The organism is Rahnella ecdela, assembly GCF_019049625.1.
In the GTDB taxonomy this organism is placed as follows: domain Bacteria; phylum Pseudomonadota; class Gammaproteobacteria; order Enterobacterales; family Enterobacteriaceae; genus Rahnella; species Rahnella ecdela.
The window spans coordinates 1-47,915 of record NZ_JAFMOY010000106.1; the positions used below are offsets into that span (position 1 = coordinate 1).

The window sequence follows — 47,915 nt, forward strand, 5'->3', positions numbered from 1 at the left end:
GGGTGTCGGGCTGATTGCGATGATGTCGCCGCTGGTGCTCGGCAACGGTTTTGAAGTGATTGACTTAATACTCAACAACGGCGATTTACAGACGTCACTGCTGGTGCTGTTAGTGCTGAAAATTATCGCCACGGCGATCACCATCGGTTCCGGCGCGGTGGGCGGATTATTTACGCCGTCGCTACTGATTGGTGCAGCCGGCGGGGCGCTGGTGTGTACTTTTCTGCAATGGCTGGGATTTGATCCCGGTCCGGTCGGGCTTTATGCCGCCATCGGCATGAGTGCGTTGCTGGCGGCGACCAGCCACGCGCCGCTGATGTCGATCATGATGGCATTCGAAATGACCCTCAACAGTTCGCTGTTGTTCCCGCTGATGCTGGCGACGGCGATCTCTTATGTGGTCGCCTCGCGTCTTAAAGTCGGCGGAACCTATCCGGTGCTGACGCGGCATAATGCGCGGTTTGCGGCGAAGAATGCCTTTGAATACAGCACCGTGGCCTCGCTGATTTCGCCGTGTTCGAAAATGTACGTTGACGCGTCGCTGTCCGAAGTGGTCAGCGAAGGGCTGAAACAGCGCACGCGTTATGTGTATGTGGTGGATCGCGAAGAGCGTTTTCTGGGCGTGGTTCCGACTAACGTGGTGGCCGCCGGACTGATTGATGGCAGCGTGAAATCCGACAGCCCGTTGGATTCGTTTATCGAGCAGGAATTTACGACGATTTTCCAGCAGGCCAGTTATGAGCAGGCGTGGGCGATGTTCAGCAACTCCCCGCTGGAACGTTTGCCGGTGCTGGAAAACGCTGAATCCCGCCGCCTGCTGGGGGTCATTACTAAAGCGTCACTGCTCAATAAAGCCAAAGATTTCCTGTAGTAGCTTTTAACCGTCATCCTGACGTTTAAATGCATACCAGCCAGCCAGCAGGGTAAACGCGCCGACGATCACCACCAGCAGCATAAAACCGCGGTGACCACCAGTTGCTGATGGCAGCTCAGCCACAGCGTCGAAACTTCATCACTGGTTTCATCCGGGCGAAAAATGACGTCGTTGAGTACCGCCAGTAATGTATCGTCGAGCCGTTCAATACGCGTACTGCGTGAACCTTCGCGAATTCCTTCAAATAAAACCTCTCCAACGCCAAAATGTTTTTTCAGCCATTTTTCAGACATGGCGTGATTAAGATTTACGGGGATCCAGACAAACCCTTTGTCGTGGCAAATCTGCTGATACGCTTCCTGCACCTGTTGCGAAGAAACGCGTTCGGCAGGGCGGTCGGGGCGAGAAACGAAGCCATAGATCATTCTGGTGACTTCATCGTTGAAATTGAGAAGGGCGGGTTTTTCTGTCTGCATTAAGGGCTTCTGGTGGCGAAAACAGGTCGCACCATTACGCCAGACATCGGCGAAAATACAATATCCAGACTGCTAATTTCACAATTTTGTAATATTCAAAACGACATTACCCCCAATTTTCCTTCTGTTGACTTCACGTCTGACTTTTTTATCTCTTTCGGTATATATCCCTGATAAATCATTGACTTAAACTCAACTGAATTTATACCCCCTTAGGGGTATCCAGCGTTATGTAAAAACATACACGACGCGAAGGCGTTGATCGCAATCAAGTAGACGCGCGTGTGGGGTGCATACCCTGAGGCCATATTGAGCAATGAAGTTGTATTCCCCGCCATTCACATAATGACAAAGCGCCACAGGCCTTTGCACAGGAGAGTCCCGGATGAGCAAGTTTCTTGACCGGTTTCGCTATTTCAAACAGCTAGCTGAACCTTTTGCTGACGGCCACGGCCAGACGCTGGATACCAATCGTGACTGGGAAGACGGCTACCGTAGCCGCTGGCAGCACGACAAAGTGGTGCGATCCACCCACGGGGTGAACTGCACCGGTTCATGCAGCTGGAAGATTTACGTTAAAAACGGTCTGGTCACCTGGGAAACCCAGCAGACCGACTATCCGCGCACCCGTCCGGACTTGCCAAACCACGAGCCGCGTGGCTGTCCGCGTGGTGCCAGCTATTCCTGGTATCTCTACAGTGCGAACCGCCTGAAATATCCGCTGATGCGCAAAAAGCTGATCCAGTTATGGCGTGAAGCGAAACTGAAACACAGTGACCCGGTCGATGCCTGGGGTTCTATCATCAACCAGCCGGAAAAAGCCAAAGAATATAAAGCAGCACGTGGCCGCGGTGGTTTTGTGCGTTCCAGCTGGCAGGAAGTCAATGAGCTGATTGCGGCGTCCAACGTCTATACCGCCAAAACTTTCGGCCCGGATCGCATTATCGGCTTCTCGCCAATTCCGGCAATGTCGATGGTGTCTTACGCTTCCGGTGCGCGTTATCTGTCACTGATTGGCGGCGTATGTCTGAGTTTCTACGACTGGTATTGCGATTTGCCACCGGCTTCTCCGCAGACCTGGGGCGAGCAGACTGACGTGCCGGAATCGGCTGACTGGTACAACTCTTCTTATATTATCGCCTGGGGTTCTAACGTTCCGCAGACCCGAACGCCGGACGCCCACTTCTTTACCGAAGTGCGCTACAAAGGCACCAAAACCGTTGCCATAACGCCGGATTATGCCGAAATCGCCAAGATTTGCGACCAGTGGCTGGCACCGAAACAAGGCACCGACAGCGCACTGGCGCTGGCAATGGGCCATGTGATCCTCAAATCCTTCCATATTGATAATCCAAGCCAGTACTTCACTGACTACGTGCGCCGTTACACCGACATGCCGATGCTGGTGATGCTCGAACCGCGCGAAGACGGCTCTTACGCCGCAGGCCGTATGCTGCGTGCGTCTGATCTGGTGGATAACCTCGGTCAGGAAAATAACCCGCAGTGGAAAACTATCGCCTTTGATGAAAATACCGGCGAACTGGTGTCTCCGCTGGGTTCGATTGGTTACCGCTGGGGCGAGAAAGGCCAGTGGAATCTGGAATCCCGCGAAGGGAAAGACCATAAAGATGTCAGCCTGAAGCTGAGCCTGCTCGACGACCACGATGAAGTCGTTAACGTCGGTTATCCGTACTTCGGCGGCGCGGTCAGCGAACACTTCAACAGCGTCGCGCTGGAAGAAATCCTGATGCACAAACTGCCGGTCAAACGTCTGCAACTGGCGGATGGCAGCACCGGTCTGGTCGCCAGCGTGTATGACCTGACGCTGGCGAACTACGGCATTGAACGCGGTCTGAACGATGAAAACTGCGCGCAAAGTTATGACGAAATCAAAGCGTATACGCCAGGCTGGGCCGAGAAAATCACCGGCGTTTCCCAGCAAAACATTGAACGTATCGCGCATGAGTTTGCCGATAACGCCAACAAAACGCACGGCCGTTCGATGATCATCGTCGGTGCCGGGATGAATCACTGGTATCACCTCGACATGAATTACCGCGGCCTGATCAACATGCTGGTCTTCTGCGGTTGCGTCGGTCAGAGCGGTGGCGGCTGGGCACACTACGTCGGGCAGGAAAAACTGCGTCCGCAGACCGGCTGGCAACCGCTGGCATTCGGCCTCGACTGGCAGCGTCCGCCACGCCAGATGAACAGCACCTCGTTCTTCTACAACCATTCCAGCCAGTGGCGTTACGAAACTGTCGCGCCGCAGGAACTGCTTTCTCCGCTGGCCGATAAGTCTAAATTCACCGGCAGCATGATTGACTACAACGTGCGCGCCGAACGTATGGGCTGGTTGCCGTCTGCGCCACAGCTGAGTGTCAACCCGCTGCACATCGCGGAACAGGCGAAAGCCGCCGGTTTATCTCCGGCAGATTTCACCGTCGCAGCCCTGAAAGATGGTAGCGTGCGGTTTGCCGCTGAACAGCCGGACAATCCGCAGAACTTCCCGCGTAACCTGTTCGTCTGGCGGTCCAACCTGCTGGGTTCTTCCGGTAAAGGCCACGAGTACATGCTGAAATACCTGCTGGGTACTGAACACGGTATTCAGGGAGATGACCTCGGTATTCAGGGTGGCGTAATGCCGGAAGAAGTCGAATGGCAGGCGCAGGGCGGCGAAGGCAAACTGGATCTGGTGGTGACACTTGATTTCCGTATGTCCAGCACCTGTCTGTATTCCGACATCGTTCTGCCGACCGCGACCTGGTACGAAAAAGACGACATGAATACATCGGACATGCATCCGTTTATTCACCCGCTGTCTGCGGCTGTGGATCCGGCATGGGATTCAAAAAGCGACTGGGAAATTTACAAAGGCATCGCCAAGGAATTCTCCCGCGTCTGTGTCGGGCATCTGGGTGTGGAAACTGACGTTGTCACCATGCCAATTCAGCACGATTCTGCTGCTGAACTGGCGCAGCCGTTTGGCGTGGAAGACTGGAAAAAAGGCGAATGTGACCTTATCCCGGGACGTACCGCACCGCACCTGATGACCGTTGAACGCGATTATCCGAATACTTACGAGCGCTTCACGTCGGTCGGACCGTTGCTGGAAAAACTCGGTAACGGTGGTAAAGGCATCAGCTGGAATACCGACAGCGAAGTCGATTTACTGAAAAAACTCAATTACACCAAACCGGACGGCGCCGCCAAAGGCCAGCCGATGATTAATTCCGCGATTGATGCAGCAGAAGTCATCCTGACGCTGGCACCGGAAACCAACGGTCAGGTGGCAGTGAAAGCCTGGGCGGCACTGAGTGAAAATACCGGCCGCGACCATACGCATCTGGCGCTGAATAAAGAAGACGAGAAAATCCGCTTCCGCGATATTCAGGCACAGCCGCGCAAAATCATCTCGAGCCCGACATGGTCTGGTCTGGAAGATGAACACGTGTCTTACAACGCCTGTTACACCAACGTGCATGAGCTCATCCCGTGGCGCACGCTGTCCGGCCGTCAGCAGTTGTATCAGGATCACGCGTGGATGCGTGCCTTCGGTGAAAGCCTGCTGGTGTATCGTCCGCCAATCGACACCCGCGCAGCGCAGCCGTTGCTGAATGCGAAACCGAACGGTAATCCGGAAATGGCGCTGAACTTCCTGACGCCGCACCAGAAATGGGGCATTCACTCCACCTACAGCGACAACCTGCTGATGCTGACCTTAAGTCGCGGCGGCCCGATTGTCTGGCTGAGTGAAGACGATGCGACAAAACTGGGTATCGAAGATAACGACTGGATCGAAGCTTTCAACGCCAACGGCTCGCTGAGTGCCCGTGCGGTGGTCAGCCAGCGCGTACCGGCGGGGATGACCATGATGTATCACGCACAGGAACGCATCGTGAATATTCCGGGCTCGGAAATCAGCCAGCAGCGCGGCGGTATCCACAACTCCGTGACCCGCGTGTGCCCGAAACCGACCCATATGATCGGCGGCTATGCGCAGCTGGCCTACGGTTTCAACTATTACGGCACGGTCGGTTCTAACCGCGATGAGTTTGTAATTGTACGCAAAATGAACCGTATCGACTGGTTAGACGATGAAGGTAATGACTACGTGCAGGACGCCGTGCAACAGGAGAAAGCCAAATGAAAATTCGTTCACAAGTCGGCATGGTGCTGAATCTCGACAAATGCATTGGCTGCCACACCTGTTCCGTGACCTGTAAAAACGTCTGGACCAGCCGCGAAGGGATGGAATACGCGTGGTTCAATAACGTGGAAACCAAACCAGGTCTGGGTTATCCGCACGACTGGGAAAACCAGGAAAAATGGAAGGGCGGCTGGATCCGCAAAATCAACGGCAAACTGCAGCCGCGTATGGGTAACAAAGCCAACCTGCTGCATAAAATCTTCGCTAACCCGCACATGCCGGAAATTGATGATTATTACGAACCGTTTGATTTTGATTATCAGCATCTGCACACCGCGAAAGACAGTAAACATCAACCGGTAGCCCGTCCGCGCTCGCTGCTGACCGGCAAACGCATGAAGAAAATTGTCGGCGGCCCGAACTGGGAAGACGATCTGGGCACTGAGTTCAGCAAACGTTCTGCCGATCAGAACTTCGCCAACATGCAGAAAGAAATGTACGGCGAGTTTGAAAACACCTTTATGGCGTATCTGCCGCGTCTGTGCGAACACTGCCTGAATCCGGCGTGTGTGGCGACCTGTCCGAGCGGCGCGATTTATAAACGCGGCGAAGACGGCATCGTGCTGATCGACCAGGACAAATGCCGCGGCTGGCGTATGTGCCTGACCGGTTGTCCGTACAAAAAAATCTACTTCAACTGGAAAAGCGGCAAATCAGAAAAATGTATTTTCTGTTATCCGCGCATCGAAGCGGGCCAGCCAACGGTCTGTTCCGAAACCTGTGTAGGCCGTATCCGTTATCTCGGCGTGGTGTTGTACGACGCCGACCGTATTGCAGAAGCGGCATCGGTCGAAAACGACAAAGACTTGTACGAAAGCCAGATGAGCATCTTCCTCGACCCGAACGATCCGCAAGTGATCGCGCAGGCTGAAAAAGACGGCATTCCGATTTCCGTCATGGACGCCGCGCGCCAGTCGCCGGTTTATAAAATGGCGATTGAATGGAAGCTGGCACTGCCGCTGCATCCGGAATACCGCACGCTGCCGATGGTCTGGTACGTGCCACCGCTGTCTCCGATTCAGTCTGCTGCCGACGCCGGTGCTTTACCGCACAGCGGCGTGCTGCCGGACGTGGAAAGCCTGCGCATTCCTGTGCAATATCTGGCGAATTTGCTGACCGCTGGCGACACCGCGCCGGTACTGCGGGCGCTCAAACGTATGCTGGCGATGCGTCACTTCAAACGTGCTGAAACGGTCGATGGGGTCACGGACACCGGCGCGCTGGAACAGGTCGGATTGTCTGCGGCGCAGGCAGAAGAAATGTACCGCTATCTGGCGATTGCCAATTACGAAGACCGTTTCGTGGTGCCTTCAAGCCATCGTGAACAGGCGCGGGAAGCGTTCCCGGAAGCCAAAGGCTGTGGTTTCAGCTTCGGTGACGGTTGTCACGGCAGCGACACCAAATTCAACCTGTTCAACAGCAAACGCATCGATGCCATCGACATCGGCTCGAAAACAGAAAGGAAGGGCTAATGAACAGTTTACGCATCATCGGCCTGCTGCTGGATTATCCGTCTGAAGATCTGTGGGAACACAAGATGGAGCTCATCGAGGCGGTCACGCAGTCAGCTGAACTGAATTCAGAACAGCGTCTGGATCTGGCGCTGTATATCACGGACTTCTGTAAAAAGGATCTGCTGGATACGCAATCGGCCTACACCGGTTTGTTCGATCGTGGCCGTGCTACGTCGTTACTGTTGTTTGAACACGTTCATGGTGAATCCCGTGACCGCGGTCAGGCAATGGTCGATCTGATGGATCAATACCGCGAAGCTGGCCTTGAAATCGACAGCCGCGAGCTGCCGGATTATCTGCCGCTGTATCTGGAATACCTCACCACACGTGGTGAACAGCAGGCCCGTGAAGGGCTGCGGGATATCGCACCGATTCTGGCTCTGCTGAGCGCCCGTTTGCAGGAACGCGACAGCCATTACGCCGAACTGTTTGATCTCCTGCTGGTGCTGTCCGGCAGTGATATCGCCACCGAAACGGTGCGCGAAGGGATTAAACAGGAAGCCCGTGATGACACGCCGGCCGCGCTGGATGCGGTATGGGAAGAGGAGCAAATCAAGTTCCTCGGTGAGCAAAGTTGTGCGTCTGGCGAAGAAGCCGCGCATCAGAAACGCTTTGCCGGTGCGGTTGCACCACAGTATCTGAACCTTGATGAAATGCCTGCGGGGGAACCACGCAAATGACCGACTTCCTCAACAACTTCTTTTTTAATATCTATCCGTATCTGTGTGGCACGGTATTTCTGGTCGGCAGCTGGCTGCGATACGACTACGGTCAGTACAGCTGGCGCGCGGGCTCCAGTCAGCTGCTGGAGAAAAAAACGCTGCGCATTGCCTCGCCGTTGTTCCACGTGGGTATTCTCGGCATTATCGCCGGTCATGCCTTCGGGATGCTGACGCCGCACTGGATGTATGAATCCTTCCTGCCGGTGCCGGTGAAACAGCAGATGGCAATGTGGGCGGGCGGCGCGTGTGGCGTGATGACTCTGATCGGCGGCGGTATGCTGGTGTGGCGTCGTCTGAGCAATGAGCGTGTGCGTGCAACGTCAAGTTTTGGTGACATCATGATCATCATTTTGCTGGTGGTGCAGTGTGCGCTGGGGCTGAGCACTATTCCGTTCTCAGCACAGCATATGGACGGCAGCGAAATGATGAAACTGGTTGGCTGGGCGCAGTCGGTCGTGACCTTCCGTGGCGGTGCGGCAGCGCATCTGGATGGCGTGGCGTTTATCTTCCGCGTACATCTGGTGCTGGGAATGACCTTATTCCTGCTGTTCCCGTTCTGCCGTCTGGTGCATATCTGGAGTGCGCCGGTGGAATATCTGACCCGTCGTTATCAGCTGGTACGTAATCGTCGCTGATTGACCTTCACGGTTTGTGAACTGACGGTTTTGACATAAAAACGAAGGGCGCTATTATGCGCCCTTATCTTTTTTTTATTGCTCAAGGACGCATCTGATGGCCACCCCAAGACAACCTATGACCGTAGCCCGTCGTTTACTTCGCAACAGCATGATTTTACTGGTTATCGGTATTGTTGCCACCATTCACGGTTTAGTGGTCGGCAGCCCTGAAACCCCGCCGGGTGAAATGGCACCACAACTGATGCTGGGCATCTGGTTTATCTTTATCGGCTGCGTGATGGCGCTGATCAGTTGGCTGGTGATCAGGAACAAGAAGAAGAAAGGGGAGATCTGAGGTCGAGGTTGAATAACTTCAACTTCAAATTCAAATTCAAATTCAAGGTTGTGGGCTTCGGCCCACACCGACAAGACCTTGGGTTGCCACCCAAACTGGCCTCAAGAGGCGCCTATCGCCGCGCCTCTTAAGAATCTCCGGCTCTTTTACTTCGCGCTCCGCTCGCTGGCTATGTTTCAGGGACCACTGTGACAGGCTGGAAATCTTGCCGCTGCGCGGTTCCTTCTCTCGGTCTTCGAGCCACAGGTCTCGAAGCCGCTCCGTTCAGCAAGATTTCTGAACCGCCCGCACAATCTTAAATTCGTTTTTCATCTTTTAGAAAAGTTGATTGGCGTGCTCAAAAATGGCACCGAATGAATGGTTCGAGACCTGAGGCTCGAAGCCTGAAATGAGGGGATCGCGCAGCGATGACATTTTGCGCCACTCACATTTGCGTCGGAACATGTCCGTCGTTCCAGCGACAGCGCGCAGTGAAAGAGCGCGGCGTCCAGAGGCCCGCGCGTTACCGGGTCTCTGGTCGGTGTGGGCCGACGCCCACGACCTTGACCTTGACCTTGACCTTGACCTTGACCTTGAGGCCAGTTTGGGTGGCAACCCAATGTGTTGTTGTTACAGCATTATCAACATCATATATGCGCAGAACAACGCCAGATGCGCAGTACCGTTAAGTACATTGGTACGCCCGGTGGAGAACGATATCTGGCACAGAATCATTACCGCCAGCATCACCACAATGTTAGCCGGAGCCAGGCTGAAAATCAGTTCCTGACCAGTCAGCGTCGCAATGACGGTAACCGCCGGAACGGTCAGTGAAATCGTCGCCAGCACGGAACCAAAGAACAAATTCATGGCGCGCTGCACCTGATTCTTCAGTACCGCTTTCAGTGCTCCCAGACCTTCCGGAGAAAGAATCAGCAACGCCACCAGGAAACCGGTGAACTGCGCAGGAGCGTTCAGTTCCGTCAGCAGACTTTCCAGCGGATTGGCATTAAATTTGGTGACGGCAATCACCAGTACCAGATGGACAATCAGCCAGAGCGTGTGCGTCAGATTGCTTTTCGACGATGGTTTTCCGTGACCATCTTCCTCGCCTTCATCTTCATGCTCGTAAATAAACAGACTCTGGTGGGTTTTGGTCTGGATAAGCAGAAACACGCCGTACATCGCCGCCGAAATTACCGCGACAAACAACGCCTGTGGCGTAGAGAAATTACCCGCGGGCAGGGCCGCAGGCAGCACGAGGACGATTACCGCCAGCGGGAAAATCGCCATCAGATACTGTTTGATACCGCCGAGATTCACATACTGCGTGGCAAATTTACGCCCACCGAGCAGAAGGGCAACGCCTACCAGACCGGCAGTCACAATCATGATGATCGAAAATAAGGTGTCACGCATCAGCGCCGGAGCGGCATCGCCTGTTGCCATCAGGGCCGAAATCAGACTGACTTCGAGGATGACCACTGAAAGGCTGAGGATGAGTGAGCCGTATGGTTCACCCAGACGGTGCGCCAGTACGTCGGCATGACGTACTACGCTGAAGGCGCTGGCGAGAATACCGACCAGCGCGATTAAATTGATGCCCACGACTGAGGCAAAATTACTGCTGTTGCCCCAGAGGACCAGGATGATAAGTGCAGCAATAGGGAAAACCAGGGAGTATTCCTGATGGCGGGTTTTTACTTTTGGATGTTCCTGTGAAGACACCATGATGATTATTCTCCTTATAAACACTCACGAATTCACAACCGCCTGTCTGTCGGTTGTATACAAAATGCATAGCAGCATAAAGTTGTAACCCGTTAAGTATAGTAGATAAATTAATCTGTTAACAGATTATTATCATGACTGACCAATATAAACCGATGTGACAGGTGTTTTTTGATGTGTGAATCCATTAAATGACAGTTTAATCTTAAATTAATTTTCATTGTTAATTATTTAAATCATATAAAAACAGGTATTTAATTATCATTAATGATTTTACGCGCATGATGCGTCAATTTATGTAAATCATTCCCATACCCACACGCAAATCCGGAGAAATAGGGCGTTTTTAAGCCCCGAAACTGAGATAGGGAATAATCTGGCTGAGTCTCCTGAGGTTAGCAGCTAGACTTATATCTGTGTGCTCACACCACACACATAAAATGTAACGATCATGAACGTCATGAAAAAGGAGCAAGTTATGCCTTATCAGAACCGCTCAGCGTTGCCTGAATCTGTTCGGAATGTCCTTCCGGTACATGCGCAGGACATCTATAAAGAAGCCTTTAATAGCGCGTGGGATGAGTATGCAAAGTCTAAAGATCGCCAGGGCGATGATTCCCGCGAAGAGACCGCCCACAAAGTCGCATGGGCCGCTGTAAAACACGGCTACAAAAAAGGCGATGACGACAAATGGCACCCTAAGAAATCCTGATGTACCGGGGCGGGTTGGGAACGCCTGACCCGTCCGCCTTAACGTCCTGCAGTACCCATCTTGCCTGTTTTGATGTTATTTCCCTTCTGAATGTCAACATTCTTACAATGTTCACAAAATAATCATTTTATTTTCGTTTTGTGATCGCTCTCAATCTTGATTGCAACGAAAGAAACGAATAAGGTTTAAACAAGTAGGGTGATAACAAAATTCTTAATCAGTCCTGCCAGCGCCTCAAGTTAAGGCGAAAACTGTCCGATAACCCGATCAGTCCATAGCGACTTGTCCAAAACCACGATAACGGAGAGCACAGCGTCAACAGCATGGCATGTTCAAAAGTAAGTCGTACCGAAGGGGGAATGAATGTTAACTCGAGATTTCCTGCGTAACGCAGATTGTAAAACAGCATTCGGCAGCATTGACGAATCGATGCTACTGACCCCTGAACAACGTGCCTCCTCACTGAGTTGCACGCTGGCGCGTCGCCCTGATAACAGTCCCGTCTGGATTTTTGGCTACGGCTCACTGATGTGGAATCCGGTTTTCGATTCCGAAGAGGCTCGGCCTGCCACTTTGCATGGTTTCCACCGTGCATTCTGTTTACGTCTGACTTCAGGGCGCGGAACCCACGCGCAACCGGGGCGCATGCTGGCGCTGCGTGATGGCGGTCAGACTACCGGCCTGGCGTTCCGTCTGCCGGAAGATAAACTTCACGAAGAACTTGAACTGCTGTGGAAGCGTGAAATGCTGACCGGCTGCTATCGCCCGACCTGGTGTGAGTTAGAACTCGACGATGGCCGCAAGGTAACGGCGCTGGTGTTTATCATGGACTCCTCACATCCGCAATACGAAGCTGACACGGATTATCAGGTCATCGCCCCTCTGATTGCTCAGGCCAGCGGCCCGCTAGGTACCAACGCGCAGTATTTGTTTGCTCTTGAAAAAGAGCTGAACAATTACGGCATGAGTGATGATTGCATGAGCGAACTGGTGAAACAGGTACGGATGCTGCTGTCGGTGACGCCCGGCTTTGATGTACCCGGCCTGAGTTAAAGACTTTCCACATTCAGAATGCGCGGGCTCTCCGCGCAATCTTATTTCCCCCCTGCAATTTCCTGCCTGACGGTTTTATTCTGTGTGAAGACGCGGAAGGCTGCTGCAACGACTGAAACTTCCAAAATCCTTCTGGAAGCAGTATCCCGTCCCCGGTTATTGGTGATTAGCAGCCCTTTAACATTCCGCTATTGTTATGGCTGTTGTCACTTAATAGCTCTAACTATCCTTTACATGGGGATAGTTTTAGCACAGTATACGGAAGTTCTGGGGCATGGATGAAAGCTATATTTGTTGAATTACCTGCTTTTGAAGCAAACCGCTCGGCGTATCTGTCCGATGATGAATACCGGATCCTACAGAATGCATTATTGCTTTTTCCCACTTGCGGGGATGTGATTATGCATACCGGGGGATTACGTAAACTCCGGTTTCTGGATCGTCAGAGAAATACAGGTCAGCGCGGCGGAACCAGGATCATTTATTACTGGTGGCTCGCAAAATCGCATTTTCTTCTCATTACGCTATATGGAAAAAGCGAAGTGAATGACCTGACATTCGACCAAAAAAAGATGTTAGGACTGCTGTTGAAACAGCATAAGGCGAAGCAAGAATGACAATGAAACGGGATCTGTTTGCTGAGATTGCGGATGGCCTGAATGCCTGGGGTGAAGCAGGTCAGGGTAAGCGCACGCTTAAAACGGTAGAGAGAACTGTCGACCGTGAGGTGCGACTGACCGCAGTGGAATTAAAAGAGATCCGCGAGAACCTGAATATCTCCCAGGCGGTTTTTGCCTATTACTTGCAAACAGCACTGACAACGTATCAGAACTGGGAGCAGGGCAGAGCGAAGCCTAACCGGCAGGCCATTTTGCTGATAAAACTGGTGGAGAAAGACCCGGCGACATTAGAGCGGCTGGCGGGTTTAGTCTAGATATCGGTGTGGGGACTGTAAGAGCAGATGGAGTGCTGAGGGGAAAGTATTCCCCCCGTCTGGCTCTACACAGAGATCTTCCGTACGGTTTGCCCCGACACGGTCTCCTGCCCGTTCGGTCCGTAGAATTTCTGTGTCTGGCTGGCATTGAGGATAGCCAACGCCTCGGTGTTATAGGCAATCTGTTTGCCCAGTAACATCCCGTTATGGCGATTGATCTGACTCAGTTTGGTGGTCAGCTGCACCACATTTTTCCACATCGCCGCGATTTCCGGCTGACGCGAATAAGGTGCATTTTGTTTCAGGCGCTCGTCATGCTGACGACGCTGCTTATCAAGATAGTCTACCGTAGCTAACAGTGAGCTTTTCTGCTCGGTGATATGTTGCAGGGCAGCACCATTAACGCGGCCCGAGCAAAGTATCGTTTGTTCGTGATTAATCACTTGATCCAGAGCTTGCAACGTTTCAACCAAGGTAGTCATGGTCTTGATAAAGTTCTTCATCGGGCCTTATTACCTTCCAACTTTTCGTCTCTAATCCTGAACATTCAGTTTAAAGACCTTTGAGATAATCCTGCGTGTCCTGCAACAAAGCATCGGCAATTTTGCCGGTATCCATGGTCAGTTTGCCATCACGGATAGCCTGTTTCAGTTCGTCGACACGTGCCGTATTAATGTCCTGAGCACTGGACTGAGTCAGAGACGCTTGCGCTGAACTCAGTGTCACCGCCGTACCGCTGGTGGTGGTGCCAGAAACGGTGCCTTCTTTACGCGCAGTCTGAACAGAGGCTTCAGAAGGGTCGCGCTGCTGGATCGAAGTTAAAGGTGAAACACCTTGCGTGCGATCGATAGCCATAATCTTTTCTCCGGTTAGGGTATTCAGGGCTGTTAAATAACACAAAAACCCTAAAAATGCCGTCGTGAGACGACTCTGATACGTTTGTTATCGACATGTGGCGAAATAACTTTAGTCTTTATTGCAACTTTTTGCCTAAAAGTGGTTGCAATACAGGGCTAAATCTCCACTGTCACAGAGCCGTCCGGGCCGACCATCCCGTTCACAATTACGCCTGACGGCATTCTGATCCGCACCGAGTCATTCGCTGCTGCATTATTCATCGCCTTTCCGGCACTCGACACATTAAATCCGCTGCCTGTCGCCTGTACCTGCACTTCCTGCCCTGCATGCACCATCCACGGACGCCGCAACATCGACAGCGTTAACGGCTGACCAATGCTGATATTGCGAAGAGTAATACCGTTGATCGCCTGTTTGCTGTCGAGAATGGTCTTCGGCGGCAATAAATCTAAACGCCCGGTTTTTTGCTGCAAATCCGTTTCTGCCAGATGCGCGCCCGACGGCACATTTTTCGCTGCAACCCAGTAGGTGCCGCTGACCTGCACCTTGGTCTGCACATAACTTTTCTGCCCGTTACAGTTCACCGCCACTGAAACATTGCCCCAGGTACGGCTGTTGGGAGAAAGCATAAATTGGGGTGACAGACACTGCGGCTGGCGCGCCGCTGGCGTACTGACCAGCACCGTCACCTGCATTCCACTTTGCGCATATTGCTGGCGGAAGAACTGCTGAATTTGCGAGGACAACAGTGTCTCCGTGTTCGCCGAAGCTGGCACGCTTTTGACCTGCTCATTTTTTACGGGCAAAGACTGTGCATAGCTCGCTGCACCGGATGTTGCACCCAGAATGATGCAGCCCAGTGTGATACCTAAACGACGGATTCTTTGCCTGTTCATACGCAATTTACCTTTGTGCCAACTTACTACTGGCGACAAGTCTACGCGCACTTTTCAATTCCTAAAGGGACAAATAGCGGACGATTTTGCGCTTATTCAGACGATAGCCAGTTGACACTCGCATTTATGCTGTCGACTCCAAAATCTCACTTTGCGGAGGGCGCATGCTCGACAAATTGAACGCCGCACTACAGTTCCAACAGGAAGCGCTCAACCTGCGTGCCCAGCGGCAAGAAATACTTTCAGCCAATATTGCCAACGCCGACACCCCGGGGTATCAGGCGCGCGATATCGATTTCGCCAGTCAGTTGCAGAAGGTGATGGAACAGGGGCGCGCGAGTGGCAGCGGGATGTCGTTAGCGTTGACATCCGATCGCCATATTCCGGCTTCGAACGTCCAGCCTGCGGATATGGATCTGATGTATCGGATCCCTGACCAGCCGTCAGCCGACGGTAACACGGTCGATATGGACCGTGAACGTACTAATTTCGCGGATAACAGCGTGCGCTATCAGACCGATTTGACCGTCCTCGGCGGGCAGATCAAAGGGATGATGTCGGTGCTGCAAGGATAATAACCCATGTCAATGCTCGGTATTTTTGATATCGCCGGTTCTGCGCTTGCTGCGCAGTCTCAGCGCCTGAACGTCAGCGCCAGTAACATGGCCAACGCCGACAGTGTGACCGGCCCTGATGGCCAGCCGTACAAAGCGAAGCAGGTGGTATTTCAGGTGGATGCGGCGCCTGGTCAGGAGACGGGCGGCGTGAAAGTGGCGCAGGTCGTTGATGATCCGTCGCCGGATCGTCTGGTCTTCCAGCCGGGCAATCCGATGGCGGATGCTAAAGGCTATGTGAAGATGCCAAACGTAGATGTGGTCAGCGAAATGGTGAACACCATCTCCGCTTCCCGCAGTTATCAGGCCAACGTCGAAGTGCTTAACACCACCAAGTCGTTGATGATGAAAACCCTCACTCTGGGGCAATAGCGGAGCGAACCATGGCCATTACCACGTCGATTAATGACACCACAGACAACACCACGATCACCGGCACCAGTTCCGGCGGTTCGTCCACTACAGGCGCCAGTTCTGCCGATGATTTATCCAGCAGTTTCCTGACGCTGTTAGTCGCACAGTTGAAAAACCAGGATCCGACTAACCCGATGGATAACAGCCAGCTGACCAGTCAGCTGGCACAGATCAGCACCGTGAGCGGCATTGAAAAACTCAATACCACGCTCGGCAGCATTTCGGGGCAAATCACCAGCGGTTCTTCCGTACAGGCCAGCTCACTGATTGGTCATGGCGTGATGGTTTCCGGCAGCGCCATTCTGGTCGGCAGCGATACCGACGGCACCGTCAGCACCACGCCATTCGGTTTCGAGCTGGAAACAGCGTCGGATACCACCACGGCCACCGTCAGCGATTCCACCGGCAAAGTGGTGAAAACCATTTCGCTGGGCGGCCAGACAGCCGGTGTGCACAGCTATACCTGGGACGGCACCCAGGACGATGGTACCAAAGCACCGGATGGCAGCTACACCTTCAGCATCAATGCCCTGAACAACGGTCAGCAAATGGTGGCAACACCGCTTAACTATGCGCTGGTCAATGGTGTGACAACCAGTTCATCAGGCACGACAGCGCTGGATCTCGGGGTTCGGGGAACCGCTTCCGTCGATTCAGTTCGCCAGATTTTGTAAGCCGTTGGCTCACTTCCTTTACAGGAAGAAGAGCTGAAATCCTTAACTTCATGCAGCAACTACACACAGTAAAATGGAGCTAACATGAGCTTTTCCCAAGCAGTCAGCGGCCTGAGCGCGGCATCCACCGACCTGGACGTGATCGGTAACAACATCGCCAACTCCGCCACCGTAGGGTTCAAAACAGCGACCGCTTCTTTCGCCGATATGTTTGCCGGTTCTCAGGCAGGCATGGGCGTTAAAGTTGCCGCGGTTACGCAGAACTTTAACGATGGCACCACGACTAACACCTCCCGTGGCCTGGATGTGGCTCTGAGCGGCAACGGTTTCTTCCGGCTGGCCGACAGCAGCGGCACGGTTTATTACTCGCGTAATGGCCAGTTCTCCCTCGATGCTAACCGCAATCTGGTGAACGCCCAGGGTCTGAGCGTGACGGGTTATCCGGCAACGGGTACGCCGCCGACCATCGCCGCCGGTGCGCAGCCAGGCGCGCTGAGCATTCCGACCACCATGATGAGTGCGAAAGCCACTACCGCAGCCACCATGGTCGCTAACCTGAACTCTACCGACACGGCAATCCCTGTGGCGAAGACGTTTAACGCTAACGACGACACCACGTACAACTACGTCAACAGCATTACCACCTATGACTCGCAGGGTAACGCGCACGATAACAACGTGTACTTCGTGAAAACCGCGTCCAACAGCTGGGATTTGTACTCTCTCGACAGCAGCGTGACCGGTTCTGCAGCCACCAAAATGGGAACGCTGAAATTTGACACCAGCGGCGCACTGCAAAGCGCGACCCAGACTGACGGCACCGTCAACGCTGACGGTTCCCTGCCAATCGTGATGAATACCTCCACCAACGGCACCGTGACTCCGCAGACTGTTGGCCTGAACTTCACCGGCAGTATCCAGCAGAGCACCGGCAGCGACAGCATCGGTTCCCTGACGCAGGATGGTTACGCCGCAGGCCAGATGACCGGCTACACCATCAATGATGACGGCACCATCACCGGGACTTACTCCAACCAGAAAACGCAGCTGCTGGGACAAATTGTCCTGAGCTCCTTCTCTAACCCGGAAGGTCTGCAATCTGAAGGTAACAACGTATGGACAGCCACATCGTCTTCCGGTCAGGCCGTTAACGGCGTGGCGGGTGCGGGTGGTTTCGCCAGCATGACCAGTGGTGCGCTGGAATCTTCCAACGTCGATCTGAGTGCTGAACTGGTGAACATGATCGTTGCTCAGCGTAACTATCAGTCGAATGCGCAAACCATCAAAACTCAGGACTCCATCCTGAACACGCTGGTTAACCTGCGTTAAGACGCTCTTTTTTACTTTGAGAACAGGGCAGCACTATGGATCACGCTATCTACACCGCGAGCGGCGCAGCGAGCCAGACACTGGTTCAGCAGTCGGTCACGTCAAGCAACCTTGCTAACGCCAATACACCCGGCTTTCGCTCGCAACTTTTAGCCATGCGCGCGGTGCCGGTAGAAGGTCAAAGCCTGCCGACCCGTACGCTGGTCACGGCGTCAACGCCGGGCGCAGACATGACGCAAGGCAAACTTAACTACACCGGCCGTCCGCTGGATGTGGCTTTACAGCAGGACGGTTTCCTTGCGGTGCAGATGCCTGATGGCACTGAAGCTTATACCCGTAACGGTGACATGCAGGTGTCACCGACGAACCAGCTGACCGTTCAGGGTCATCCGGTAATGGGGGATAACGGCCCGATCGAGGTTCCGCCGAACTCACAGCTGACGATTTCTGCGGACGGCACCATCGCCGTGCTCGAAGCCGGTGCTGACCCGAACACCATGGGCCAGCTCGGTAAGCTCAAGCTGGTGAAAGCCGCGAACAGCGAAGTGACCCGTGGCGACGACGGCATGTTCCGTCCGACCCCGGCGACAGCGCTGGCGCGTGGTGCTGCTTTACAGGCCGACCCGACCATTCACGTGATGCCCGGAACCCTCGAAGGCAGTAACGCGGATCCGGTATCGACCATGGTTGACATGATTGCCAACGCCCGCCGCTTTGAGATGCAGATGAAAGTCATCCACAGCGTCGATGAAAATGAACAGAGTGCCAACAATCTGCTGTCAATGAGCTGATGATGGCAGAGGAGTAATGACATGATCCCATCGCTGTATATTGCGAAAACCGGTTTGGATGCCCAGCAGACCAATATGGACGTCATCGCCAACAACCTGGCGAACGTCAGCACCAACGGCTTTAAACGCCAGCGTGCGGTATTCGAAGACCTGCTTTATCAGACTGTCCGCCAGCCCGGTGCGCAGTCTTCTGAGCAGACCAACCTGCCATCCGGTTTGCAGATTGGTACCGGTGTGCGTCCGGTTTCTACTGAACGTTTGTTCTCGCAGGGCAACCTGTCGCAGACCAGCAACAGTAAAGACATCGCCGTCAAAGGCGAAGGTTTCTTCCAGGTACAGCTGCCGGACGGCACCACCGCGTATACCCGCGACGGTTCTTTCCAGGTGGATCAGAACGGTCAGCTGGTGACCTCGAGCGGCTATCAGGTTATTCCGGCGATCACCATTCCGACCAATGCGCTGAGCATGACGGTCGGTCGTGACGGTATCGTCAGCGTGACCCAGCAGGGACAGACGGCGGCACAGCAAGTCGGCCAGCTGACCCTGAGCACCTTCATCAACAACAGCGGTCTGGAATCGATGGGTGAAAACCTTTATCAGGAAACCCAGAGCTCCGGCGCGCCGACCGAAAGTACTCCGGGTCTTAACGGTGCGGGTCTGTTGTATCAGGGTTATGTCGAAACCTCGAACGTCAACGTGGCGGAAGAGTTGGTCAACATGATCCAGACGCAGCGCGCTTACGAAATCAACAGCAAAGCCGTGTCTACGTCGGATGAAATGCTGCAAAAACTTTCGCAGCTGTAAGTTTTTAGTACGTCATAACAAAGTGGCTGTCGCAGGTTCGGGCAGCCGCAAAAAACAAGAGGATGGGTGCCGGATGGCGTCAGTCCTGAACCGGTTCAGATCTCTACCAGGTCGATTTTTTTAAGGCGATAACTGTGGTGAGCAAAAAAATAACGTCGGTAATGACTTCATATACAGACCGACCAGGCAAGCTGGTGCTGCCGCTGTTAATCACGTTACTGGCGAACGGCTGCGCGTATATGCCGCACACCCCGCTGGTACCCGGAACCACCACAGCGACACCTGCGCCCGCCGCACCGCCGGTACCTAACGGTTCGATATTCCAGTCCGTTCAGCCGATGAACTATGGTTATCAGCCTCTGTTTGAAGACCGTCGTCCACGTAACGTCGGGGATACTCTGACCATCGTCTTGCAGGAAAACGTCAGTGCGAGCAAAAGCTCCTCGGCGAACGCCAGCCGCAACGGGTCAACCACCTTTGGTGCCGCCACCGCGCCGCGCTATCTGGAAGGGCTGTTTGGTAATGCCCGCGCCGACGTGGATATGTCCGGCGCTAACACCTTCGCCGGTAAAGGCGGAGCCGCCGCCAATAACACCTTCAGCGGCACCCTGACCGTGACGGTCGCGGAAGTGTTGGCGAACGGCAACCTGAAAGTTGTCGGTGAAAAACAAATCGAAATTAATCAGGGAACCGAATTCATCCGGTTCTCCGGTGTGGTCAACCCGCGCACCATCAGCGGTGCGAACGCCGTTATCTCCACACAAGTGGCAGATGCGCGCATCGAATACGTGGGTAACGGCTACATCAATGAAGCGCAGAACATGGGCTGGTTGCAGCGGTTCTTCTTAAACTTATCGCCGTTATAACGAGGCAATCATGCGAAAACTACTTTCCGGTGTTATCTGTCTGGCGATGTCCGCCCTGGTGGTATTGCCCGCATCCGCCGACCGTATTCGTGATCTGACGACGGTACAAGGCGTACGTGATAACGCCCTGATCGGCTACGGCCTGGTCGTCGGCCTCGACGGAACCGGTGACCAGACCACGCAGACACCGTTCACCACCCAGACGCTGACCAACATGTTGTCCCAGTTAGGGATAACCGTACCGGCTGGCACCAACATGCAGCTGAAAAACGTGGCCGCCGTAATGGTGACCGCCAAAATGCCGCCGTTCTCGCGTGCAGGACAGGCGATTGACGTGGTGGTTTCCTCGATGGGTAACGCCAAAAGTATTCGCGGCGGCACCTTGCTGATGACGCCGATGAAAGGCGTGGATAATCAAGTTTACGCACTGGCGCAGGGTAACGTGCTGGTCGGCGGTGCGGGCGCTTCTGCCGGAGGCAGCAGCGTGACGGTCAACCAGGTGTCCGGTGGCCGTATTACCGGCGGCGCCACTATCGAACGCGAACTGCCAAGCACCTTCGGTACCGAAGGCGTGATCAATCTGCAACTTAATGATGAAGATTTCAATCTGGCGCAGCAGGTCAGCGACGCCATTAACCGTCAGGGTATGGGCACCGCGTCGGCGCTGGATTCCCGTAATATTCAGGTCATCGTGCCGCGCGGCAACACCTCACAGGTGCGCATTCTGGCGCAAATTCAGAATATCGAAGTCAACGTCGGCCCGATGGATGCGAAAGTTATCATCAACTCCCGTACCGGTTCGGTGGTCATGAACCGTGACGTGACGCTCGACAGTTGTGCGGTCGCGCAGGGCAACCTCTCTGTGGTGGTTGACCGTCAGAACGATGTCAGCCAGCCAAACACGCCATTCGGCGGCGGTCAGACAGTGGTGACGCCAAACACCAATATTTCCGTGCGTCAGTCCGGTGGTTCTATCCAGCAGGTGCGCTCCAGCGCCAGCCTGAACAACGTGGTCCGTACCCTGAACGCGTTAGGCGCGACGCCTATCGACCTGATGTCCATTTTGCAGGCCATGAAAACAGCCGGCTGCCTGCGTGCTGATTTGGAAATTATCTGATGAGCGACCTGATGTCGATGTCCGGCGCATTTGACCCGCAAGGGGCGGCGTACGATGCGAATTCCCTGAACAAACTGAAGCGGGATGTGGGGCAAAATCCGCAGGCGCATCTCAAAGAAGTGGCGAAACAGTTTGAAGGCGTGTTTGTCCAGATGATGCTGAAAAGTATGCGTCAGGCATTGCCGCAGGGAGGGATCCTCGACAACCAGTCCACCAAACTTTATACCTCGATGTACGATCAGCAAATTGCGCAGGACATGTCCGACAAAGGGTTGGGCATGGCCGATATGATGGTAGAACAGCTGACCGGCGGCTCTAAACAGCCGTCCGAACTGTCCGGTACGGTGCCAATGGCGCTTGACGGGGAAATACTGAAAAGCATGCCGGTACAGGCGATGGAACAGTATCTGCGTAAAGTCATTCCGACCGCACCGGATCGCACCACCGGCGGCGCACCGTTACCTGCCGACAGCGGACAGTTCGTGTCCAGCCTGAGCATTCCGGCGCAGGTGGCCAGCAAAGACAGCGGGATTTCACATCAGCTGATCATGGCGCAGGCTGCGCTGGAGTCCGGCTGGGGACAGCGCGAAATTCCGACCTCCGATGGCAAACGCAGCTTCAACTTGTTTGGTATCAAAGCGGGGAGCAGCTGGGACGGCCCGACCACCAATATCACCACCACCGAATACACCAACGGCGTGGCGAAAAAGGTCCAGGCCAGTTTCCGCGTTTACGGCTCTTACGTGGAAGCCATCAGCGATTACATCAAACTGCTGACCAGCAATCCGCGTTATGCCCAGGTCGCCTCCGCCAATACCCCTGAACAAGCCGCGCATGAACTGCAACGTGCAGGCTATGCCACTGACCCGAATTACGCCGACAAACTGGTGAGTGTTATTCAGAAAATTAAAGGCGCGGGCGAGCAGGCGGTTAAGGCGTATAGCCATGATTTAAAAGATATCTTTTAGATAGCCAAATCCTCGTTTTTTTCCTCAAGTTTTGGCGGTGCAGGCCGATAACCAGATCAGAATGGGAAAAGGGGAAAGCCCCGATTCAGTTCCCTTAATTACACGGTGGTAAAAAAGGTCACCGGCAGACAAAAGGTCACTCATGTCCAGTAGCTTAATTAATACCGCAATGAGCGGACTGAACGCAGCGCAGGCAGCGCTCAGTACCACCGGGAACAACATCGCTAACGTCAGTGTGGCCGGTTATAACCGCCAGACGACGCTTATTACTCAGAGCAATGGCACTACAACCTCCGCTGGTTATATCGGTAACGGTGTGACCGTGACCGGCGTGAATCGTGAATACAATTCCTTTGTGGTGACCCAGTTGCTTGGCGCCAGCGCCACCGGCAGCGCGCTTTCCACACAGCTTGATCAGGCAAGTTCGATTGATGACCTGCTGGGCGACAGCTCGACCGGCATTGATGCGACTATGGCTACATTCTTTAAGGGCCTGCAAACGCTGACCAGCAATGCCAGCGACAGCTCAACGCGTCAGGCGGTATTGGGTGAAGCGCAGGGCTTAACCGCGCAGTTCAACAGTTCCTCCAAATACCTCAACGACATGAATACCGCAGTGAACCAGCAGGTTTCGCAGAGCGTGGATCAGATCAACACCTATGCGGCGCAGATTGCCAAGCTGAATACTCAAATTACTACCACCCGTGGCAGTACCGGTCAGGAACCTAACGCTTTGCTCGATCAGCGTGACCAGCTGGTCAGCCAGCTGAACGATATCACCGGTGTGACTGTGACCAAGCAGGATGGCGATACCTATAACGTCTCCTTCGCCAACGGCATGCCACTGGTCAGTGGCGGAACATCTAAAACTGTTGTAGCTATGGCATCCAGCGCTGATCCGTCGAAAATGACGGTAGGCATGACTCAGCCAGATGGCACAGTGACAGAAATTCAGGAAAGCCGCCTTACTACCGGTTCTCTCGGCGGTACGCTCTCTTTCCGTAAAGACAACCTGGAACCGGCTATCAATCAGTTGGGCCAACTGGCGTTGACGCTGGCCGACAGCTTCAACAGCACTAACAAAGCCGGTTTTGACCTCAACGGTGACGCAGGGACAGATTTCTTCTCTTATACCGGCGCAACCACCGTAGGTAACACCAAAAACACCGGCACCGCCGATGTCAGTGTGGCGTACAAAGACACCACAGCGGTGAAAGCCAGTGATTACACCATGGCGTATAACGGCACCAGCTGGGATGTGACCCGCGCTTCTGATGGCGCAAAAATCACGCCAACGGCTGGTACTGACAGCAGCGGCAATCCGACCATGGAATTCGACGGATTATCGGTTTCTGTTTCCGGTACGCCATCGGCCAACGACAGCTTTACCATCAAAACCGTCAGCAACGTGGCGGGAAGCATGGGTGTGGCTATCACCGATTCTTCACTGATTGCCGCTGCCAGTGCAGCCGACAGCGGTGTGAGTGATAACACCAACGCGCAAAAATTACTGAATTTGCAAACCGCCAAACTGGTGGAAGGCAAGTCCACGCTGTCCGGCGCTTACGCCAGCCTGGTAAGCAACGTCGGTAACCAGGTAGATACGCTGAGCACCATCAATACTGCGCAAAGCAATATCGTGACGCAACTGACTTCGCAGCAACAGTCTATTTCCGGGGTTAACCTCGATGAGGAATACGGCGATCTGCAACGTTACCAGCAATATTATCTGGCTAACGCGCAGGTGGTGCAAACGGCATCCACCATTTTTGACGCCATTATTAATCTTCGCTGATCTTTGAACTGATAAGGAACTGATGCCATGCGCCTTAGTACCAATATGATTTACCAACAGAATATGGATGCGGTGCTGGATGGTCAGAACCGTTTCCAGGCGACCGGCCTGCAGCTATCCACTGGCTCTAAAGTAAATAAGCCTTCTGATGATCCGCTGGCTGCCTCTCAGGCCGTACTGGTGCGTCAGGCTACAGCGCAAAACAGTCAGTATTCGGTAGCGCGTACTTTTGCTAATCAAAACATGAGTCAGGAAGAATCGATTCTTTCCAGTGTAACATCCACGATACAAGATGCGCAGACACTGATCGTTCAGGCCGGGAACGGGACGTTAAGTGATGATGACCGTTCTTCTTTAGCGACCAAACTGGAAAGCCTGAAATCTCAACTGGTCAACCTGGCGAACAGCACCGACGGTAACGGGCGCTATATTTTTGCCGGTTACAAGAGTGATACCGCGCCTTATACACAGGATCCGACTACCGGTGCAGTGACTTATTCCGGTGGTGATACGGCAATTACTCAGCAGGTTGATGCCAGCCGTACCATGACTATCAACCACACCGGCAATCAGATTTTTGATTCCTTAACCGGTGATGCGAAGAAAGAGCCAAACGGTTCTTCTGGCGAAACCGACATCTTCAAGACCATCGACGGCGCGCTGACTGCGCTGAAAACGCCTTCAGCGGATTATACCTCTGACTCCGAATACACCGACGCGATCGATAAAGCCAACCGTGGCCTGAGCAACTCACTTAACAACGTATTGTCTGTGCGCTCAGAGTTGGGGACTCAGCTGAGCGAGTTGGATAATCTTGATACGATCGGCGCAAACCGTGACGTAACAAACGCCAGTAAACTAAGTGATTTAGTCGATACGGAATGGACATCAGCGATTTCGACTTACACGCTGCAACAGGTTGCACTCCAGGCGTCCTACAAAACCTACAGCTCCATGCAGGGTATGTCGCTGTTCCAGATGAACTCGTAATCCCTCCGGCGCGCCAGCATCGCGCGCCCGTTTGACCCTCTTCGTTATCTGCTGCCAGTCCGTCAAAAGCGGGCGGGCAGGCATTTTTCTGACCGTACTTAAACCGGGTACTCTCAGTTTTGTATGTTGTCTTTCTAAGGTTTGGCGACATACATCTTTTTCCTTCCTCGTCCTGTTTCGAATTATCTCTGCGTTGGCTGCATCCGCTCGCCCGAATCACTGACTTATTGTCAGCTCATCGGGACTTACAGACTTGCCGCCTTGATATAATCCGAAACAGCTAGAGGAAGCCGTGCCTTCTATTTTTCCCGACTAATGAGCAAACAGAGCGAGTAATACGGGGAACAGGAACGGGGCGAGTAGGGAGGTGATGATCCCGCAGATGACCAGCGCCAGCGAGCTGAAGGCGCCTTCCTGATAATCCATTTCTGCGCAGCGGGCAGTGCCGAGGGCGTGGGATGCGGTGCCCATTGCCAGGCCGCGTGAGGCTTTGGTGGTGATTTTCAGGATGTTCAGAATGGTGTGACCGAAAACGGCACCAAGAATGCCGACGAAAATCACGCAGACGGCGCTGATGGCCGGAATACCATTAATCGACTGGGCGGTCGCCATCGCAATCGGCGTGGTGACGGATTTCGGTAATACTGAAGCGGCAATCTGCGGAGTGGCCCCCATCCATAATGCAATCGCGGTGCCGGTGGTCATCGCCACGATGCTGCCGATAAAGCAGATGCTGATGATTGATTTCCAGCGGGCGCGGATCTGATGCAGCTGTTCGTACAGCGGAAATGCCAGCGCCACTACGGCAGGTTGCAGTAAATCATTGAGGATTTTACTGCCGGCGAAATAGCGGGCGTACGGAATATTGGTCACCAGCAGCAGCGGGATAATCACCACCATCGACATCAGTAACGGATTCAGCAGCGGCATTTTGAGTTTGACCGCCAGTTTGCGGGTGGCGAAAAACACCAGCAGGGTCAGCGGCAGCGACCACAAAATATCAATCATTTTCTTTCTCCGCTTTGTCTGCCACCGCACCACGTTCGCCGTGGATATAGTGGGAACAATACGCGACAACCAGTAGTACAATAATCGTACTGACCAGACAGGACACCACCAGCGGGCCTAACTGTGTCCGCAACTGCTCGTAATAATTCATCACCCCTACGCCGATAGGCACAAACAACAGCGCCATATAGCGGATCAGCACGTTACAGCCGGGTTTTACCCATTTGAACGGCAGAATTTGCGTGGAAAGCAGGCCGAATAAAATCAGCATGCCGATAATGCTGCCCGGGATAGTCAGCGGCAGAAGAGATGAAATCGCATTCCCGGCGAATAAACACAGATAAATCAGAATAAATGCCCGGATATATTGGAATGCCAGAGAAGTTGCGTTGCTCATGGTGTTTCACCCAGTTGAATGATGCATTCATCATACAATTAAGATATGATCTGCGCCACATAACTCAGTATGAAATTTAGGAATGAAGTGTATGCCATAAAGGCAGGGTTTGGCTGCTGAAATTGCAGGAATTGCCCGTATAATCAGGCGCAGATTGCCGCCGGGGCAGCGTTCATCGCTTTACACGTTTCAGCCACCGTTTGTTCAGTAACAATGCCCCGCCAGAGCCCGTCCTGCGGCTTTAATAACCAATCAGATAACGTTATGCAAAATTCGCATAACGATAGTATTTATCAGACTTTCTGCTCTTAATAAGAAACTTTACACTCAACAAAACTTTAGCAATTTCGCTACTTTGTGGAGAGTCTGACCTGATGAAAGCTTTATTACCGTCCGTCCTGCTTACGGCTATTGCGGCTACTTTCGCGGTTCAGGCCGCCACGCCGCCGGACACACTGGTCATCGCCCAGTCCATTGATGACACCTCCAGCTTTGACCCGGCGCAGGGTTTTGAGCTGACCACGGTCCAGGCTTTTAACAACATTTATCAGCGTTTGGTGCAGTCAGATCCGAATAACCCGATCGATTTAAAACCGACGCTGGCGACCTCCTGGGAAGCGGGCAAAGATAACCGCAGCCTGACTTTCACACTGTCACCGAAAGCCGTGTTTGCCAGCGCCAATCCGCTGACCGCCGACGACGTGATTTTCTCGCTGTCACGCGTGGTAAAGCTTAACCTCGAGCCTTCATTCATTCTGACCCAGCTGGGCTGGACAGATAAAAACGTCGATACCTTCCTGACCAAAATCGACGATCAACATGTGAAAGTCAGCTGGACTGCTGATGTCAGCCCCTCCTTCGTGCTGAGCCTGTTGTCTGCACCGGTTTCCTCGATTGTTGACAGCAAACTGGTAAAAACCAATGCGACGGCTGACGACCTCGGTCACCAGTGGCTGAGCAATCATTCTGCCGGTTCCGGTCCGTATCAGATCCGCAACTATATTCCGCATGAAGTGGTGATCCTCTCCGCCAACCCGACGTCTCCCGAAGGCGCGCCGAAGCTGAAAACTATCCTGATTAAAAACGTACCGGATCCGGCTGCGCGCCGTCTGCTGATTGAGCAGGGCGATGCGGATATGGCGCGTAACCTTGGTTCCGACCAGATGGCGGCGCTCGAAGGCAAGAAAGGCGTTAAACCGCTGGCTGTGCCTTATGCCTCGTTGTATTTCATGCAGTTCAATGCCAAGGCCTCTCCGGCGCTGGGAAATCCGGCCTTCTGGGAAGCGGCGCGTTATCTGTTCGATTACAACCACATTGCGCATGACCTGATGAAAAACCAGTTCCAGGTGCATCAGGCCTTCCTGCCGGAAGGTTATCTGGGCGCGCTGAACGACACGCCATACACTTATGACCCGGCGAAAGCCAAAGCGATTCTGGCCAAAGCCGGACTGACCAACGTCAGCTTCACGCTGTCTACCGCCAACCAGCCACCGTATCTGGACATCGCGCAGGCGTTGCAGGCCAGCTTTGCGCAGGGCGGTGTGACGGTAAAACTGGATCCGGGTTTAAGCTCGCAGATTTCTACCAAAATTAAGGCGCATGAATACGATGCGTATATGTCTTCATGGGGCCCGGATTACTTTGACCCAAACACCAATGCTTCCGCGTTTGCGTTCAATCCGGAAGACGGCAGCAAAACGCTGGCATGGCGTGCCAACTGGTCAATTCCTGCGCTCAATAAACTGACGCTGGCGGCGATTGCCGAGCCGGATCAGGCCAAACGCGTGGCGGATTACCGTCAGCTGCAACTTGAAGTACAGAAAAACTCACCGTTTGTGATCGGCTTACAGGCCAAAAGCCTGATCGCCGTGCGCGACAACATCAAGGGCTACGTGCAGGGCATCAACCCTGACATGGTCTTCTACAGCAAGGTCACCAAGTAATGACAGACAGTTCAACGCCCGCCGGATTCGTCCGGCAGGGTTGGCGCTGGTCGGGCCGTTTGCTGACCGGCGTGATTTCGCTGGCGCTGACATTGCTCGGCCTGCTGGCGTTCACTTTTACGCTTTCCCATCTTGCTCCGATTGACCCAACGCTTCAGGTGGCGGGCGATCACGCCAGTGAAGCCACATATGCACAGGTGCGTCGCGATTTAGGTCTCGACCAGTCGATGCCGGTACAGTTCGCCCGCTATCTGGAGAGTCTGGCGCACGGCGATATGGGGATTTCCCGTATTACCGCGCAGCCTGTCGCCAGCGATTTGATGCGCACATTCCCGGCAACCGTCGAACTGGCCACCTGCGCCATTCTGCTGGGCGGAACGCTGGGTATTTTGCTGGCGCTGCTGGCGGTATGGAAACCGGGCAGCTGGCTGGATAACGTCGCGAGAATGGTGTCGCTGCTCGGGTATTCCGTGCCGATATTCTGGCTGAGCCTGCTCGGTCTGTTGCTGTTTTACGCCGTGCTGCACTGGGCGGGCGGGCCGGGGCGACTCGACGACTTATATATGTACACCATGACACCGCGAACCGGATTTGTGCTTATTGATACCTGGCTTTCCGGCGATCGCGACATGTTTTACAACGCCATCAGTCATTTGTGGCTGCCGGTCACCGTGCTGGCAATGTTGTCGATGGCGGGGATCACCCGTCTGCTGCGCGCCTCTATGCTCGGTGAAATGAACAAAGAATACGTGATTCTGGCGCGTTCCAAAGGCGCGGGCAGGGTGCGGGTTTTGCTGTGCCACGTTTTCCCGAATGTGCTCGGGACGCTGATCACCGTACTTTCGCTCTCCTACGCCAGCCTGCTCGAAGGCGCGGTACTGACCGAAACGGTGTTTGCCTGGCCGGGCGTCGGACGTTATCTGACCACTGCGCTGTTTGCGGCGGATACTCCGGCAATTCTTGGCGCGACGCTGCTGATCGGTACCTGTTTCGTGCTGCTCAACGCGCTGGCCGACGCCCTTACTTATTTGCTCGATCCGCGGACCCGGTAGTTTTCGCTTATGACACAACAAATGATCCCTGAACAACCTGCGCAGGTCGAAGTTGAGACTAACGTCTGGAAGCCTGCGCGCCGCATTACCACGCTGAGCGTCGGGCTGGTGCTGGTCGCCATTCTGGTGCTGACCGCACTGCTTGCGCCTTTGTTAGCACCTTTCGACCCGAATATTCAGCACATCGAACTGCGCTTATTGCCGCCGTCGCACACGCACTGGCTGGGCACCGACGGTTTTGGCCGTGACCTGCTTTCCCGCGTGATTTACGGCGCGCGTCCGACGCTGCTGCTGGTGTCGCTGATCCTGGTGCTGACCATTCCGGTGGGGCTGCTGATCGGCATCAGCGCCGGTTATATCGGCGGCTGGTTCGAGCGAGTTCTGATGCGCCTGACTGACATCGTGATGTCATTACCCAGTCTGGTGATGGCGCTGGCGCTGGTCGCAATCCTCGGCCCCGGCCTGATGAACGGTGCGCTGGCACTTGCGTTTACCAGCTGGCCGCCGTTTGCACGTCAGGCCAGGGCGGAAACGCTGGCGCTGCGCCGCAGTGACTACCTCGCCGCAGCGCGTATGCAGGGCATTGGCGGATTACGCCTGATGTTCGGCCACATTCTGCCGCTGTGTTTGCCAAGCGCTGTGGTGCGTGCGGCACTCAGCCTGGGTGGTATCATTCTGGCCTCTGCCGGTCTGGGTTTTCTCGGCATGGGGATTCAGCCGCCGACCGCCGAATGGGGCTCGATGGTTGCCGAAGGCAGTAAAGTGATTTTCGACCAGTGGTGGGTCGCCGCCGCTCCGGGCGGGGCTATCCTCTTCGCCAGTCTGGCGTTCAACCTGCTGGGCGATGGCCTGCGTGACAAAATGGATCCACGACATGGCAACTGACATTTTGCACAACGACAAACTTGTCGCGAAAGATCTCACTATTTATCTGCCGGGCGAACGTCCGCTGGAACTGGTGAAATCGCTGTCCCTCAGCGTCGGACAGGAACGTGTGGCGCTGGTCGGTGAATCCGGTTCCGGCAAATCCCTGACCGCCCGTGCGCTGATGGGGCTGCTGCCGCATCCGTGCCAGCTGCGCGCATCACAGCTGACGCTGGGCGATAACGATCTGACCACCTTAAAAGAACGTGAATGGAATAAGCTGCGCGGAAATCGCGTCTCAATGGTGATGCAGGATCCGAAACATGCGCTGAATCCGACACAAAAAATCGGCAAGCAGGTTGAAGAACCGCTGCGCCTGCATACGCGTCTGGGGCGAAAAGAACGTCAGGAGAAGGTCGCCGACATGCTGAATGCCGTCGGTTTACCCAATCCGGCATTTCTGCAACAGCAATATCCGCATCAGCTTTCCGGCGGCATGGGCCAGCGCGTGATGCTGGCGATTGCGCTGATCAACGATCCTCAGTGGCTGATTGCTGATGAACCCACGTCGGCTCTGGATTTTGACATGCGCGAACAGGTGCTGGGTTTAATCGAGCGTCTGGTCGAACAGCGCAATATGGGGCTGATCCTGATCAGCCACGACCTGCAACAGGTGGCGCACTATTGCGAGCGCGTGCTGGTAATGTACAAAGGCGAGCTGCTTGATGAGTTGCCTGCGGATCAGCTGGCGCACGCCACGCACCCGTATACCCATACGTTGTGGTCGTGCAGACCAAGTAAATTTACCCACGGCGAACGCCTGCCGGTGCTGGATCGCGCGCTGCTGGCCTCTTTAAAACAGGAGCCGCGCCATGAGTGAGATTGTCGCTGAACTGAACCAGCTGAACGTGTCGCACCGGCAGGGCGTTGAAGTCCGCACGGTGGTGCATAACGTCAACCTGACCATCAATAAAGGCGAGTGCTTCGGACTGGTAGGGCCGTCGGGTTGCGGTAAATCCTCTCTTTTGTGGGTGCTGGCGGGGCTGAACGGTCACTGGGATGGCAGCCTGACGCTGCTTGACCACAAGGTAAAACCCGGCAAGCCGTTTACCGGCAGCCTGCGGCGTGACGTGCAGATGGTGTTTCAGGACCCGTATGCGTCGCTTCACCCGAAACACAAGCTGCTGCGCACGCTGGCAGAGCCGCTGAAAATCCTGAAAGAGCAGGACATCGAACAAAAGATTGCGGAGGGATTCCATCAGGTCGGGCTGGATCCGGCACTGATGCACCGCTATCCGCATCAGCTATCCGGCGGCCAGCGTCAGCGCGTGGCGATTGTCCGGGCGCTGCTGCTCAAACCTAAGTTGTTACTGCTTGATGAACCGACGTCTGCGCTCGATATGTCGGTGCAGGCAGAAATCCTTAACTTGCTTAACGACCTTAAGGCCAGCAGTGACCTGACAATGATTCTGGTCAGCCATGATGCCGACGTGATCGACCATATGTGCGACAGAGCCGTACACATGGCAAAGGGTTATGTTCTGAGTTAATTCTCGGCGCTGAGCCACGCTGCGCTTTTACTGCAAATCCTCCGCTATGACGGCCTGTTTTACAGGCCGTTTCTTTTTAAGCGACTCCCCGGCTTTCTCCGCAGATCTTCACATCAATTTGGCTGTCGGACAGCGTGATTTTTGCGCGTTTTTATCTGATTGAATCAATATTCCCCATTCCAGTATTCCAATACATGAATAACAGCATTAAAACTTATTGCCTGTTTTGAATAAAAATCAGTCAATGCGGGCAAATAATAAATGGACTATTTCGTTCAATTTAATCACTACTGAAATTAATATTTCATTTAAATCGATTTTATTTTCATCTTCTTTTTTTAATAAAAGTCCTAGCCTGACAAAATTGAGTAGTACAAAAAACTTATGGCTGCTTTTTCTATTAATTAGATAATGAACTTCACATCAAAATAATTACTCTGCTATGCACTATTTAAATGCAATGCCTTTTCAGATCGCACGAATTCCTTAACGATTGTTAAGGGAAAAAAACCTTTTGATAAAGGTGATCCCGCTTGCAACTACTTTACAAAATGATAAACAATTTGCACTTAATTAGTGCGCTGCACTATGGTGGTGCAAAATGTTATGCGAAAACCGCATATAATCAGGGATTTAGCGGCTTATGATAGAAATATATTGTTACAACTCTTTACGTGAAAATGACTTATTGAGGCGAACTTTTCCATTTTAACTTTTCGTGCTCAGTGTTAAGGTTCAAATCGTTTTACAGACAGACGCATTTAAAAACATGTACAAATACTCACAGCCCGATATTTCAGTCCTATAAAAGAACGGGCATGAGCAATCCTTTATAAAAAAATCAAGGAAACTTAAATAATGATGAAGCGCAGTGTGTTGGCCTTAGCGGTCTCTTTAATTGCAGTGGGTTCTACCGCGAATGCAGCTGAGATTTATAATAAAGACGGTAACAAACTGGACCTGTACGGTCGCGTAACCGCTAAGCATTATTTCTCCGATGACACAGGTTCTGACGGCGACATGACTTATGCGCGTCTGGGCTTTAAAGGCGAAACTCAAATTAACGACACATTGACCGGTTATGGTCAGTGGGAATACAACATTCAGGCTAACCACGCAGAATCTCAGGGCGACCTGGGTAACAAAACCCGTCTGGGCTTTGCGGGTCTGAAAGTGAAAGATTTTGGTTCTATCGATTACGGCCGTAACTACGGTGTGGTTTACGACGCACTGGGCTTCACCGATATGCTGCCAGAGTTTGGTGGTGATACCGCTAACTCCGACAACTACATGGTGGGTCGTTCTAACGGTCTGGCGACTTACCGTAACCAGGACTTCTTCGGTCTGGTCACTGGCTTGAACATCGCTCTGCAATACCAGGGTAAAAACGAGAACGACGGTCGTACTGCGACTAAAGCGAACGGCGACGGTTACGGCGCATCCATCGATTATGAAGATATCGCAGGTTCCGGCATCGGTGCTGTTGTCGCGGGTTCTTCATCTGACCGTACTAACGCACAAACCAACTCCGCTATCGGCGGCGGTGATAAAGCGTCTGCATGGGCAACCGCTCTGAAATACGACGCTAACCAGATTTATCTGTCTGCAATGTATAACGAAACACGTAACCTGGCGCCAATCCCAGGCGGCTTCGCTAACAAAACTCAGGGTTATGAGTTAGTTGCACAGTACCAGTTCGAAAACGGCCTGCGTCCTTCTATCGGTTACGTACAGTCTAAAGCGAAAGATGTTGAAGGCGTTGGCGATGCTGACCTGGTTAAATACTTTGAAGTTGGTGCGACTTACTACTTCAACAAAAACATGTACACCTATGTTGACTACATGATCAACCAGATCGATGACAACAACAAACTGGGCGTAAGCTCTGACGACATCGTTGCTGTTGCACTGACTTACCGCTTCTAAGTTAGTGAACCAAATTATTACCCCATTCTGTGTCTGAAAAAGGTAATCGCAAAGGCAGAGTTCATTGGCTCTGCCTTTTTTTGTGCCTGTCATTTACCCCTCGTTTTCCCCGTTCCTGTTATCCAATAACCACAATAAATTCATGCAGCTAGCCCTATAGCCTTACGTTATACCCCGAAGCTAAACAAGTATTCGTCAGCCGCTTTCTCCCGTGGAATATTCATTGGGTCTTATTAAAACCCATTAAAAAAAGAATCCCGGAGAAACAGACATGCAGCAAATTCCAAAGCCGTATCTTTTATTCCTAGGTGATGTGATGGATCCGCTGGCCGCGAAAACCGCGCGCGGCATCCACGTATGGCGTCCTGAAGCCTGCGTCGGGCAAATCCGTCTGGCAACCGATTCGGTGTCTCTGGGATTACCAGAACTCGACATCGAAACGGCCAAAGCGCAGGGTGCGAAAACCATGGTTCTGGGTACGGCGAACTCCGGCGGTAAATTACCCAAACACTGGCTGGATTCGATCAAAACGGCGATCCGCGCCGGGCTTAACGTCGCCAACGGCTTGCATCAGGGATTGAATGACATTCCTGAACTGGTTGAACTGGCCAGAGAACATCACGTTGAACTGTTTGACGTGCGCCATATGCAGCCGGAACTCGACACCGGCACCGGTAAAAAGCGCAGCGGCAAACGTATTCTGACCGTCGGTACCGACTGCTCGGTCGGCAAAATGTACACCTCGCTGGCGCTGGAAGCCGCGATGCGCGAACTGGATCTGAACGCTGATTTCCGCGCAACCGGACAGACAGGCGTGCTGGTGGCCGGTGCCGGTATCGCCATTGATGCGGTGATTGCTGATTTTATTTCCGGCGCCGTCGAAGCGCTTTCTCCGGCCAATGACGACGATCACTGGGACATCATTGAAGGTCAGGGCTCGCTGTATCACCCGTCTTTTGCCGGTGTCAGCATGGGGCTTATCCACGGGGCGCAGGCACATTTATTGGTGATGTGTCATGAACTTGGCCGCCCGCATATGCGTCATCTGCCGCATCAGTTTATGCCGACGCTGCGCCAGTGCCTCGACACCAATCTGGCGGCGGCCAGCCTGACCAGCCCGGATGTCAGAATCGCCGGTTTCTCGCTGAATACGTCGGCTGTCAGTGAAGAAGAAGCAAAAATAGCGCTGGCTGAAATCAGTGAAGAATTCGGCGTGCCCGCCACCGACCCGGTGCGTTTTGGCATCAAAAATATCGCGCAATGGATTAAGGACAACGGCTGATGATCCAGATGACTTTCCAGTCCGTCGAACTGCCGCTGGCAAAGCCGTTTGCGATTTCCCGTGGTACGCGCACTGCCGTTACGGTGATGCGCGTTTCCCTGACCGACGGCGAATTTACCTCTGTCGGAGAATGCACGCCGACCGCCCGCTATCAGGAATCGCCGCAAAGCGTGTGCGAACAACTTGAGCTTATCCGCCCGCAGGTGGAACAGGGGCTGAGCCGCGAAGCATTACAGCAGGCGTTACCGATGGGGTCAGCGCGTAATGCCCTCGATTGTGCAATGTGGCGTCTCGATGCGGCAAAAAAGGGCAAAGACCTGTGGCAACTGCTTGATATGCCAAAGCCTGTTTCTGTGATTACCGCTGAAACCCTGAGCCTCGATTCACTGGAAAACATGGCGAAAGCGGCAGAAGTGGCGGTTGCCGGTGGCGCGAAGTTGCTGAAAATCAAACTCGACCGTGAGCAGATTATCGAGAAGGTGGCGGCTATCCGCGCCGCTGCACCGCACGCCACGCTGATGGTGGACGCGAACGAAGCCTGGTCAGGTTTAGATCTCGGCAGTTTGTTCGAGGCATTGCATGAATTTAACGTGGCGATGATCGAACAGCCACTTCCTGCCGGTAGTGACAAAGATCTGGTGCGTTGTTTGCATCCCATTCCTGTCTGCGCCGACGAAAGCTGTCATGAACGTGCTGATATCGAAGGGCTGCGGGATCGTTACGAGATGATCAACATCAAGCTCGACAAATGCGGTGGCCTGACCGAAGCACTGGCGATGACCGATGTGGCGCGACAGTTTGGTTTGCGGATTATGTTCGGCTGCATGCTCGGTTCTTCCATTGCGATGGAAGCGGCGCTGCCGGTTGCGGTGCAGGCCGAGCGCGTCGATCTCGACGGGCCAATCTGGCTGGCGCAGGACGCCGAACCGGCATTGCGCTATGAAAACGGTGAAGTCTGGCTTTAACAGTTCAGCATATAAAGGAGGCGTTTATTGATGACAGTGCCCATTTTGCAGATTAACGATTTGTCGGTCACCTTCTCTGGCCGGCAAGGCAAAACGCAGGCGCTGAAAGGCGTTTCCTTCTCTATTAATAAAGGTGAAGTGGTGGCGGTGGTCGGCGAAAGCGGATCCGGTAAGTCCGTCACTTCCCTGAGTGTGATGGGGTTGCTGCCCGACTCGGCGCACATTGATGCAGGCAGTATCGAATTTTTTGGCCGCAACGGCACGCGTCATGCGCTGACTTCGCTGTCGGCAGAATCGCGCCGTAAACTGCGCGGTCAGGAAATGTCGATGATCTTCCAGGAGCCGATGACCTCCCTCAATCCGGTGCTGCGCGTGGGCGATCAGCTTACCGAAGGGCTGCTGGATCACGGTATGGCGAACAAAGCCACGGCACTGAACAAAGCCCGCGAATTGCTGAAACAGGTACGTATTCCTGACGTTGAACGTATTCTCAAATGTTACCCACACGAACTTTCCGGCGGCATGCGTCAGCGCGTGATGATTGCGCAGGCGCTGTCTTGTGACCCGGCGTTGCTGATTGCCGACGAACCGACAACCGCGCTGGATGTCACTGTGCAGGCACGCATTCTGCAAATTCTGCGCGACCTGCAACAGGGCACTGACATGTCGGTTCTGTTCATCACGCACGATATGGGCGTGGTGGCGGAAATCGCTGACCGCGTGGTGGTGATGTATCAGGGTAAAGTGGTGGAGCAGGGCAGTGTGACGGAGATTTTCGCCAACGCGCAGCATCCTTATACTCGCGCGTTGCTGGCCGCCGTACCAAAACTGGGCGACATGCAAGGGCTGAAATGGCCGCGCCGGTTCCCGCTGTTAGCCGCCAAAACCGGTCAAAACATTTCGCCAGAAAAGCAATCGATTGCAGGTGATCTGCCTCACATTCCGCCAGCGGAAGACGATCAGAAAACCGCGAATTACGCTGCGCCGCCGCTGCTGGATGTGCGCGGATTGCGCGTCTGTTATCCGATCCGCTCCGGCGTCTTATCCCGCGTGACCAAAGAAGTTCACGCCGTCGAACAAATCGACTTCTCAATATGGCCGGGCGAAACGCTGGCGCTGGTCGGTGAGAGCGGTTGCGGCAAATCCACCACCGGCCGCGCCATCCTGCGGCTGGTCGGCAGCGAATCGGAAAGCATTCATCTCGAAGGCAAGGAAATCACCCTGATGCGCGATACCCCGTTTCAGGCGGTGCGCCGCCAGATCCAGATGGTGTTTCAGGATCCCTACGCCTCGCTCAATCCGCGCCTGACTGTCGGGTTTTCCATTGCCGAACCGTTATTACTGCACGGCCTGAAAAAATCGCTGGCCGATGCCACGCCGGTGGTGAATCAGCTGCTGAAAAGTGTCGGACTGGAACCATCCCACGCGCGGCGTTATCCGCACGAGTTCTCCGGCGGTCAGCGTCAGCGCATTGCCATTGCCCGCGCGATGGCGTTACAGCCACAGGTGATAATTGCCGACGAAGCTGTGTCCGCGCTGGATGTGTCCATTCAGGCGCAGGTGGTCAATCTGATGATGGATTTACAGCGTGATACCGGCGTCGCGTGGTTGTTTATTTCGCACGACATGGCGGTGGTAGAGCGTATCGCCAACCGCGTGGCGGTGATGTACAGCGGGCAAATTGTGGAGATCGGTCCGCGCGATGCTGTGTTCAGTAATCCTCAACACCCCTACACCCGACGTCTGCTCAGTTCGGTGCCGGTGGCGGATCCGACGCAGCGCGCGTTGCGTAATTTTGATGATGTGGAAGTGAAATCGCCGGTGCATCCGGCGGGTGTACAGATAGAAAAACTCAAATATTCCCGCGTCAGTGAACATCACTGGGTCGCACAGGGATAACTCACCTTTCTTTTTTGGGACACACTGGAGAACACCATGCATTCGACTGTATTGCGTAAGAGCCTGCTTGCCGCCGGACTGGCGCTTTGTTTTGCAGCGTCGGCTCAGGCCAAAGATCTGCGGATTTCCATGTATGCCGATGTGACCGGTTTCGACCCGCACGACACCACAGATACACTGAGCTACTCCATTCAGAGCGGCATTTTTGAACGCCTGTTCCAGTTCGATAGCAAAATGGCCGTTGTGCCGGTGCTGGCGACGGATTACACCAGCAACAGCGACGCCACCGAATTCACCATTAACCTGCGCCACGACGTGACCTTCCAGGACGGTACGCCGTTTAACGCAGACGCGGTAAAAGTTAACCTCGATCGTCTGGCTAATCCGGCCAATCACCTGAAACGTAACTCGCTGTTCAGCATGATCAAATCCGTGGAAGCCGTCAGCCCGTATCAGGTGAAAATCACCCTGAATAAACCGTTTGGCGCGATGATCAACACCCTGGCGCATCCGTCGGCGGTGATGCACAGCCCGGCCTCCCTGAAGCAGTATCCGAACGAACAGGATCTGAGTGTGCATCCGGTCGGTACCGGTCCGTTTAAGTTTGTCGAATGGCAGCAGGGTAAAGACGTCAAACTGGTGAAATACGACAACTACTGGCAGAAAGGCTGGCCGAAAGTCGACTCCGTGACGCTGTACCCGACGCCGGAAGACTCCACGCAGGTGGCGAAACTGAAATCCGGCGGCGTGGACGCAGTGTATCCGTTGCCCTCTGATCTGGTGGAAACCGTGAAAAGCGATCCGAAGCTGGATATCGCACAGGATCCGGGCATTTATCTCTATTACATCGCCTTCAATACGCAGAAAAAAGAGTTCTCGGATGTGCGCGTCCGTCAGGCGATCAACTACGCCATCGACCGCAATCTGTGGCTGAAAGTCGGTTTCGCCGGTATGGGCTCGCCGTCTACGTCGCCGCTGCCTAAAAACGTCCAGTTCTATCAGAAACAAACCACGCCGGATTACAGCTATAACATCGCCAAAGCTAAAGAGCTGATGAAAGAAGCCGGTTATGAGAAGGGCTTTGACGTTGAAATGTGGAGCTCGAACAAAACAGACCGTATCCGCAGCGCGCAGTTCCTCAAGCAGCAACTTTCCCTGATTGGTGTGCGCGTGAAACTGGTGCCGATGGATGCCGGTACTCTGACCCAGCGTCTGTGGAGCACACCGAAACCGGCGGATGCGAAAGTAGAAATGTATTACGGCGCATGGTCGGCCTCGACCGGTGATGCAGACTGGGCGCTGCGTCCGCTGTTCGCCACCGAATCCTGGATCCCGTCGGCCTACAACGTTTCTTATTACAGCAACAAACAGGTCGATGCGGCGATCACCGCCGGTCTGCAAACGGCTGACGTTGATAAACGCAAAGCGGCCTACGCCGATGCGCAGAAACTATTGTGGGCGGATGCACCGATGGCGTATCTCGGCGTGCCGGACAACCTGGTGGGCAAAAGCAAAGAGCTTTCCGGCGTCTACATGCTCGCCGACGGCTCGCTGATCTTTAATCAGGCACAGTTTAAATAAGAGTGGATCGTGTTAACTCCTCCCCTTCGCAGGGGAGGAGCAAAGGCAAAAACCAATGTATGTTGCGGTTTACTCCGTCCTCCTTCGCAGGGGATGGAGGATACCGAATTCAGGAAACCCTTTTATGCTGACCTATTTTATCCGCCGGATACTGGAAATGATCCCCGTTTTACTGGTGGTGTCATTGCTGGTTTTCGGCTTTATCAAGCTGCTGCCGGGTGACCCTGCGCGTATTTACGCCGGACAGGATGCGCCGATTGAGGCGGTTGAGTCAGCGCGGCAACTGCTTGGCCTGAACGATCCGCTGCCTGCGCAGTACTGGCACTGGCTGGACGGCATGGTTCATGGCGATCTGGGTACGACTTACCGCACGCGTCAGCCGGTGTTAAGTGTCATTGAAAGCGGTTTTATGCCGACGCTGCTGCTGGCGCTGGCCGGTTTCGCGTGGTCGGTGGTACTCGGGCTGGTGATTGGCGTCGTTTCAGCGCTCAAACGCGGAAAATGGCAGGACTGGACGCTGATGAGCATGGCGGTCGGCGGGATTTCTATGCCACCGTTCTGGCTCGGGTTGCTGCTTATCCAGTTTGTCGCCATGCCGTTCGGGATATTCGCCGTCAGTGGTTTTAATTCGCCTGCGGACATTATCTTACCGGCCATCACCTTGGGGTCTTCGGTGGCAGCGGTGATGGCGCGTTTCACCCGCTCGGCATTTCTCGACGTGGCGCAGGAAGATTATGTACGTACCGCCAATGCCAAAGGATTACGCGCGCGGCTGGTGACGTGGAAACACATCATGCGCAATGCGCTGATCCCGATTATTACCATGCTCGGTTTACAGTTTGGATTTCTGCTTGGCGGCTCGATTATTGTCGAAAGCGTATTCAGCTGGCCGGGGCTGGGCTGGTTATTGATTGAATCGATCAAGACGCAGGATCAGCCGGTCATTCAGGCGCTGGTCATGCTGTTCGTGTTTGAATTTATCCTGATAAATCTGCTGGTTGATCTGCTTTACGCGGTGGTCAATCCGGCTATCCGTCTGCGTTAGGAGCTGCTCATGACCGATCCTGTTTCTGTGCTGGAAGAAACCACACCGGCTGCGGTAGCCTCGCAAAACGATGATATCCGTTCGCCGTGGTACGACTTTTTCCACACTTTTATCCGACATCCGATGGCGCTGGTTTCCGGCGGATTTATTCTTCTGCTGGTGCTTGTCGCGATATTCGCACCGTGGCTGGCACCTTTTGATCCGATGACGCCGGACTGGATGGCGCTAGGCGTCGGCCCTACGCCGCAGCACTGGTTCGGCACCGACGATTTAGGGCGTGACGTTCTCAGTCGTATCATTTATGGCGCACGGATTTCTCTCTACGTTGGCATTTTCTCGGTCACTCTCGGCATGATTGCGGGCGTGTTGCTTGGGCTGCTGGCCGGATATTATGGCCGCTGGCTGGACATGCTGATCATGCGCGGATCGGATGTCTTATTCGCTTTTCCGGGCATGTTGCTGGCGATTGCGGTAGTGGCCATTCTCGGGCCTGGGCTGAATAACGTGATTATCGCCGTCGCGGTATTCAGCGTGCCGGTATTTGCCCGCATCGTGCGCGCCGCCACGTTGTCGATTAAACAAAGTGCTTACGTCGAAGCGGTTCGCTGCATCGGTGCGCCGGACCGGGTGGTGATTTTGCGCCATATCCTGCCGGGTACACTCTCGAACGTCATCGTCTATTTCACCATGCGAATTGGTACCAGTATTCTGACCGCCGCCAGCCTGAGTTTTATCGGTCTGGGGCCGGAGCCTGACGTGCCGGAATGGGGCAATATTCTGGCGATGAGCCGTAATATGATGATGGCGGGCAAATGGAACGTCAGCGTATTTCCCGGCCTGGCGATATTCCTCACAGTCCTGGCATTTAATCTGCTCGGCGACGCGCTGCGCGACACGCTGGATCCTAAACTGAAAAAGTAATTTCACTGCTTTAACCGACTGAAACGGAATACAGATGCACCCGCAAGAACATGAAGATCAATTTCAGCAGCAGGCGCTGTCGGCTTTGCTGCAACGCTGGCGCAGGTCGCGCCAGATTTTCCGCCCGCGCTTTCCGTGCGGTGCCACTAATTCACTGACGGACGTCGCCGGAATTACCGTCGGCCACAGCACGCTGAACGCCGGTGATATTCAGACTGGCGTCACCGCTATCGTGCCGCCGGGTGACAATCTGTATGAAAACCCGCTGCCGTGCGGCGTGGCGGTGCTAAACGGGTTCGGTAAACCGATGGGGCTTATTCAGGTGATGGAACTGGGCGAACTGCAAACGCCGGTGCTGCTCAGCAATACCTTCGCCACCGGCACGTTATTCAATGCGCTGGTCAAACGCAGCTGCCAGCAGTTCCCGCAAATTGGCCGCCCGGATTCAACCATCAATCCGGTTATTCTTGAGTGCAACGATTTCTATTTAAACGATATTCAGGCGATGGCGGTCAGTGAGGACGACGCACTGACCGCTCTCGACGGCGCGACAAAAACCTTCGCCCGTGGCAGCGTAGGTGCCGGACGTGGCATGAGCTGTTTTGGCCTGAAAGGTGGCATCGGCACGGCGTCGCGCTGGTGCGAAACGCTTAACGCGACACTGGGCGTACTGGTGCTGGCGAATTTTGGCAAACTCTCCGAACTGACCCTCGACGGCGTGCGCGCCGGAGAAGCTATCGCCGAAGTCCAGACGCAACTGGCACCGCAGGTAGACGCGGGATCGATAATTATTGTGATGGCCTGTGACCGTTATCTCGACAGCCGCCAGCTGGGGCGCATCGCGAAACGCGCCGGTGCCGGGTTAGGGCGTCTCGGCAGTTACTGGGGCCACGGTTCAGGGGATATCGCGCTGGCATTTTCCACTCAGCGTGACGGTGTCACGTTGCCGGATGTTGAACTCGAACCTTTGCTGGCGATGGCGGCAGATGCCACAGAACACGCTATTATTGATGCCTTACTGAGTGCCGAAACCGTCTGCGGATTCGACGGACATTACCGGCTGGGATTAAGTGAAGTATTAGATAACCTAGCGAACCACATAGGGAATGAATGATGAAAGTATTTATCTCTGCGGATATTGAAGGCATCGCGGGTGTGATGCGCCCGGAACAATGCAGTCCGGGCAATGCCGATTACGAAGCCGCCCGCGCGCTGATGGAAGGCGAAGTTAACGCCGCCATCGACGGTGCTTTTGCCGGTGGCGCGATGGAAGTCACCGTGGCTGACAGCCACGCGATGATGCAAAACCTGCGTGCCGATAAAATCGACCCGCGCGCCCGTCTGGTGCAGGGTAAACCGCGCGGATTATCAATGGTCGAAGGGCTGCAACAACAGCAATACGATGGTCTGATGTTTGTCGGTTTTCACACCGCCGCGGGCGAAAATGGCGTGCTGGCGCACACCATCAATGGCCGTGCTTTTTACCGCGTTAAACTCAACGGCAACGTCGTGGGCGAAAGCGATTTATACGCCGCCGCCGGTGCGGAACTCAACGTCCCGTTATGGCTGGTCACCGGCGATGATCATCTCGAAACCTGGATCCGCCGCTATTATCCGGAATCCCAATACGTCTGCGTCAAACGCGCGATTTCCGCTAATGCGGCGGAGTCCGACAGCCCGTCGATTGCCTGTGCCAAAATCCGCAAACAGGCGACGATCGCCGTCAGCAAACCTGCACCGCTTACTGCGGGCAGATTCAGCGCGCCGTATCATCTCGAACTGATGACCGCTAAACCGGTACTGGCGGATTTATTCTGCCTGATACCCGGCGTTGAACGTCTTGATGCAGTCACCGTCGGCTATCACAGCCCGACCGTTGCCAACATTATCAGCCTGTTAAGTGCCTTCTCGTACTTAGCGACCACGCAGAAATAGGGCAGGCATGCGTTTACGCCACATCGAAGTGTTTCAGGCGGTATTACAGGCGGGCAGCGTCAGCGGCGCAGCGCGTTTGCTAAACGTGTCACAGCCCAACGTCAGCCGTGTGCTGAATCACGCTGAGCAGCAGCTGGGTTTCACGCTGTTCGACCGCACGCCGCAGGGGTTAATCGTGACGCCGGAAGGGCGGCGGTTAATGCCGGAAGTCGAAGCGCTGTTCAGCCACATTCAGGCGATTGGTGAGCTGGCGGAACAGCTGCGACAGGGCGAAGGCCAGCATGTGCGCATTGGTTCCGCGCACGCGCTGGGGCATAGCGTGATGGCGCCGGTACTGGTGGATTTTCGCCGCCAGACACCCGGCGGTAGCGTCGAACTGGTGACCGGGCACTTCAACACGCTGAGTCAGGATTTGCTGCAATACAAAATGGATTTCGCGCTGGCATTCGGCGAGCAGGTCACGCAGGAACTGATCGCCGAATCGATTTATCAGGGCAATATGGTGGCGCTGCTGCCAAAAGATTCGACCGTTGAAGGGCCGGTCACGCTGGCGTGGTTGTGCGAAAACGACCTGCTGATGTTGCAGCAACAGGATCCGCTGGGGCAGGTGCTTAACCGCGTCCTGCGTGAAAACGGCCTGATGCCGCACTCGGCGTTGTACATTAAAACGTACTCAGTGATCGCCGATATGGTGCTGGCAGGCGGTGGAGTCGGGGTGGTCGATACGTTCACTGCCCGGCGGTATATCGACCAGTTGAAGATTGTACCGGTGGTGGAATCCCTGCCGTTCGAGGTGATTCTGCTGAGCAGGCGGGACCAGCCGGCATCGCAGGCTTCGCTGAGGCTGAGGCAGCTGATAAAACAAAAAGTGGGGGAGTTAAAAGGAGTGCCTTTCGAACCTGTTTAGTTTTTCAAATTCAAATTCAAGGTCGTGGGCGTCGGCCCACACCGACTTGGGGGGCGGCCTATCGCCGCCACCCCCCAAGACCCCCCGGGCTCTTTTACTGCGCGCTAACGCTCGCTGGTTATGTTTCAAGGGCCACAGCGACAGGCTGGTAATCTTGCCGCTGCGCGGTTCCTTCATTTCGGGATTGCAGCCTTTGGTCTGCAACCTCTCATTCAGCAAGTTTTCTGAAACGCCCGCACGATCTTAAATTCAACGGCAGAATGTTTTTCATCTTTTAAAAAGGTTGATTGGCGTGCTCAAAAATGGCACCGAATGAAGGGTTCGAGACCTGGGGCTCGAAACCTGAAATTCGGGGATCGCGAAGCGATGACATTTTGCGCCACTCACTGATGCAACAGGACATGTCCCTTTTGCCCGCGATAGCGCGCAGTTAAAAAAGCGCGGAGTCCAGAGGCCCGCGCGTTACCGGGTCTCTGGTCGGTGTGGGCCGACGCCCACGACCTTGACCTTGAGGCCCGTTTGGGTGGCAACCCAATGTGTTGGCCAGTTTGCACAGCATGCGCAAAAAACTAATTAATCTTTGCCCCGAGCATCTCAACCCTCTCAATCCCCCTCCTGACATCTTCAAATGTAATATCGCCCGGCATGTTCGCCATATCCGGCGTACTCAGACTACGGTCGATGATCACCGCCAGATCCTGCTCTGTCAGGCCTGGCGTGATATGCGCTAACTGCGTCGGTACAGCACTGGCGCGGGCGAGGGCGATGGCGGTCAGTAATTCCTCGTCGCTGCGGTTTTCCAGCGCCAGCAGGCACAGGTTGCCGTAACCGACCAGTAAACCGTGGGCGACGTGGCGGGTTTTCGGGCAGGCGGTGAAACCTTCATATAAGGCGTGGGAAGCGCCGGTGTGTGCGCCGTTACTCATGATGGAAGTCAGTCCAGCATAGAGGAAAATGGCGTCGAGCACCTGTTCGAGGGCGTTGTTGGCTTTACCGTCCTGCACCGCGAAACAGGCGTCAGCGGCGAAGTGTTCGATGAGCGTATAGCAAAGTTCACTGTTGGTGCGGGCGACACCCGCCAGACCGGTGAGCTGATTGAGGTCGCTGATGGCGCGATATTCGTACCATTTTGCCAGCGTATCGCCGATGCCTGCCGACAGCCATTGTAACGGAGCCGTTGCCAGTAAATCGGCGTCGATTACCGCCGCAGTCGGGCCGCAAGGTAAAGGCATCATATCGCGAAATTCACCGTCCTGATGATAACGAAATGCCAGCGACGTCACTGCCGAACAAGTACCGGCAATGCTCGGTAACGTCACCACAGGAATATTGCACTTCACGCCTGCCGCTTTGGCGGTATCCAGAGCCTTGCCGCCGCCGGTGGCGATAATCACTTCCACGCCCTGTGTGCGGAACACGTCGGCCAGCCGGTTGATTTCCTCCTGACAACACACGCCGCCGAAGACTTCACTGCCCAGATAACTGACCATCTGCTGTTCGAGCTGATCGGCGACTTTCGCCTCGACGCTGGCTATGGCGCGTTTGCCGCCGACTAACATTGCCCGCTGACCTAAACGTCCGCACATCGCGCCCAGATGTTTTATGGCGCCGCGTCCGCGCAGGACGCTGGCAGGAAATACCAAACGGTGGGTGAACATGCATGCCCTCATAAACCGAAGTGTTTTAAGAAGTATAGAAGGCACGCAGAGGAACGGAAGAATATCAGCGACGGTGGTGTTGTACCGCGTCGTGGGTTTTACGCAGGGCCTCACGCGCGCCCGGCAGACGCTGTGCGACGCCGATATACAGGCAGTCGATAATCAGTAACTGGCTGGTACGACTGGCCATTGCAGCGGCACGAAAACCCATTTCGCGATTGCTGGTTCGCAACACGACATCGGCTTTTCGCACGAGGGCAGCGCGCCCGTTGGCGGTGATCGCCAGCGTCGTCGCGCCCGCGGCTTTGGCCTGTGAAAGCGCTTCGACGACTCCGGCGGTCTTGCCGGAGTGGGAAATCGCCAGCGCGACATCGCCCGCCGCAAGCTGACAGGCGCTCACCAGACTTTCGTCGGTGCTGCCGTAACTCTGGGCGACAACGCCGATGCGCCGCAGTTTCTGGCAAAAATCTTGCGCCACAAGTCCCGATGCACCGGCACCGTAAATATCAATCCGTCTGGCTTGTGAAAGAACACTGACAGCCTGTTCGAGCGTCGCCGCGCTCAGTAATTGTGTGGTTTCACTCGCCCCTTTCACTTCAAATTCCAGCAGCTTTTGCAGAATTTGTTTCGGCGAATCGTTCTCACCGATATCCGCCGCCAACGGCATGTCGACCGGCATCGGGCTGGACGATTCTGCCGCTAACGCCAGCCGCAGCGCCGGATAGCCGCTGAACCCCAGCCGTTTGCTGGTACGCACCACCGTAGCGGTGCTGGTTTCAGCGTACTTTGCCAGCTCCGTTACGCCCATATTGGCGACGCCCGGCGGGTCGAGGCGGATAATCGTGATGATGCGCTTTTCTGCCGGAGAAAAGCTGCCCTGTAATGCATTCAGGCGCGACTGCAAAGGGGTGTCGCTCATGGGTTATTCGTCCAGATCACGTAAATGGTCGTCTTTGCGCAACGACATCAACGCAAACAGGCTGACCACGCAGGTGGCCACCACGTAATACGCCGGAATATCGAGATTGCCCGTTTCCTTAATCAGCCCGGTGATAATCAGCCCCGCACAGCCGGAGAACACGGCGTTCGACAAGGAATAGGATAATCCGAGCCCGGTATAACGCACGCGGGTCGGGAACATTTCCGCCAGCATCGCCGGACCTGGACCGGCAATCATCCCGATAGTCGCACCGGCAATCAGTACCGCAATGCCTTTCGCCATCAGGCTGCTTTCAGGATTTTGCAGCAGATGCAGGAGCGGGAAACTCAGCACAATGACCGCGAATACGGCAATCATCATGACCTTTTTACGGCCAATTTTATCGCTCAGCCAGCCGGAAGGTAAAATCGCCAGCGCGAACCCGACATTTGCCAGCACGGTCGCCACCAGCGCCTGTAAAAACGTGGCGTGCAGGGACGTTTGCAGATAAGACGGCATCACCACCAGGAAGGTATAACCGCCCGCCGACCAGCCCATCATGCGGCCAATCCCCAGCGCGATGGCTTTGGCGGTGGCAACGGCCGACGCTTTTTCCTCCGCCGTTTTCTGCGCTTTCGGTTCGGCTTTTTTACTGGCGACAAAGTTTGGTGTTTCGTCGAGTTTCAGGCGCAGATACAGCGCCACCAGCCCCATCGGCAGCGCCAGCAGGAACGGAATACGCCATCCCCAGTCTTTCATCTGCGCTTGCG

General features: G+C 54.5%; 46 protein-coding genes. 36 read left to right on the forward strand and 10 right to left on the reverse strand.

Features of this window, described 5'->3' with window-relative positions:
- On the forward strand, positions 1-871 hold an 871-nt coding region (locus J1784_RS02995), incomplete at its 5' end, for a chloride channel protein (protein ID WP_217147953.1).
- A 68-nt stretch (positions 872-939) separates the two neighbouring features.
- On the opposite strand, the gene J1784_RS03000 is transcribed toward J1784_RS02995, so the two are convergent.
- Positions 940-1,350 (reverse strand): magnesium transporter CorA family protein, encoded by a 411-nt coding sequence (locus J1784_RS03000; protein WP_238485366.1) that lies wholly within the window; start codon positions 1,348-1,350, stop codon positions 940-942.
- Between the two features lie 385 nt (positions 1,351-1,735).
- Here J1784_RS03000 and J1784_RS03005 point away from each other — a divergent pair, with 385 nt between their 5' ends.
- From J1784_RS03005 to J1784_RS03025, 5 genes are all read left to right on the forward strand, one after another.
- The gene (locus J1784_RS03005) at positions 1,736-5,500 is read left to right on the forward strand and encodes a nitrate reductase subunit alpha (protein WP_217147954.1); all 3,765 of its coding nucleotides are present in this window, start codon (positions 1,736-1,738) and stop codon (positions 5,498-5,500) included.
- Positions 5,497-7,032, forward strand: coding sequence for a nitrate reductase subunit beta (narH, locus tag J1784_RS03010; RefSeq protein ID WP_217147955.1), 1,536 nt, complete (start codon positions 5,497-5,499; stop codon positions 7,030-7,032). Before J1784_RS03005 ends, narH begins: the two co-directional genes overlap by 4 nt.
- Entirely contained in the window at positions 7,032-7,754 is a 723-nt protein-coding gene (gene narJ / locus J1784_RS03015) for a nitrate reductase molybdenum cofactor assembly chaperone (RefSeq protein ID WP_217147956.1), read from the forward strand. Before narH ends, narJ begins: the two co-directional genes overlap by 1 nt.
- Complete coding sequence (narI, locus tag J1784_RS03020) at positions 7,751-8,431, forward strand: respiratory nitrate reductase subunit gamma (protein ID WP_095922190.1); 681 nt, start codon at positions 7,751-7,753, stop codon at positions 8,429-8,431. The genes narJ and narI overlap by 4 nt, the downstream gene beginning before the upstream one ends.
- A gap of 97 nt (positions 8,432-8,528) precedes the next feature.
- Positions 8,529-8,768: a hypothetical protein gene (locus J1784_RS03025; RefSeq protein WP_217147957.1), complete on the forward strand. Its 240-nt coding sequence runs from the start codon at positions 8,529-8,531 to the stop codon at positions 8,766-8,768.
- 609 nt (positions 8,769-9,377) lie between these two features.
- On the opposite strand, the gene chaA is transcribed toward J1784_RS03025, so the two are convergent.
- The gene (gene chaA / locus J1784_RS03030) at positions 9,378-10,478 is read right to left on the reverse strand and encodes a sodium-potassium/proton antiporter ChaA (protein WP_217147958.1); all 1,101 of its coding nucleotides are present in this window, start codon (positions 10,476-10,478) and stop codon (positions 9,378-9,380) included.
- Between the two features lie 478 nt (positions 10,479-10,956).
- Here chaA and chaB point away from each other — a divergent pair, with 478 nt between their 5' ends.
- The 4 genes from chaB to J1784_RS03050 all read left to right on the forward strand — a co-directional run bounded on the left by chaB (position 10,957) and on the right by J1784_RS03050 (position 13,177).
- Positions 10,957-11,190, forward strand: coding sequence for a putative cation transport regulator ChaB (gene chaB / locus J1784_RS03035; protein ID WP_217147959.1), 234 nt, complete (start codon positions 10,957-10,959; stop codon positions 11,188-11,190).
- A 363-nt stretch (positions 11,191-11,553) separates the two neighbouring features.
- The gene (locus J1784_RS03040; RefSeq protein WP_217147960.1) at positions 11,554-12,243 is read left to right on the forward strand and encodes a gamma-glutamylcyclotransferase; all 690 of its coding nucleotides are present in this window, start codon (positions 11,554-11,556) and stop codon (positions 12,241-12,243) included.
- Between the two features lie 278 nt (positions 12,244-12,521).
- Positions 12,522-12,860: a toxin gene (locus tag J1784_RS03045; protein ID WP_217147961.1), complete on the forward strand. Its 339-nt coding sequence runs from the start codon at positions 12,522-12,524 to the stop codon at positions 12,858-12,860.
- 2 nt (positions 12,861-12,862) lie between these two features.
- Positions 12,863-13,177 carry a helix-turn-helix domain-containing protein gene (locus J1784_RS03050; RefSeq protein ID WP_217147988.1) on the forward strand — a complete coding sequence of 105 codons (315 nt, stop codon included), beginning with the start codon at positions 12,863-12,865 and terminating at the stop codon, positions 13,175-13,177.
- 65 nt (positions 13,178-13,242) lie between these two features.
- Here the strand turns inward: J1784_RS03050 and J1784_RS03055 are convergent, their stop codons facing one another.
- From J1784_RS03055 to flgA, 3 genes are all read right to left on the reverse strand, one after another.
- Positions 13,243-13,680: a flagella synthesis protein FlgN gene (locus J1784_RS03055; RefSeq protein WP_217147962.1), complete on the reverse strand. Its 438-nt coding sequence runs from the start codon at positions 13,678-13,680 to the stop codon at positions 13,243-13,245.
- A 49-nt stretch (positions 13,681-13,729) separates the two neighbouring features.
- Positions 13,730-14,032 carry a flagellar biosynthesis anti-sigma factor FlgM gene (gene flgM / locus J1784_RS03060; protein WP_112289796.1) on the reverse strand — a complete coding sequence of 101 codons (303 nt, stop codon included), beginning with the start codon at positions 14,030-14,032 and terminating at the stop codon, positions 13,730-13,732.
- A gap of 158 nt (positions 14,033-14,190) precedes the next feature.
- Positions 14,191-14,931 (reverse strand): flagellar basal body P-ring formation chaperone FlgA, encoded by a 741-nt coding sequence (flgA, locus tag J1784_RS03065; protein ID WP_217147963.1) that lies wholly within the window; start codon positions 14,929-14,931, stop codon positions 14,191-14,193.
- 164 nt (positions 14,932-15,095) lie between these two features.
- Here flgA and flgB point away from each other — a divergent pair, with 164 nt between their 5' ends.
- The 11 genes from flgB to flgL all read left to right on the forward strand — a co-directional run bounded on the left by flgB (position 15,096) and on the right by flgL (position 25,293).
- The gene (gene flgB / locus J1784_RS03070; RefSeq protein ID WP_112289799.1) at positions 15,096-15,506 is read left to right on the forward strand and encodes a flagellar basal body rod protein FlgB; all 411 of its coding nucleotides are present in this window, start codon (positions 15,096-15,098) and stop codon (positions 15,504-15,506) included.
- 6 nt (positions 15,507-15,512) lie between these two features.
- Positions 15,513-15,917 carry a flagellar basal body rod protein FlgC gene (gene flgC / locus J1784_RS03075; protein ID WP_112289801.1) on the forward strand — a complete coding sequence of 135 codons (405 nt, stop codon included), beginning with the start codon at positions 15,513-15,515 and terminating at the stop codon, positions 15,915-15,917.
- 11 nt (positions 15,918-15,928) lie between these two features.
- Positions 15,929-16,633, forward strand: a complete 705-nt coding sequence (gene flgD / locus J1784_RS03080; protein WP_217147964.1) for a flagellar hook assembly protein FlgD — start codon at positions 15,929-15,931, stop codon at positions 16,631-16,633.
- A gap of 84 nt (positions 16,634-16,717) precedes the next feature.
- Entirely contained in the window at positions 16,718-17,962 is a 1,245-nt protein-coding gene (flgE, locus tag J1784_RS03085) for a flagellar hook protein FlgE (protein WP_217147965.1), read from the forward strand.
- Positions 17,963-17,997: 35 nt separating this feature from the next.
- Positions 17,998-18,753 (forward strand): flagellar basal body rod protein FlgF, encoded by a 756-nt coding sequence (locus tag J1784_RS03090; protein ID WP_112289805.1) that lies wholly within the window; start codon positions 17,998-18,000, stop codon positions 18,751-18,753.
- Between the two features lie 21 nt (positions 18,754-18,774).
- Positions 18,775-19,557, forward strand: a complete 783-nt coding sequence (gene flgG, locus J1784_RS03095; RefSeq protein ID WP_217147966.1) for a flagellar basal-body rod protein FlgG — start codon at positions 18,775-18,777, stop codon at positions 19,555-19,557.
- A gap of 161 nt (positions 19,558-19,718) precedes the next feature.
- Positions 19,719-20,423, forward strand: coding sequence for a flagellar basal body L-ring protein FlgH (locus tag J1784_RS03100; protein WP_120134134.1), 705 nt, complete (start codon positions 19,719-19,721; stop codon positions 20,421-20,423).
- Between the two features lie 10 nt (positions 20,424-20,433).
- Positions 20,434-21,540: a flagellar basal body P-ring protein FlgI gene (locus J1784_RS03105; RefSeq protein WP_217147967.1), complete on the forward strand. Its 1,107-nt coding sequence runs from the start codon at positions 20,434-20,436 to the stop codon at positions 21,538-21,540.
- Positions 21,540-22,508 carry a flagellar assembly peptidoglycan hydrolase FlgJ gene (gene flgJ, locus J1784_RS03110; protein ID WP_217147968.1) on the forward strand — a complete coding sequence of 323 codons (969 nt, stop codon included), beginning with the start codon at positions 21,540-21,542 and terminating at the stop codon, positions 22,506-22,508. The genes J1784_RS03105 and flgJ overlap by 1 nt, the downstream gene beginning before the upstream one ends.
- 142 nt (positions 22,509-22,650) lie before the next feature.
- Entirely contained in the window at positions 22,651-24,303 is a 1,653-nt protein-coding gene (flgK, locus tag J1784_RS03115) for a flagellar hook-associated protein FlgK (RefSeq protein WP_217147969.1), read from the forward strand.
- A 27-nt stretch (positions 24,304-24,330) separates the two neighbouring features.
- Positions 24,331-25,293 carry a flagellar hook-associated protein FlgL gene (flgL, locus tag J1784_RS03120; protein WP_217147970.1) on the forward strand — a complete coding sequence of 321 codons (963 nt, stop codon included), beginning with the start codon at positions 24,331-24,333 and terminating at the stop codon, positions 25,291-25,293.
- A gap of 312 nt (positions 25,294-25,605) precedes the next feature.
- On the opposite strand, the gene J1784_RS03125 is transcribed toward flgL, so the two are convergent.
- Together J1784_RS03125 and J1784_RS03130 are read right to left on the reverse strand one after the other, a co-directional pair.
- A complete protein-coding gene (locus tag J1784_RS03125; RefSeq protein WP_217147971.1) occupies positions 25,606-26,301 on the reverse strand; it encodes a CidB/LrgB family autolysis modulator in 696 nt (231 codons plus the stop codon).
- Positions 26,294-26,698: a CidA/LrgA family protein gene (locus tag J1784_RS03130; protein WP_217147972.1), complete on the reverse strand. Its 405-nt coding sequence runs from the start codon at positions 26,696-26,698 to the stop codon at positions 26,294-26,296. The genes J1784_RS03125 and J1784_RS03130 overlap by 8 nt, the downstream gene beginning before the upstream one ends.
- A 374-nt stretch (positions 26,699-27,072) precedes the next feature.
- Here J1784_RS03130 and J1784_RS03135 point away from each other — a divergent pair, with 374 nt between their 5' ends.
- From J1784_RS03135 to J1784_RS03205, 15 genes are all read left to right on the forward strand, one after another.
- Positions 27,073-28,641: an ABC transporter substrate-binding protein gene (locus tag J1784_RS03135; protein ID WP_217147973.1), complete on the forward strand. Its 1,569-nt coding sequence runs from the start codon at positions 27,073-27,075 to the stop codon at positions 28,639-28,641.
- Positions 28,641-29,693: an ABC transporter permease gene (locus J1784_RS03140; protein ID WP_217147974.1), complete on the forward strand. Its 1,053-nt coding sequence runs from the start codon at positions 28,641-28,643 to the stop codon at positions 29,691-29,693. Before J1784_RS03135 ends, J1784_RS03140 begins: the two co-directional genes overlap by 1 nt.
- Positions 29,694-29,714: 21 nt before the next feature.
- On the forward strand, positions 29,715-30,578 hold the full coding sequence (locus J1784_RS03145) for an ABC transporter permease (protein ID WP_217147989.1): 864 nt from the start codon (positions 29,715-29,717) through the stop codon (positions 30,576-30,578).
- Positions 30,568-31,437, forward strand: coding sequence for an ABC transporter ATP-binding protein (locus tag J1784_RS03150; protein WP_217147975.1), 870 nt, complete (start codon positions 30,568-30,570; stop codon positions 31,435-31,437). The genes J1784_RS03145 and J1784_RS03150 overlap by 11 nt, the downstream gene beginning before the upstream one ends.
- Positions 31,430-32,107, forward strand: a complete 678-nt coding sequence (locus J1784_RS03155; protein WP_217147976.1) for an ABC transporter ATP-binding protein — start codon at positions 31,430-31,432, stop codon at positions 32,105-32,107. Before J1784_RS03150 ends, J1784_RS03155 begins: the two co-directional genes overlap by 8 nt.
- A gap of 858 nt (positions 32,108-32,965) precedes the next feature.
- Positions 32,966-34,033: a porin gene (locus tag J1784_RS03160; protein ID WP_274387302.1), complete on the forward strand. Its 1,068-nt coding sequence runs from the start codon at positions 32,966-32,968 to the stop codon at positions 34,031-34,033.
- A 271-nt stretch (positions 34,034-34,304) separates the two neighbouring features.
- Positions 34,305-35,315, forward strand: a complete 1,011-nt coding sequence (gene dgcN, locus J1784_RS03165; RefSeq protein WP_217147977.1) for an N-acetyltransferase DgcN — start codon at positions 34,305-34,307, stop codon at positions 35,313-35,315.
- Positions 35,315-36,280: an N-acetyl-D-Glu racemase DgcA gene (gene dgcA, locus J1784_RS03170; protein ID WP_217147978.1), complete on the forward strand. Its 966-nt coding sequence runs from the start codon at positions 35,315-35,317 to the stop codon at positions 36,278-36,280. The genes dgcN and dgcA overlap by 1 nt, the downstream gene beginning before the upstream one ends.
- A 30-nt stretch (positions 36,281-36,310) precedes the next feature.
- Positions 36,311-38,179 carry an ABC transporter ATP-binding protein gene (locus J1784_RS03175; protein ID WP_217147979.1) on the forward strand — a complete coding sequence of 623 codons (1,869 nt, stop codon included), beginning with the start codon at positions 36,311-36,313 and terminating at the stop codon, positions 38,177-38,179.
- Between the two features lie 36 nt (positions 38,180-38,215).
- Positions 38,216-39,760 carry a glutathione ABC transporter substrate-binding protein gene (locus tag J1784_RS03180; RefSeq protein ID WP_217147980.1) on the forward strand — a complete coding sequence of 515 codons (1,545 nt, stop codon included), beginning with the start codon at positions 38,216-38,218 and terminating at the stop codon, positions 39,758-39,760.
- 124 nt (positions 39,761-39,884) lie between these two features.
- Entirely contained in the window at positions 39,885-40,805 is a 921-nt protein-coding gene (locus J1784_RS03185) for an ABC transporter permease subunit (RefSeq protein ID WP_217147981.1), read from the forward strand.
- A gap of 9 nt (positions 40,806-40,814) precedes the next feature.
- On the forward strand, positions 40,815-41,726 hold the full coding sequence (locus J1784_RS03190) for an ABC transporter permease subunit (protein ID WP_217147982.1): 912 nt from the start codon (positions 40,815-40,817) through the stop codon (positions 41,724-41,726).
- Between the two features lie 34 nt (positions 41,727-41,760).
- Complete coding sequence (locus J1784_RS03195) at positions 41,761-42,840, forward strand: DmpA family aminopeptidase (RefSeq protein WP_217147983.1); 1,080 nt, start codon at positions 41,761-41,763, stop codon at positions 42,838-42,840.
- A complete protein-coding gene (locus J1784_RS03200) occupies positions 42,840-43,661 on the forward strand; it encodes a M55 family metallopeptidase (RefSeq protein ID WP_217147991.1) in 822 nt (273 codons plus the stop codon). Before J1784_RS03195 ends, J1784_RS03200 begins: the two co-directional genes overlap by 1 nt.
- Before the next feature lie 7 nt (positions 43,662-43,668).
- Entirely contained in the window at positions 43,669-44,568 is a 900-nt protein-coding gene (locus tag J1784_RS03205) for a LysR family transcriptional regulator (protein ID WP_217147984.1), read from the forward strand.
- A 569-nt stretch (positions 44,569-45,137) separates the two neighbouring features.
- Here J1784_RS03205 and J1784_RS03210 read toward each other — a convergent pair.
- The 3 genes from J1784_RS03210 to J1784_RS03220 all read right to left on the reverse strand — a co-directional run.
- Entirely contained in the window at positions 45,138-46,226 is a 1,089-nt protein-coding gene (locus J1784_RS03210) for an iron-containing alcohol dehydrogenase family protein (protein WP_217147985.1), read from the reverse strand.
- A 64-nt stretch (positions 46,227-46,290) separates the two neighbouring features.
- Entirely contained in the window at positions 46,291-47,145 is an 855-nt protein-coding gene (locus J1784_RS03215; protein WP_217147986.1) for a MurR/RpiR family transcriptional regulator, read from the reverse strand.
- 3 nt (positions 47,146-47,148) lie between these two features.
- On the reverse strand, positions 47,149-47,915 hold a 767-nt coding region (locus tag J1784_RS03220), incomplete at its 5' end, for an MFS transporter (protein WP_217147987.1).

What these genes read in the sequence shown, in the direction of transcription:
- chaB (WP_217147959.1), top strand. Translation starts at nt 10,957, where the DNA reads ATGCCTTATCAGAACCGCTCAGCGTTGCCTGAATCTGTTCGGAATGTC.
- J1784_RS03145 (WP_217147989.1), top strand. Translation starts at nt 29,715, where the DNA reads ATGATCCCTGAACAACCTGCGCAGGTCGAAGTTGAGACTAACGTCTGG.
- flgC (WP_112289801.1), top strand. Translation starts at nt 15,513, where the DNA reads ATGTCAATGCTCGGTATTTTTGATATCGCCGGTTCTGCGCTTGCTGCG.
- J1784_RS03210 (WP_217147985.1), bottom strand. Translation starts at nt 46,226, where the DNA reads ATGTTCACCCACCGTTTGGTATTTCCTGCCAGCGTCCTGCGCGGACGC.
- J1784_RS03150 (WP_217147975.1), top strand. Translation starts at nt 30,568, where the DNA reads ATGGCAACTGACATTTTGCACAACGACAAACTTGTCGCGAAAGATCTC.
- J1784_RS03135 (WP_217147973.1), top strand. Translation starts at nt 27,073, where the DNA reads ATGAAAGCTTTATTACCGTCCGTCCTGCTTACGGCTATTGCGGCTACT.
- flgK (WP_217147969.1), top strand. Translation starts at nt 22,651, where the DNA reads ATGTCCAGTAGCTTAATTAATACCGCAATGAGCGGACTGAACGCAGCG.
- J1784_RS03090 (WP_112289805.1), top strand. Translation starts at nt 17,998, where the DNA reads ATGGATCACGCTATCTACACCGCGAGCGGCGCAGCGAGCCAGACACTG.
- flgM (WP_112289796.1), bottom strand. Translation starts at nt 14,032, where the DNA reads ATGGCTATCGATCGCACGCAAGGTGTTTCACCTTTAACTTCGATCCAG.
- J1784_RS03215 (WP_217147986.1), bottom strand. Translation starts at nt 47,145, where the DNA reads ATGAGCGACACCCCTTTGCAGTCGCGCCTGAATGCATTACAGGGCAGC.
- J1784_RS03195 (WP_217147983.1), top strand. Translation starts at nt 41,761, where the DNA reads ATGCACCCGCAAGAACATGAAGATCAATTTCAGCAGCAGGCGCTGTCG.
- J1784_RS03160 (WP_274387302.1), top strand. Translation starts at nt 32,966, where the DNA reads ATGATGAAGCGCAGTGTGTTGGCCTTAGCGGTCTCTTTAATTGCAGTG.
- flgA (WP_217147963.1), bottom strand. Translation starts at nt 14,931, where the DNA reads ATGAACAGGCAAAGAATCCGTCGTTTAGGTATCACACTGGGCTGCATC.
- J1784_RS03180 (WP_217147980.1), top strand. Translation starts at nt 38,216, where the DNA reads ATGCATTCGACTGTATTGCGTAAGAGCCTGCTTGCCGCCGGACTGGCG.
- J1784_RS03050 (WP_217147988.1), top strand. Translation starts at nt 12,863, where the DNA reads ATGAAACGGGATCTGTTTGCTGAGATTGCGGATGGCCTGAATGCCTGG.
- narH (WP_217147955.1), top strand. Translation starts at nt 5,497, where the DNA reads ATGAAAATTCGTTCACAAGTCGGCATGGTGCTGAATCTCGACAAATGC.
- flgD (WP_217147964.1), top strand. Translation starts at nt 15,929, where the DNA reads ATGGCCATTACCACGTCGATTAATGACACCACAGACAACACCACGATC.
- J1784_RS03100 (WP_120134134.1), top strand. Translation starts at nt 19,719, where the DNA reads ATGACTTCATATACAGACCGACCAGGCAAGCTGGTGCTGCCGCTGTTA.
- J1784_RS03175 (WP_217147979.1), top strand. Translation starts at nt 36,311, where the DNA reads ATGACAGTGCCCATTTTGCAGATTAACGATTTGTCGGTCACCTTCTCT.
- flgE (WP_217147965.1), top strand. Translation starts at nt 16,718, where the DNA reads ATGAGCTTTTCCCAAGCAGTCAGCGGCCTGAGCGCGGCATCCACCGAC.
- J1784_RS03205 (WP_217147984.1), top strand. Translation starts at nt 43,669, where the DNA reads ATGCGTTTACGCCACATCGAAGTGTTTCAGGCGGTATTACAGGCGGGC.
- dgcN (WP_217147977.1), top strand. Translation starts at nt 34,305, where the DNA reads ATGCAGCAAATTCCAAAGCCGTATCTTTTATTCCTAGGTGATGTGATG.
- J1784_RS03040 (WP_217147960.1), top strand. Translation starts at nt 11,554, where the DNA reads ATGTTAACTCGAGATTTCCTGCGTAACGCAGATTGTAAAACAGCATTC.
- J1784_RS03200 (WP_217147991.1), top strand. Translation starts at nt 42,840, where the DNA reads ATGAAAGTATTTATCTCTGCGGATATTGAAGGCATCGCGGGTGTGATG.
- J1784_RS03130 (WP_217147972.1), bottom strand. Translation starts at nt 26,698, where the DNA reads ATGAGCAACGCAACTTCTCTGGCATTCCAATATATCCGGGCATTTATT.
- J1784_RS03185 (WP_217147981.1), top strand. Translation starts at nt 39,885, where the DNA reads ATGCTGACCTATTTTATCCGCCGGATACTGGAAATGATCCCCGTTTTA.
- J1784_RS03140 (WP_217147974.1), top strand. Translation starts at nt 28,641, where the DNA reads ATGACAGACAGTTCAACGCCCGCCGGATTCGTCCGGCAGGGTTGGCGC.
- flgL (WP_217147970.1), top strand. Translation starts at nt 24,331, where the DNA reads ATGCGCCTTAGTACCAATATGATTTACCAACAGAATATGGATGCGGTG.
- J1784_RS03005 (WP_217147954.1), top strand. Translation starts at nt 1,736, where the DNA reads ATGAGCAAGTTTCTTGACCGGTTTCGCTATTTCAAACAGCTAGCTGAA.
- J1784_RS03025 (WP_217147957.1), top strand. Translation starts at nt 8,529, where the DNA reads ATGGCCACCCCAAGACAACCTATGACCGTAGCCCGTCGTTTACTTCGC.
- flgB (WP_112289799.1), top strand. Translation starts at nt 15,096, where the DNA reads ATGCTCGACAAATTGAACGCCGCACTACAGTTCCAACAGGAAGCGCTC.
- J1784_RS03155 (WP_217147976.1), top strand. Translation starts at nt 31,430, where the DNA reads ATGAGTGAGATTGTCGCTGAACTGAACCAGCTGAACGTGTCGCACCGG.
- flgG (WP_217147966.1), top strand. Translation starts at nt 18,775, where the DNA reads ATGATCCCATCGCTGTATATTGCGAAAACCGGTTTGGATGCCCAGCAG.
- J1784_RS03000 (WP_238485366.1), bottom strand. Translation starts at nt 1,350, where the DNA reads ATGCAGACAGAAAAACCCGCCCTTCTCAATTTCAACGATGAAGTCACC.
- flgJ (WP_217147968.1), top strand. Translation starts at nt 21,540, where the DNA reads ATGAGCGACCTGATGTCGATGTCCGGCGCATTTGACCCGCAAGGGGCG.
- J1784_RS03125 (WP_217147971.1), bottom strand. Translation starts at nt 26,301, where the DNA reads ATGATTGATATTTTGTGGTCGCTGCCGCTGACCCTGCTGGTGTTTTTC.
- narJ (WP_217147956.1), top strand. Translation starts at nt 7,032, where the DNA reads ATGAACAGTTTACGCATCATCGGCCTGCTGCTGGATTATCCGTCTGAA.
- J1784_RS03190 (WP_217147982.1), top strand. Translation starts at nt 40,815, where the DNA reads ATGACCGATCCTGTTTCTGTGCTGGAAGAAACCACACCGGCTGCGGTA.
- chaA (WP_217147958.1), bottom strand. Translation starts at nt 10,478, where the DNA reads ATGGTGTCTTCACAGGAACATCCAAAAGTAAAAACCCGCCATCAGGAA.
- narI (WP_095922190.1), top strand. Translation starts at nt 7,751, where the DNA reads ATGACCGACTTCCTCAACAACTTCTTTTTTAATATCTATCCGTATCTG.
- dgcA (WP_217147978.1), top strand. Translation starts at nt 35,315, where the DNA reads ATGATCCAGATGACTTTCCAGTCCGTCGAACTGCCGCTGGCAAAGCCG.
- J1784_RS03055 (WP_217147962.1), bottom strand. Translation starts at nt 13,680, where the DNA reads ATGAAGAACTTTATCAAGACCATGACTACCTTGGTTGAAACGTTGCAA.
- J1784_RS03045 (WP_217147961.1), top strand. Translation starts at nt 12,522, where the DNA reads ATGAAAGCTATATTTGTTGAATTACCTGCTTTTGAAGCAAACCGCTCG.
- J1784_RS03105 (WP_217147967.1), top strand. Translation starts at nt 20,434, where the DNA reads ATGCGAAAACTACTTTCCGGTGTTATCTGTCTGGCGATGTCCGCCCTG.